The sequence below is a fragment of the Rhodococcus sp. PSBB066 genome, assembly GCF_017068255.1.
Taxonomy (GTDB): Bacteria; Actinomycetota; Actinomycetes; order Mycobacteriales; family Mycobacteriaceae; genus Rhodococcus; species Rhodococcus aetherivorans.
The window spans coordinates 227,659-284,910 of sequence record NZ_CP070859.1 but is presented as its reverse complement, the minus strand read 5'-3'; the positions used below and the strand labels follow the sequence as shown (position 1 = coordinate 284,910).

General features: G+C 68.3%; 52 protein-coding genes, 1 tRNA gene, 3 rRNA genes and 1 riboswitch (2 of these 57 cut by a window edge). Of the genes, 41 read left to right on the top strand and 15 right to left on the bottom strand.

All coding sequences use genetic code 11. The annotated features are described in order from the left end of the window. The 4 genes in view from nth to JYA75_RS01335 are tightly spaced (at most 4 nt apart) and all read left to right on the top strand, a layout consistent with a single transcriptional unit that may run on beyond the window. Positions 1 to 451, top strand: the 3' portion of a protein-coding gene (gene nth / locus JYA75_RS01350) for an endonuclease III (protein ID WP_203329610.1). Its footprint begins 344 nt before the window's first position; 451 of the gene's 795 nt are visible here — the last part of the coding sequence; its start codon lies off the left edge, out of view; the stop codon is at positions 449 to 451. Positions 452 to 455: 4 nt separating this feature from the next. Further along, entirely contained in the window at positions 456 to 1,112 is a 657-nt protein-coding gene (locus JYA75_RS01345; RefSeq protein WP_043796633.1) for a TlpA disulfide reductase family protein, read from the top strand. Beyond that, positions 1,109 to 1,807: a CoA pyrophosphatase gene (locus JYA75_RS01340; protein WP_006945556.1), complete on the top strand. Its 699-nt coding sequence runs from the start codon at positions 1,109 to 1,111 to the stop codon at positions 1,805 to 1,807. The genes JYA75_RS01345 and JYA75_RS01340 overlap by 4 nt, the downstream gene beginning before the upstream one ends. Beyond that, positions 1,804 to 2,994 (top strand): MarP family serine protease, encoded by a 1,191-nt coding sequence (locus JYA75_RS01335; RefSeq protein WP_006945555.1) that lies wholly within the window; start codon positions 1,804 to 1,806, stop codon positions 2,992 to 2,994. The genes JYA75_RS01340 and JYA75_RS01335 overlap by 4 nt, the downstream gene beginning before the upstream one ends. A gap of 12 nt (positions 2,995 to 3,006) precedes the next feature. Here JYA75_RS01335 and JYA75_RS01330 read toward each other — a convergent pair whose 3' ends face one another. Genes JYA75_RS01330 through nhaA form a run of 3 tightly spaced genes read right to left on the bottom strand, consistent with a single transcriptional unit; the run spans position 3,007 to position 5,674 of the window. Continuing rightward, complete coding sequence (locus JYA75_RS01330) at positions 3,007 to 3,951, bottom strand: alpha/beta hydrolase (protein ID WP_203329609.1); 945 nt, start codon at positions 3,949 to 3,951, stop codon at positions 3,007 to 3,009. Positions 3,952 to 3,959: 8 nt separating this feature from the next. After that, complete coding sequence (locus JYA75_RS01325; protein ID WP_006945547.1) at positions 3,960 to 4,460, bottom strand: phage holin family protein; 501 nt, start codon at positions 4,458 to 4,460, stop codon at positions 3,960 to 3,962. Beyond that, complete coding sequence (nhaA, locus tag JYA75_RS01320) at positions 4,457 to 5,674, bottom strand: Na+/H+ antiporter NhaA (protein WP_029547217.1); 1,218 nt, start codon at positions 5,672 to 5,674, stop codon at positions 4,457 to 4,459. The genes JYA75_RS01325 and nhaA overlap by 4 nt, the downstream gene beginning before the upstream one ends. A 196-nt stretch (positions 5,675 to 5,870) precedes the next feature. Between nhaA and JYA75_RS01315 the strand changes: the two genes are divergently transcribed. Continuing rightward, entirely contained in the window at positions 5,871 to 7,244 is a 1,374-nt protein-coding gene (locus tag JYA75_RS01315) for an MFS transporter (RefSeq protein ID WP_161996310.1), read from the top strand. 71 nt (positions 7,245 to 7,315) lie between these two features. Here the strand turns inward: JYA75_RS01315 and acs are convergent, their stop codons facing one another. Continuing rightward, positions 7,316 to 9,253, bottom strand: a complete 1,938-nt coding sequence (gene acs / locus JYA75_RS01310) for an acetate--CoA ligase (RefSeq protein WP_029547218.1) — start codon at positions 9,251 to 9,253, stop codon at positions 7,316 to 7,318. A 204-nt stretch (positions 9,254 to 9,457) separates the two neighbouring features. On the opposite strand from acs, the gene JYA75_RS01305 reads away from it, so the two are divergent. Continuing rightward, positions 9,458 to 10,210 carry an oxidoreductase gene (locus JYA75_RS01305; protein ID WP_185713948.1) on the top strand — a complete coding sequence of 251 codons (753 nt, stop codon included), beginning with the start codon at positions 9,458 to 9,460 and terminating at the stop codon, positions 10,208 to 10,210. A gap of 409 nt (positions 10,211 to 10,619) precedes the next feature. On the opposite strand, the gene JYA75_RS01300 is transcribed toward JYA75_RS01305, so the two are convergent. Further along, positions 10,620 to 11,462, bottom strand: coding sequence for an HAD-IB family hydrolase (locus JYA75_RS01300; RefSeq protein WP_006941337.1), 843 nt, complete (start codon positions 11,460 to 11,462; stop codon positions 10,620 to 10,622). A 378-nt stretch (positions 11,463 to 11,840) separates the two neighbouring features. On the opposite strand from JYA75_RS01300, the gene ssd reads away from it, so the two are divergent. From ssd to JYA75_RS01265, 7 genes are read left to right on the top strand one after another with little or no spacing between them, the layout of a single operon-like run. Continuing rightward, positions 11,841 to 12,914, top strand: coding sequence for a septum site-determining protein Ssd (gene ssd / locus JYA75_RS01295; protein WP_006941338.1), 1,074 nt, complete (start codon positions 11,841 to 11,843; stop codon positions 12,912 to 12,914). Further along, positions 12,911 to 14,083: a TadA family conjugal transfer-associated ATPase gene (locus JYA75_RS01290; RefSeq protein ID WP_050036261.1), complete on the top strand. Its 1,173-nt coding sequence runs from the start codon at positions 12,911 to 12,913 to the stop codon at positions 14,081 to 14,083. The genes ssd and JYA75_RS01290 overlap by 4 nt, the downstream gene beginning before the upstream one ends. After that, positions 14,080 to 14,880: a type II secretion system F family protein gene (locus JYA75_RS01285; RefSeq protein ID WP_006941346.1), complete on the top strand. Its 801-nt coding sequence runs from the start codon at positions 14,080 to 14,082 to the stop codon at positions 14,878 to 14,880. The genes JYA75_RS01290 and JYA75_RS01285 overlap by 4 nt, the downstream gene beginning before the upstream one ends. Beyond that, positions 14,844 to 15,482 (top strand): type II secretion system F family protein, encoded by a 639-nt coding sequence (locus JYA75_RS01280; RefSeq protein ID WP_029547221.1) that lies wholly within the window; start codon positions 14,844 to 14,846, stop codon positions 15,480 to 15,482. The genes JYA75_RS01285 and JYA75_RS01280 overlap by 37 nt, the downstream gene beginning before the upstream one ends. A gap of 42 nt (positions 15,483 to 15,524) precedes the next feature. Then, positions 15,525 to 15,728, top strand: coding sequence for a DUF4244 domain-containing protein (locus JYA75_RS01275; RefSeq protein ID WP_006941350.1), 204 nt, complete (start codon positions 15,525 to 15,527; stop codon positions 15,726 to 15,728). Positions 15,729 to 15,745: 17 nt separating this feature from the next. Next, a complete protein-coding gene (locus JYA75_RS01270) occupies positions 15,746 to 16,060 on the top strand; it encodes a TadE family type IV pilus minor pilin (protein WP_072634213.1) in 315 nt (104 codons plus the stop codon). Next, positions 16,057 to 16,401 carry an Rv3654c family TadE-like protein gene (locus JYA75_RS01265; protein WP_203329608.1) on the top strand — a complete coding sequence of 115 codons (345 nt, stop codon included), beginning with the start codon at positions 16,057 to 16,059 and terminating at the stop codon, positions 16,399 to 16,401. The genes JYA75_RS01270 and JYA75_RS01265 overlap by 4 nt, the downstream gene beginning before the upstream one ends. Positions 16,402 to 16,410: 9 nt before the next feature. Here the strand turns inward: JYA75_RS01265 and JYA75_RS01260 are convergent, their stop codons facing one another. After that, positions 16,411 to 18,756, bottom strand: a complete 2,346-nt coding sequence (locus JYA75_RS01260) for a DEAD/DEAH box helicase (RefSeq protein WP_161996313.1) — start codon at positions 18,754 to 18,756, stop codon at positions 16,411 to 16,413. Between the two features lie 391 nt (positions 18,757 to 19,147). Here JYA75_RS01260 and JYA75_RS01255 point away from each other — a divergent pair, with 391 nt between their 5' ends. The 4 genes from JYA75_RS01255 (at position 19,148) to JYA75_RS01240 (ending at position 23,838) form a co-directional block, all read left to right on the top strand. After that, positions 19,148 to 19,351, top strand: coding sequence for a cold-shock protein (locus JYA75_RS01255; protein WP_003935252.1), 204 nt, complete (start codon positions 19,148 to 19,150; stop codon positions 19,349 to 19,351). A gap of 129 nt (positions 19,352 to 19,480) precedes the next feature. Further along, positions 19,481 to 20,068, top strand: coding sequence for a hypothetical protein (locus JYA75_RS01250; protein WP_029547224.1), 588 nt, complete (start codon positions 19,481 to 19,483; stop codon positions 20,066 to 20,068). Between the two features lie 135 nt (positions 20,069 to 20,203). After that, positions 20,204 to 23,131: a type I DNA topoisomerase gene (gene topA, locus JYA75_RS01245; protein WP_203329607.1), complete on the top strand. Its 2,928-nt coding sequence runs from the start codon at positions 20,204 to 20,206 to the stop codon at positions 23,129 to 23,131. Between the two features lie 32 nt (positions 23,132 to 23,163). Next, on the top strand, positions 23,164 to 23,838 hold the full coding sequence (locus JYA75_RS01240) for a helix-turn-helix domain-containing protein (protein WP_203329606.1): 675 nt from the start codon (positions 23,164 to 23,166) through the stop codon (positions 23,836 to 23,838). A 4-nt stretch (positions 23,839 to 23,842) separates the two neighbouring features. On the opposite strand, the gene JYA75_RS01235 is transcribed toward JYA75_RS01240, so the two are convergent. Then, positions 23,843 to 24,229, bottom strand: coding sequence for a VOC family protein (locus JYA75_RS01235; protein ID WP_050034523.1), 387 nt, complete (start codon positions 24,227 to 24,229; stop codon positions 23,843 to 23,845). 94 nt (positions 24,230 to 24,323) lie between these two features. Here JYA75_RS01235 and JYA75_RS01230 point away from each other — a divergent pair, with 94 nt between their 5' ends. Both JYA75_RS01230 and JYA75_RS01225 read left to right on the top strand, forming a co-directional pair. Beyond that, positions 24,324 to 25,511 (top strand): DNA polymerase III subunit delta', encoded by a 1,188-nt coding sequence (locus JYA75_RS01230; protein WP_203329605.1) that lies wholly within the window; start codon positions 24,324 to 24,326, stop codon positions 25,509 to 25,511. A gap of 65 nt (positions 25,512 to 25,576) precedes the next feature. Then, positions 25,577 to 25,652: transfer RNA gene (locus JYA75_RS01225), tRNA-Thr, on the top strand. Positions 25,653 to 25,717: 65 nt separating this feature from the next. Here the strand turns inward: JYA75_RS01225 and JYA75_RS01220 are convergent. Further along, the gene (locus JYA75_RS01220; RefSeq protein WP_203329604.1) at positions 25,718 to 26,971 is read right to left on the bottom strand and encodes a tyrosine-type recombinase/integrase; all 1,254 of its coding nucleotides are present in this window, start codon (positions 26,969 to 26,971) and stop codon (positions 25,718 to 25,720) included. Beyond that, the gene (locus JYA75_RS01215) at positions 26,968 to 27,588 is read right to left on the bottom strand and encodes a helix-turn-helix transcriptional regulator (protein WP_203329603.1); all 621 of its coding nucleotides are present in this window, start codon (positions 27,586 to 27,588) and stop codon (positions 26,968 to 26,970) included. Before JYA75_RS01215 ends, JYA75_RS01220 begins: the two co-directional genes overlap by 4 nt. 108 nt (positions 27,589 to 27,696) lie before the next feature. On the opposite strand from JYA75_RS01215, the gene JYA75_RS01210 reads away from it, so the two are divergent. The 19 genes from JYA75_RS01210 (at position 27,697) to rrf (ending at position 45,836) form a co-directional block, all read left to right on the top strand. After that, positions 27,697 to 27,903 (top strand): DNA-binding protein, encoded by a 207-nt coding sequence (locus JYA75_RS01210; RefSeq protein WP_203329602.1) that lies wholly within the window; start codon positions 27,697 to 27,699, stop codon positions 27,901 to 27,903. After that, positions 27,903 to 28,133, top strand: a complete 231-nt coding sequence (locus JYA75_RS01205) for a hypothetical protein (protein WP_203329601.1) — start codon at positions 27,903 to 27,905, stop codon at positions 28,131 to 28,133. Before JYA75_RS01210 ends, JYA75_RS01205 begins: the two co-directional genes overlap by 1 nt. Next, positions 28,133 to 28,507, top strand: coding sequence for a hypothetical protein (locus JYA75_RS01200; protein ID WP_203329600.1), 375 nt, complete (start codon positions 28,133 to 28,135; stop codon positions 28,505 to 28,507). The genes JYA75_RS01205 and JYA75_RS01200 overlap by 1 nt, the downstream gene beginning before the upstream one ends. Positions 28,508 to 28,668: 161 nt before the next feature. Beyond that, entirely contained in the window at positions 28,669 to 28,992 is a 324-nt protein-coding gene (locus tag JYA75_RS01195; protein WP_203329599.1) for a hypothetical protein, read from the top strand. A gap of 119 nt (positions 28,993 to 29,111) precedes the next feature. Beyond that, positions 29,112 to 29,699 carry a DnaB-like helicase N-terminal domain-containing protein gene (locus JYA75_RS01190; protein WP_203329598.1) on the top strand — a complete coding sequence of 196 codons (588 nt, stop codon included), beginning with the start codon at positions 29,112 to 29,114 and terminating at the stop codon, positions 29,697 to 29,699. 17 nt (positions 29,700 to 29,716) lie between these two features. Beyond that, entirely contained in the window at positions 29,717 to 30,769 is a 1,053-nt protein-coding gene (locus JYA75_RS01185; protein WP_203329597.1) for an AAA family ATPase, read from the top strand. A 149-nt stretch (positions 30,770 to 30,918) separates the two neighbouring features. Next, positions 30,919 to 31,110 carry a hypothetical protein gene (locus JYA75_RS01180; protein ID WP_203329596.1) on the top strand — a complete coding sequence of 64 codons (192 nt, stop codon included), beginning with the start codon at positions 30,919 to 30,921 and terminating at the stop codon, positions 31,108 to 31,110. Positions 31,111 to 31,742: 632 nt separating this feature from the next. Next, positions 31,743 to 32,060: a hypothetical protein gene (locus tag JYA75_RS01175; RefSeq protein WP_203329595.1), complete on the top strand. Its 318-nt coding sequence runs from the start codon at positions 31,743 to 31,745 to the stop codon at positions 32,058 to 32,060. Between the two features lie 21 nt (positions 32,061 to 32,081). After that, a complete protein-coding gene (locus tag JYA75_RS01170) occupies positions 32,082 to 35,408 on the top strand; it encodes a hypothetical protein (protein WP_203329594.1) in 3,327 nt (1,108 codons plus the stop codon). 4 nt (positions 35,409 to 35,412) lie between these two features. After that, a complete protein-coding gene (locus JYA75_RS01165) occupies positions 35,413 to 35,676 on the top strand; it encodes a hypothetical protein (RefSeq protein ID WP_203329593.1) in 264 nt (87 codons plus the stop codon). Next, entirely contained in the window at positions 35,673 to 35,840 is a 168-nt protein-coding gene (locus JYA75_RS01160) for a hypothetical protein (RefSeq protein WP_203329592.1), read from the top strand. Before JYA75_RS01165 ends, JYA75_RS01160 begins: the two co-directional genes overlap by 4 nt. 33 nt (positions 35,841 to 35,873) lie before the next feature. After that, positions 35,874 to 36,488 carry a hypothetical protein gene (locus JYA75_RS01155; RefSeq protein WP_203329591.1) on the top strand — a complete coding sequence of 205 codons (615 nt, stop codon included), beginning with the start codon at positions 35,874 to 35,876 and terminating at the stop codon, positions 36,486 to 36,488. After that, complete coding sequence (locus tag JYA75_RS01150) at positions 36,485 to 37,255, top strand: phage minor capsid protein (RefSeq protein WP_203329590.1); 771 nt, start codon at positions 36,485 to 36,487, stop codon at positions 37,253 to 37,255. The genes JYA75_RS01155 and JYA75_RS01150 overlap by 4 nt, the downstream gene beginning before the upstream one ends. Before the next feature lie 18 nt (positions 37,256 to 37,273). Next, positions 37,274 to 37,747, top strand: coding sequence for a hypothetical protein (locus JYA75_RS01145; protein ID WP_203329589.1), 474 nt, complete (start codon positions 37,274 to 37,276; stop codon positions 37,745 to 37,747). Beyond that, entirely contained in the window at positions 37,744 to 39,207 is a 1,464-nt protein-coding gene (locus JYA75_RS01140) for a terminase family protein (protein ID WP_203329588.1), read from the top strand. Before JYA75_RS01145 ends, JYA75_RS01140 begins: the two co-directional genes overlap by 4 nt. A 718-nt stretch (positions 39,208 to 39,925) precedes the next feature. Next, a complete protein-coding gene (locus JYA75_RS01135; RefSeq protein WP_029547229.1) occupies positions 39,926 to 40,123 on the top strand; it encodes a hypothetical protein in 198 nt (65 codons plus the stop codon). A gap of 497 nt (positions 40,124 to 40,620) precedes the next feature. Beyond that, positions 40,621 to 42,142 (top strand): 16S ribosomal RNA (locus tag JYA75_RS01130). 293 nt (positions 42,143 to 42,435) lie between these two features. Next, a 23S ribosomal RNA gene (locus JYA75_RS01125) occupies positions 42,436 to 45,573 on the top strand. 146 nt (positions 45,574 to 45,719) lie between these two features. Then, positions 45,720 to 45,836 (top strand): 5S ribosomal RNA (gene rrf, locus JYA75_RS01120). Together the 16S, 23S and 5S rRNA genes form the textbook arrangement of a ribosomal RNA operon. Positions 45,837 to 46,375: 539 nt before the next feature. Here the strand turns inward: rrf and JYA75_RS01115 are convergent. Continuing rightward, a complete protein-coding gene (locus tag JYA75_RS01115) occupies positions 46,376 to 46,801 on the bottom strand; it encodes a hypothetical protein (RefSeq protein ID WP_239010516.1) in 426 nt (141 codons plus the stop codon). A 190-nt stretch (positions 46,802 to 46,991) separates the two neighbouring features. Continuing rightward, positions 46,992 to 47,333 carry a YciI family protein gene (locus JYA75_RS01110; RefSeq protein ID WP_006930444.1) on the bottom strand — a complete coding sequence of 114 codons (342 nt, stop codon included), beginning with the start codon at positions 47,331 to 47,333 and terminating at the stop codon, positions 46,992 to 46,994. Between the two features lie 325 nt (positions 47,334 to 47,658). Here JYA75_RS01110 and JYA75_RS01105 point away from each other — a divergent pair, with 325 nt between their 5' ends. Together JYA75_RS01105 and JYA75_RS01100 are read left to right on the top strand one after the other, a co-directional pair. Then, positions 47,659 to 48,300: a GntR family transcriptional regulator gene (locus tag JYA75_RS01105; protein WP_006930442.1), complete on the top strand. Its 642-nt coding sequence runs from the start codon at positions 47,659 to 47,661 to the stop codon at positions 48,298 to 48,300. Between the two features lie 83 nt (positions 48,301 to 48,383). Then, entirely contained in the window at positions 48,384 to 49,565 is a 1,182-nt protein-coding gene (locus JYA75_RS01100) for an MFS transporter (protein ID WP_230304602.1), read from the top strand. Positions 49,566 to 49,569: 4 nt separating this feature from the next. Here the strand turns inward: JYA75_RS01100 and JYA75_RS01095 are convergent, their stop codons facing one another. Next, entirely contained in the window at positions 49,570 to 50,931 is a 1,362-nt protein-coding gene (locus JYA75_RS01095) for a M1 family metallopeptidase (protein WP_006930439.1), read from the bottom strand. Beyond that, positions 50,928 to 54,842 carry a Pls/PosA family non-ribosomal peptide synthetase gene (locus JYA75_RS01090; RefSeq protein WP_044475553.1) on the bottom strand — a complete coding sequence of 1,305 codons (3,915 nt, stop codon included), beginning with the start codon at positions 54,840 to 54,842 and terminating at the stop codon, positions 50,928 to 50,930. The genes JYA75_RS01095 and JYA75_RS01090 overlap by 4 nt, the downstream gene beginning before the upstream one ends. 248 nt (positions 54,843 to 55,090) lie before the next feature. Beyond that, a riboswitch (SAM riboswitch) is annotated at positions 55,091 to 55,206 on the top strand. A 66-nt stretch (positions 55,207 to 55,272) separates the two neighbouring features. On the opposite strand from JYA75_RS01090, the gene JYA75_RS01085 reads away from it, so the two are divergent. Then, the gene (locus JYA75_RS01085; RefSeq protein WP_029540699.1) at positions 55,273 to 56,592 is read left to right on the top strand and encodes an aminotransferase class V-fold PLP-dependent enzyme; all 1,320 of its coding nucleotides are present in this window, start codon (positions 55,273 to 55,275) and stop codon (positions 56,590 to 56,592) included. 55 nt (positions 56,593 to 56,647) lie between these two features. On the opposite strand, the gene JYA75_RS01080 is transcribed toward JYA75_RS01085, so the two are convergent. Beyond that, positions 56,648 to 57,121, bottom strand: coding sequence for a YbaK/EbsC family protein (locus JYA75_RS01080; protein WP_006930436.1), 474 nt, complete (start codon positions 57,119 to 57,121; stop codon positions 56,648 to 56,650). Between the two features lie 65 nt (positions 57,122 to 57,186). After that, a protein-coding gene (locus JYA75_RS01075) for a 2-oxo-4-hydroxy-4-carboxy-5-ureidoimidazoline decarboxylase (RefSeq protein WP_006930435.1) crosses the window boundary here: on the bottom strand, positions 57,187 to 57,252 show its 3' portion. 456 nt of this gene lie beyond the right edge of the window; only the last 66 of its 522 coding nucleotides appear in the window; its start codon lies off the right edge, out of view; it ends in the stop codon at positions 57,187 to 57,189.

The following is a 57,252-nucleotide window of genomic DNA, read 5'->3' as shown; positions in this document are numbered from 1 at the left end:
GGCCAACTCCCTGATCGGCCTCGGACAGGCCCTGCTCGAGCGGTTCGACGGCGAGGTACCGGGCCGCCTCGAGGATCTCGTCACACTTCCCGGATTCGGCCGCAAGACCGCCAACGTGGTCCTCGGCAACGCGTTCGACATCCCCGGCATCACCGTCGACACCCACTTCCAGCGTCTCGTGCACCGCTGGAAGTGGACCGAGGAAACCGACCCCGTCAAGATCGAACACGCCGTCGGCGCGCTCGTCGACCGCAAGGAATGGACCCTGCTCTCGCACCGGGTGATCTTCCACGGCCGGCGCGTCTGCCACGCCCGCAAACCCGCCTGCGGCATCTGCGTGCTGGCCAAGGACTGCCCGTCCTACGGCATCGGACCCACCGACCCCGTGACCGCCGCCGCGCTGGTGAAGGGACCGGAGACCGAGCACCTGCTCGAACTGGCCGGACGGTGACCCGGTGCAACTGACCCGCGCAGGCCGCTGGAGCCTGGTGGCCCTCGTCGTCGTGGTGGCCCTGATCGTCGCGATCTGGCCCCGCGACGCCGACGACCCGGCGCCGGCCGCCGACGGTGGTCGCCCGACCGCGGCGCCGGTGGACCGCCGCGCCCAGGACACCCCCGAATCCCTCGCGCCGCTGCGTGCCGCGGCGGCGCTCGAGCCCTGCCCGGCCCCGGCCGGGAACGGGGCCGGGCCCCTCGCGGGGTTGCGGTTCGAGTGCCTCGGCGACGGCAGCAGCGTCGATCTGGCCGCCGCGCTCGCGGGCCGGCCCGCGCTGGTGAACCTGTGGGCCTGGTGGTGCGGGCCGTGCGCCGAGGAACTGCCCTACCTGCAGGAGTACGCGCAGCGTGCCGGTGACGCGGTTGCGGTCGTCACCGTCCACACCGACCCCAACGAGGCCAACGCCCTGTCCCGGCTCGCCGAGTACGCCGTACGGCTGCCGGGGGTGCAGGACGGGTCCGCGCGCGTGCAGGCAGCGGTGCAGTCGCCACCCGTGCTGCCGGTGACGGTGCTGATCCGGCCCGACGGTTCCGTCGCGAAGGTGCTGCCTCAGCCGTTCCGCAGCGCCGACGACGTCGCCGCAGCCGTGGAGAACCACCTGGGGGTGAAGGTATGACGCCGTACTGGCTGCGCCGCGTGTCCACCGTGGCGCCGAGCGATCCGCACCAGGTCAACCCGGTGCTCGACCGCCGCGCACCGAACGGGTTCACCGTCCGTCCGGCGGCCGTGCTCGTGCTGTTCGGTGGCTCGTCCGAACCCGATCCCCTCGCGCGGGGCGGTCTGCCCGCCGACGCGGATGTCCTGCTCACCCAGCGGGCGCCGACGATGCGTCAGCACAGCGGGCAGGTCGCCTTCCCGGGTGGCGCCGCCGACCCGGAGGACGACGGCCCGATCGCGACCGCGCTGCGCGAGGCGCAGGAGGAGACGGGCCTCGACCCCGCCGGCGTCCGTCCGCTGACGGTGCTGCCCGAGATCTTCATCCCACCGTCGGGGTTCGACGTCACCCCGGTGGTCGCCTTCTGGGAGAAGCCCACCCCCATCGGGGTGGTCGATCCCCGCGAGGCCGTCCGGGTGGTGCGGGTCTCTCTGCACGACCTGCTCGATCCGGACAACCGCTTCCAGATCCGGCACGAGCGCGGCTACCAGGGACCGGCTTTCCTCGTGGACGACATGCTCGTGTGGGGGTTCACGGCGGGGATCCTGGCGGGCCTGTTCGCGGTGTCGGGCTGGGAGATCGAGTGGGACCACACCGACATCCGTGACTTCGAGGTCACGCTCGCCGAGCTCGAGACAGGGGTGGTCGAACCGTGACACCGTCCGGATGGATCGACGTGCTCATCCTGCTGGTCGTGCTCGTGGCCGCGTCGTCGGGCCTGCGACAGGGTGCGGTGGCGTCTGCGCTGGCGTTCCTCGGCGTGGTGCTCGGCGCGGTCGCCGGCATCCTCATCGCCCCGCACGTGCTCGTGCACGTCGAGGAGGGACGGATGCGGATCCTCGCCGGGATTGCGCTCATCGTCGTGCTCGTCATCATCGGCGAGGTCGCGGGCATGGTGCTCGGCCGGGCGGCACGGAGCAACATGCACAGCCCCGTCGCGCGGGGCGTCGACAGCGTGGTCGGGGCCGGTCTGCAGGCCGTGGCGGTGCTGGTCGCGGCGTGGCTGCTCGCGATTCCGCTCACCGCGTCGTCGCAACCGGAGATCTCGGCCGCCGTACGCGGCTCCCGGGTGCTGGCCACGGTCGACGTGCTGGCCCCGGACTGGCTGCGCGGCGTCCCCAAGGAGTTCTCGGCGCTGCTCGACACCTCGGGCCTGCCGGAGGTGATCGGGCCGTTCGGCCGCACGCCCATCACCGAGGTGGAGCCGCCGGACCCGAGCGTGCTCGCCAGTCCCGTCGCGCTCGACCTGCACCCGAGTGTGCTGCGCATCAACGGCGTCGCGCCGAGCTGCCAGCGTGCGCTCGAGGGATCCGGGTTCGTCGTCGCGCCCGAACGCGTCATGACCAACGCGCACGTCGTCGCCGGCACGTCGGCGGTGTCGGTGGAGACGCTCGGTGGGGCGCTCGACGCCGAGGTCGTGCTCTTCGATCCCGCCGTCGACGTCGCGATCCTCTCGGTGCCGGGACTCGACGTGGCGCCGCTCGCGTTCGCGCCCGCGCCCGCCGATTCGGGTCAGGACGCCCTCGTCCTCGGATATCCCGGCGGGGGCCCGTACACGGCGAGCGCCGCACGGATCCGGGAGACACTCGACCTGCAGGGGCCGGACATCTACCGCTCCGGCACCGTCGAACGGGAGGTGTACACCGTCCGCGGTTCGATTCGTCAGGGCAACTCCGGCGGGCCGCTCGTCGACGATCAGGGCCGGGTGCTCGGCGTCGTGTTCGGCGCGGCCGTGGACAACAGCGATACCGGGTTCGTGCTGACCGCGGCGGAGGTGAGCAGTCAGCTGGAGCTGGCCGACGATTCCTTCGCGGCGGTGGCGACGGGTACGTGCATCGCCTGAGCCGGGGCGTCCCTACAGTCCGGCGGCGAAGTCGAGCAGCGCGGCGGTCACGTCGTCGGCGCATTCCTGGTGGGCGTAGTGCCCGGCGTCGTCGATCATGAGCAGTTTCCGGCCTGGAGCGTGGCGTACGCACCGGCGCACGGTCGCCGGCACCACGTACGGGTCCAGCGTGCCGTGCAGTTGCAGGACCGGCAGGGTCAGCGTCTTGTCCATCGCGGCCATGAACCGGCGTCCGTCCGGCCGCCATTGGCTGCGGAACGCCCAGCGCTGGTACTCGAGCGTGCAGTGCGCGGTGCCGGGAATCCGGATGGCCGACCGCATCCGCTCCGCGACCTCCCGGAATTCGTCCGACTGCTGCCACCGCGCGCCGGAACGGGCCTGCAGCAGTCGTTCGATCTCCCACCCGTCGTCGCGCACGAGCTTGCGTTCGGGCCGCCACGGCACCTGGTAGGCGAGGAACGTGGGCAGCAGCGCCGACCGCTGCGCGCGGTCGTGCAGCGCCGCGTCCCGCAGCGAGATCGGGTGCGGCGAGTCCACGAGGGCGATCGCCCGGACGAGCCGCGGGTGCAGCACGGCCGTCGCCCAGCACACCAGGCCTCCGTCGGCGTGTCCGATCAGCGTCGCCTCGGAGCAGCCGAGGGCGCGGATGAGGCCGGCGACGTCGCCCGACAGGGTCCAGCCGTCGTAGCCGCGCGGCGGCTTGTCGGAGTCACCGTAGCCGCGCAGGTCCACGGCGACGGCGCGGTATCCGGCGTCCGCGAAGGCGGTGAGCTGGTGGCGCCACGACCACCACAGGTCGGCGAACCCGTGCAGGAACAGCGCCAGCGGCGCGTCGGGGCCGGACGGGCCGGCCTCGACGGCGTGCAGGCGGATGCCGTTGGCGTGGATGTCGCGGTGCGTCCACGGCCCGGGGTACCGGACCGTGGACGGATCGGGGAGGGACACGGTGCCCTGCATGTGGAGGGTCAGCGCGCGTGCCGGGGGCCCGGTGCCGGCTCCGCGTCGTGCTGCTGCGGCAGGACGGTACGGGCCTGCCTGAGCGAGTCGATGGTCTTCTCCGGGGCGCGCAGCTTGCGCACCCGCAGGTAGCCGATCAGGGCGAAGATCGCCGTGACCACGACCATGATGAGGAAGACGATCAGGAACGCCAGCCAGCGGGGCGTCCAGATGTCGATCAGTTCGGCGAGGAAGAAGAAGAAGAAGAACGAGCTGAACACCAGGACCGCGAAGGCCAGGATGAAGAACAGGCTGCCCTGCAGGCCCTTCTTCACCTCCCCGGTGACCTCGGCCTTGGCGAGTTCGACCTCGGCGCGGAACAGCGTCGAGACCTGTGCCGTGGCATCGCGGACCAGGTCTCCGATGCTCGCTTCCTGAGGAGTGCGGGCGCGCACCTCGGTCAGCGGAATGGACGAGATGCTCGTCGGTACCCCGTCACCCTGCTTCCGGTTCCCGTTCGTCACGCTCAATTGTCGACCCCTCCAGTTGGTTCGTATTGACTACGGTGGGCTCGCCCACGCCGTAACAGTAGCGTCGATCCCAGCACCGAGGCGATCAGTGACGTGACGAGGACGGACGCCTTCGCGATCTCCGCGGGCGCCCCGCCGTCGATACCGGCGAGCGAGAGGTCGGCGATGAGCAGGCTCACGGTGAATCCGATGCCTCCGAGCACGGCGAGTGCCAGCAGGTCCTGCCACGCCAGCCCGGTCGGCCTGGTGGCCACGCCCACGCGGATCGCGAGCCAGGACGCGCCGAAGATGCCGACGGTCTTGCCGATCAGCAGGCCCAGCAGGACGGACAGGCCCACCGGGCTGGTGAACACGTCACCGAGGACCTCACCGTTGATGGGGACGCCGGAGGCGAACAGCGCGAACAGGGGCACACACAGGCCGGCGGACCAGGGCTGGATGTCGTGGGCGAGCCGTTCGGCCGGTGCCTGCCGCTCGCCCGGGTCGGTGCGGACGCGGGTGAGCAGGCCCAGTACGACGCCCGCGATGGTGGCGTGGATGCCGGCCTCGTGCATGCCGTACCAGGTGAGCAGCGCCAGTGGGACATACAGCCACGAGGTCGTGATCCGCTTGTGCTGGGCGTACCAGTAGGCGGCGGCGCACGCGACGGTCCCGAGCAGCCACAGTGCCGCGATGGACGTGGTGAACAGGACGGCGATCAATGCGATTCCGATGAGGTCGTCGACGACGGCGAGGCTGAGCAGGAAGACGCGCGCGCCGGTGGGGATGCGGGAACCGGTGAGGGCGAGGACTCCGAGTGCGAAAGCGATGTCGGTGGCGACGGGGATCGCCCAGCCGCGGTCCATGCCCGGGCTGCCCCACCCGACCGCGGCGGCGATGAGCGCCGGGAGCAGCACGCCGCCGCACGCGGCGATGACCGGCAGCAGGGCTCTCTTACGGTCCGCCAGTTCACCGACGACCAGCTCGCGTTTGAGCTCGAGTCCGGCGACGAAGAAGAACACGGCGAGCAGGCCGTCCTGCGCCCAGGTGCCGACGGTGAGGTTCAGGTGCAGTGATTCCGGCCCGAGGGGGAAGTCGCGCAGCGCCTCGTAGGCGGGTCCGAGCGGGGAATTGACCCACAGCACGGCCACGGCGGCGGCGACCAGGAGGATCGCGCCACCGACGGTCTCGGTACGCAGGTACCGGGTGAGTTCCGAGCGCAGTGGCTGGTTCACGGAGGCCTTTCGATTCGCGAATTCGGGGTACGCGGGGAGCGCCGCCGAACGGACGTCCCGGCGTATCCCGGCACGAATCGTAGCCGTCGCCGACCCGAACGACCGATGTCCGATTTGATTCGCTCGGGAAAGGAAGTGTTCACTTTCCTAGCAACTGGGATCGATTCCCATCATGTGATTCTCTGGAGCTGGTTTCGTGAGCACTTCCCTCGACAACACCGCCGGCCGGGACGGATCGCTGGTCGCGGGAGTACCGCGCAGCCGCATCATCGTCGCGAGCACCGTCGGCACCTCGATCGAGTTCTACGACTTCTACATCTATGCGACCGCCGCCGTGTCGGTGTTCCCGCACCTGTTCTTCCCGAAGGGCAACGGCACCACCGCCCTGCTCGCCTCGCTCGCGACGTTCGGCCTCGCGTTCGTCGCCCGGCCGGTCGGCTCGATCCTGTTCGGCCACTTCGGGGACCGCATCGGCCGCAAGGCCACCCTCGTCGGCTCGCTGCTGACGATGGGCATCGCGACGTTCCTCATCGGAATCCTGCCCACGTACCACCAGGTGGGACTGCTGGCCCCCGCACTGCTCGCACTGATGCGCTTCTGCCAGGGCCTCGGCCTCGGCGGCGAATGGAGCGGCGCGGCGCTGCTGGCCACCGAGACCGCCGAGAAGGGCAAGCGGGCCTGGGCCGCCATGTGGCCCCAGTTGGGCGCGCCGATCGGATTCTTCCTGGCCAACGGCCTGTTCCTGATCATCACGCTGTTCCTGAACCACGACAACGCCGACCCCGACCTGGGCAGCGCGTTCCTGACGTGGGGCTGGCGGATCCCGTTCCTGCTCAGCGCCGTGATGGTGATCATCGGCCTCTACGTGCGGCTCAAGCTGGAGGAGACCCCGGTGTTCGCCCAGGCCGTCGCCGAGGGCAAGAAGGTCAAGACGCCACTGGCCGAGGTGTTCAGGACGAGCTGGCGTCAGCTGATCATCGGCACGTTCGTGATGCTCGCGACGTACACCCTCTTCTACATCATGACGACCTGGGTGCTCAGCCACGGCACCGGCAAGACCCCCGCCCAGGGCGGCACCGGCGCCGGCTTCCAGTACTCGGACTTCCTGGTGCTCCAACTCGTCGCCGTGCTGTTCTTCGCGGCCGCGATCCCGGTGTCCGGTCGTCTCGCCGATCGCCACGGCCGCCGCATCACGCTGCTGGTCATCACCGGAACCATCATGGCGTTCGGCCTGACCTTCGGGATCCTGCTCGCCCCGGAGGGCATGAGCGAACCGCGCATGCTCCTGTTCCTGATCATCGGCATGATCCTCATGGGCTTCACCTTCGGCCCCATGAGCGCGGTGCTGCCCGAACTGTTCCCGACCAACGTGCGCTACACCGGTTCGGGCATCGCCTACAACGTCTCGAGCATCCTCGGCGCGGCCGTCGCCCCGTTCATCGCGACGTGGCTCGCCACCACCTACGGCGTCGGCTGGGTGGGTGTGTACCTGCTGGTGGCCGCCGCGCTGACCTTCGTCGCGCTGCTCGTGATGCACGAGACCAAGGACCGCCACCTCGAGGAGGTGTAGGGCCGCTTCGGGGCCGGTGCGTCCTTCGGGCGGCTACGACAACCCGAAGGACGCACCGGCCGCTCCGCTGCCTACTTGCCCTGGGCGCGGATCGCCTCGAAGACCTTCGGGTCGACCAGGGTGGAGGTGTCGCCGAGTTCGCGGCCCTCGGCGACGTCGCGCAGCAGGCGGCGCATGATCTTGCCGGAGCGGGTCTTGGGCAGTTCCGGCACGATCGAGATCTGCCGGGGCTTGGCGATCGGGGAGATCTCGGTGGAGACCTGGTTGCGCAGCTCGGTGATGAGCTGATCGCCGGTGTTGGTCACGCCCTCGCGCAGGATGACGAACGCGACGATGCCCTGGCCGGTGGTCTCGTCGGCGGCACCGACGACGGCGGCCTCGGCGACGGCCGGGTGCCCGACGAGCGCGGATTCGACCTCCGAGGTCGAGATCCGGTGTCCGGAGACGTTCATGACGTCGTCGACGCGGCCGAGGACCCACAGGGCCCCGTCCTCGTCGTAGCGGGCGCCGTCGCCGGCGAAGTACCAGCCCTCCTCGGCGTACCGGGACCAGTAGGTGTCCTTGTAGCGGTCCATGTCGCCCCAGATGCCGCGCAGCATCGACGGCCACGGCTGATCGAGCACCAGGTAGCCGTTGCCGCCGGCCCCCAGCGGCACGGCGTTGTCGTCGACGATCTTGGCGGAGATGCCGGGCAACGGCGCCATCGCCGATCCCGGCTTGGTGGCGGTGATGCCCGGCAGCGGCGAGATCATGATCGCGCCGGTCTCGGTCTGCCACCAGGTGTCGACGATCGGGGCCTGGCCGGCGCCGATGACCTCCCGGAACCAGCGCCACGCCTCGGGATTGATCGGCTCGCCGACCGAGCCCAGCAGCCGGATCGAGGACAGGTCGTGCGCGTCGGGGATGTCCCGGCCCCACTTCATGAAGGTGCGGATCAGGGTCGGGGCGGTGTAGTAGATGCTCACCCCGTACTTTTCGATGATCTCGAAGTGCCGGTGCTCGTTCGGCGAGTTCGGGGTGCCCTCGTAGACGACCTGGGTCGCGCCGTTGCTCAGCGGCCCGTACACGATGTAGCTGTGCCCGGTGACCCAGCCGATGTCGGCGGTGCACCAGTACACGTCGCGGCCGGGCTTGTGGTCGAACACGTAGTGGTGGGTGTAGGAGGCCTGCGTCAGGTAGCCCCCGGAGGTGTGGATGATGCCCTTGGGCTTACCGGTGGTGCCCGAGGTGTAGAGGATGAACAGCGGGTGCTCGGCGTCGAACGGCTGCGCCTCGTGCTCGGCGGAGGCCTTGTCGACCGTCTCGTGCCACCACAGATCGCGTCCCTCGGTCCAGTCGACGTCGATGCCGGTGCGCTTGACCACCAGCACGTGCTGCACCGACGCCGCATCGGCGACAGCTTCGTCGGCGGCCGGCTTGAGCGGGGCGGCCTGACCGCGGCGCCACTGCCCGTCGACGGTGACGACGAGTTTGGCCTGCGCGTCGTCGATGCGCGAGCGCAGCGCGTGCGAGGAGAACCCGGCGAAGACCACCGAGTGGGTCAGGCCGAGGCGGGCGCAAGCCAGCATCGCCACGATCGCCTCGGGGATCATCGGCATGTAGATCGCGACCCGGTCGCCGGCGACCAGGCCCAGGTCGGTGAAGGTGTTCGCCGCCTTGCACACCTCGGCGAGCAGATCGTTGTAGGTCAGCGCGCGCGAATCGCCGGGCTCGCCCTCGAAGTGGATGGCGACGCGGTCCCCGTTGCCGGCGAGGACATGCCGGTCGACGCAGTTGTAGGCGACGTTGAGCTGCCCGCCGACGAACCACTTCGCCACCGGCGCGTCGGACCAGTCCAGCACCTCGGACCACTCGGTGGCCCAGTCCAGCCGCTGCGCCTGCGTCGCCCAGAATCCGAGCCGGTCGGCGTCTGCGGCGGCCTGCAACTCGGGACCGGCGTTGGCGGTGGCGACGAACTCGGGGCTCGGTGGGTACACCTGCTGTTCGTGGTCCTGCGCTGCGCTCGTCATGGTTGCGGGGCCTCTTTCCGGTCGGTCCAAACAGTTCGGGCACCTGTGAGGGTAGTCACCTGTGACCGACATCGCACCGTTGCATCCGGCTGCAACCTGGTCACTTTCGACAATCGGTCGGTCCCGCGCGACGGGCGGTCGGCCTCCGCGGCCAGTGGAACCGCGGGCGCGGGTGGTCGGCAACAGCCGGTACCGTCGGATGCCGTGACCGACCCCTTGCAGCCCCTGCTCGACCTGCCCGGAGTGCGCGATGCCGCGGACCGGGCGCGCGATGCCCTCGCCGAGGTGCACCGGCACAGGACCAACCGGCGCGGCTGGCCGAACACCGCCGCCGAGGCGTCGGTTCGGGCGGCCCGGGCCTCCGCCGCGCTCGATGGCGGATCGATGGAGCTGCCGCCGCCGGGGGAGGCGGGTGATCCGATCCTGGCCGGTGCGCTGCGGGTGGCGCAGGCGCTCGACGGCGACGGCCTGGCCGTCATGGTGTCCACCTGGCAGCGCGCGCCCCTGCAGGCCCTTGCGCGCCTGCACCTGCTCGCGGCGGCCGACCTCGTCGACGAGTCGGAGGCGCTGGGCCGGCCTCGCACGGAACCGGGCGTGGGGGAGCGGCTCGACGCGCTCGCCCAGTTGGTGACCGGAGGCACCCGGGCGCCGGCGCCGGTGCTGGCCGCGGTGGTGCACGGCGAGCTGGCGGTGCTGCGCCCGTTCGGTGTCGCCGACGGCGTGATCGCCCGGGCGGCGTCCCGCCTCGTGTCGGTCGCGAGCGGGCTGGACGTGCACAATCTCGGTGTTCCCGAGGTGAGCTGGATGCGTCGCGCCCAGGTCTACCGCGACGGGCTCGCGGGCTTCGAGTCGGGCACCGCGGAGGGCGTCGGGGGTTGGATCGTCTTCTGCTGCGGCGGGCTGGAAGCGGGCGCGCGCGAGGCGACATCGATCGCGGACGCCTTCGCCGGAGGATGATCCGGAGCGTGAATCGTCAAGCGTGTCACCGATTTTCATGCAGGTGACCACATGTAAGCGGGCGACGTCGCCGAATGACTTCGGTGGCGTCGCCCGCCGGCACGGACTGCCGAGTTACCAAGCGTGCTGCATGGGTTGTGTGTCACTGGCCTCGGCGAGGGTTCGGATATCGCTGGTTCGTCCTCGCAACGGGTGCGGGGTGTTCGCCTTCGAAGACCCGAATCTCGCAAGCCCACAACACTTTTGCCCTTATAGTGGCATCGGCTCCGCGTGGGTGCTCGGTGTCCGTGCTGGGAATTCCGGTCGGGAGATCGAACCTTCTCTTCCGATTCGCTCTTGGCCTTCCGTCCTTCCGTAACTCCTTTCTACTCCCGGTCTCCGAGGGGGGCAAGTCCCATTTTCGGGACCGTCACCCGCGCGCCGCGAACCCCGGCCGGTGCCGCCGGCGCAGCGCGAGGTACGTCGCCGCGCCCGCCGCCACCGCGCCCGCCGTGATCGCGGCCGTCGCGGCGACGGCGGCCGGCGGCGTCGCGGTGAGACGATGCAGGAGCGGCACAGGACGCGTGAAAGTAAGTATCGGCCAACCATTTTCGAGGGATTCTCGACGCAGCACCCGATCCGGGTTCACCGCGCGCGGATGGCCCACGGCCCGCAGCATCGGAATGTCCGTCGACGAGTCGGAGTACGCGTAGCAACGTGCGAGATCGTAACCGTACTGCAGCGCCAGTGCCTGTATCGCCTCCGCCTTGGCCTCGCCGTAGCAGTAGAACTCTAGCTCTCCGGCGTAGCGGCCCTCCTCGATCCGCATCCGGCTGGCGGTGCTGTGCGTCGCCCCCAGTGCCGCCGCGATGGGAGTGACCACCTCCTCCCCGGACGCGGACACGATGATCACGTCGTGCCCGCGGAGCTTGTGGTCCGCGATGAGATCGGCGGCCTCGGCGAAGACCAGAGGATCCACGATATCGTGCAGCGTCTCGGCGACGATCGACTTGATCTGCTCGACATCCCAGCCCGTGCACATCGCCGCGATGTGGGCCCGCATGCGCTCCACCTGATCGTGGTCGGCCCCGGACAGCATGAACAGGAACTGGGCATAGCTGCTCTTCAGCACCGCCCGCCGGTTGAGGAGTCCCTGGGCGAAGAACGGCTTGCTGAAGGCGAGTGCGCTGGACTTCGCGATGACGGTCTTGTCGAGGTCGAAGAAGGCGGCGATTCGGCCGGACTGGGTCGGGGCCACGGTCGCGTCGGTCACGGCACCACAATAGGTGTGACTGCTCCTTCCCGGTACGCCCTGCGCTCCGGCCGGTCGTCCGGCCCCTCCACCTGCGCAAAACCCGCGACGGTCGAACCTGCACACTGCGTGAAATGCGCGACGGTTGAACTTGCAAATATCGGGTCGGGGCGTAGTATCGACGACACCTGGACATAGTCCAGGGGGTGTTCAGCCCGACCCCCCGGGGCTGAACATGACGACCCTCGCCTCCTCCCCCCCCTGGCGAGGGTCGTCCTCTGTTCCGGGACCTTTCGGAGCCCGGCGCGTTCATCCACAGGCAGCGCGTTCATCCACAGATTCGCCGGTTCCCCCGGCAGCTGCTTCCGGGGCGCCCAGCCACCGCGCAAGCTGGGCGCCATGACCGATGTCCTGGCCCTCGTCGACGATCCCGCGCTGATGGCGAGCCTGCGTCGCGTGGCGGCCGCCTCCGACCGCACGGTCGGTGAGACGGTGACGACACCGTCGCGCAGAACCTGGCTCGACGCCGGACTCGTCGTGATCGACCGCACCGCGGCCCTGGCATGCGCGCAGCAGCTCCCCCGGCGGGGCGGAATCGTCCTGGTCACCGCCGGCGGCGCCGACCTCCCCGATTGGCAGGCGGCCACCGCGGTCGGCGCCGAACACGTGGTGGGGCTGCCCGACGACGAGGTCGAACTGCTCACCGTGCTCGGCACGGCCGCCGAGCCCGACGCGGGCGGCGGCCACGTCGTCGCTGTCCTCGGCGGCTGCGGCGGCGCCGGCGCGTCCACGTTCGCAGCCGCCCTGGCATGGACGGTCGCCGCCTTCCGGCGCAGTGCGGGAGCCCTCCTCGTCGACGGCGACCCCCTGGGCGGGGGACTGGACGTCCTCACCGGAATCGAGGACCGGCCGGGTGTCCGCTGGCCCGGTCTCACCGTCGATCGTGGCCGTCTCTCCGCCCGGACCCTGCGCGATGCGGTGCCCGAATGGCTGCCGGGACTCGGCGTGCTGTCCGCAGATCGCGAGTCCGCCGCAGAGCCGGCGCCCGCCGCGGTCACCGCCGTGCTCGACACCGTCCGCCGCTCCGGCGACCTGGTGGTGTGCGACGTGCCCCGCAGCCGCGGGCCCGCCGCCGAGGCGATGGTGGCCGCCGCCGACCTGACCGTGCTGGTGGTGCCCGCCCGCGTCCGCGCCGCCCTCGCCGCGGGGCGGGTCGCCGGCTGGGTCGCCGAACAGAACACCAATCAGGGCATCGTCGTGCGCGGCCCGGCCCCCGGCGGGTTGCGCGGCCGGGACGTTGCCGACGTGGTGGGGCTGCCGCTGATCACCACGATGCGCGCGCAGCCCGGGCTCGCCGCGGCGCTCGAACGCGGCGGACTGCGGCTCGGACGGCGCTCTCCACTCGTCCACGCCGCCGAGTCCGTCCTCGACGTGCTGACCGGACCCGAACCGGGCTCGCGGTGGGCGGCATGAGCGCCGTCCTCACCGCCGAGCTGCTCGACCGGGTCCGCGAACGGCTCGCGACCGAGGCCGGCGAACCCACGCCGGACCGCGTCGCCGCCGCGCTGCGTGCGGAGTCCGGCGGGGTTCTCGGCGACTTCGACCTGCTCACGGCCCTGCGGCACCTGCAGACCGAGCTCTCCGGCGCCGGCCCGCTCGAAGCGCTGCTCGCCGAGCCCGGCGTCACCGACGTCCTCGTCACCGCCCCGGACCGGGTCTGGGTCGACCGCGGCGCCGGGCTGCGGCTCGCTCCCGTCGCCTTCCCCGACGAGGCGTCGGTGCGGCGACTCGCCCAGCGCCTCGCGCTGTTCGCCGGACGGCGCCTCGACGACGCGCAGCCGTGGGTCGACGGCCGGCTGCCAGGGCACGGCGATTTCGGGGTGCGCCTGCACGCCGTCCTCGCACCCGTCGCGCAGGGCGGCACCTGCCTGTCGCTGCGCGTGCTGCGGCCCGCCACCCAGGGGCTCGACGCGCTGCGTGATCGCGGCGCCGTCGATCCGCACGCCTATCGGCTGCTGCGACGGATCGTCGCCGCCCGGCTCGCCTTCCTCGTCGTCGGGGGCACCGGGGCAGGCAAGACCACCCTGCTCGCGGCACTGCTCGGCACGGTGGACCCGGGCGAGCGGATCGTGTGCGTCGAGGACGCCGCCGAGCTCGCTCCCGCACATCCCCACGTCGTGCGGCTCGTCGCCCGGGCCGCCAACGTCGAAGGCGTCGGTGAGGTCGCGGTGCGCGACCTCGTGCGGCAGGCGCTGCGGATGCGGCCCGACCGCATCGTCGTCGGCGAGGTGCGCGGCGCCGAGGTCGTCGATCTTCTGACGGCACTGAACACCGGTCACGACGGCGGCGCGGGCACGGTGCACGCCAACTCGCCGGACGAGGTGCCGGCGCGGCTCGAAGCGCTCGCCGCACTCGGCGGCCTGGACCGGGCCGCCCTGCACAGCCAGCTCGTCGCGGCGGTGCAGGTGGTTCTGCACGTGCACCGCACCCCCGACGGGACCCGCCGGCTGACGGAGATCGGTGTCGTGCAGCGGGACACCGTGTCGGGTGTCGTCGTCGCGCCCGCGTGGACCCACGAGCGCGGCACGGAGGCCGGCATGGACCGACTCGAAGAGCTCTTCCGCCGACGGGAACCGCGGTGACCGCGGCGGCCCTGTGCCTGGCCGCGGCCGTGCTGGTGGCGCCGGGTGCGGTCGCCACGCCGCGGCTGCGGGCACTGCGCACGACGGTCGCCGCCGGACGGTCGTGGCGGCCGCCGCAGGAGGTGACGGTCGGGCTGTGCGTCCTCCCGGCGCTGCTGCTCGGCGTCGCGCCCGCCGTCGCGGCGGCGGTCGTCGCCGGCACCGCCGTGCGACGGCTGCGGCGACGGCGCCGGGACCGCGCACTCGACGCCGAGCAGCGGACCCTGCTCGCCGGGCTCGAAACCGTTGTCGCCGAGCTCGAGGTGGGCACCCATCCGGCCGAGGCGTGCGCGACGGCGGCGCGGGAGACGACCGGGCCGACTGCCGACGCCTTCCGCGTCGCGGCGGCGCGGGTCCGGCTCGGCGGCAGCGCGGCCGACGGCCTGCGCGCCGCGGCCCGCGCGCCGGGACAGTCGGGGCTCGCCGCGTCGCTCGAGCGGCTCGCCGCGGCCTGGGAGGTGTCGGACCGGCACGGGCTGGCGCTGGCGCAACTCCTCACGGCCGCGCGCTCGGATCTGTCCGGCCGCATGCGGCTGCGCTCGCGCACCGAGGCGGGACTGGCGGGGGCCCGCGCGACGGCGACGGTGCTCGCGGCCCTTCCGGCGCTCGGTGTGGCGCTGGGGCAGATGATGGGGGCCGCGCCGGTGACGGTGCTGCTCGGCGACGGTCTCGGTGGTGTGTTGCTGGTGGTGGGCACCGTGCTGGCGTGCGCCGGGCTGCTGTGGACCGATCGGATCGCGACGCGGGTGGCATCGTGACGGCGTCGCTGGTGTGCCTTGCCGTGGCGCTCGTGATCCTGCCGGACCTGCAGGCGCGACGGTTGCAGGCCCTCGCCGCCGGGGCTGCGACGTCCGGCGGAGCGGCCGACTCCGGCGGTGCGCCGGACGACCCCCATGCCGTGCCCGCCGCGTTCGACCTGATGGCCGCCTGCCTGCGTGCCGGCCTGCCGACGGCGACGGCGGCCCGGGCGGTCGCCGACTCGGCGCCGCCGGCCCTCGCACGGGCCCTGCGTCGGGGCGCGGACCGGCTCGAGCTCGGGGCCGCCCCGACGGACGCGTGGAGCGGTCTCGGGGCCGCGACCTCGGACGGCTCCGGCGCCGAGACGGAGGCGCTGGAGGCCTTCGCCCGCGCGGCGCGGCGATCGGCGCGGTCCGGTGCCCCGCTGTCGGGCATCGTCGCCGAGGTGGCGGAGCGGCAGCGCGAACAGGCGGAGGACCGGGCGGCTGCGGCCGTCGAGCGTGCCGGGGTCCTGGTCAGCGGCCCGCTCGGGCTGTGTTTCCTGCCGGCGTTCGTATGCCTGGGCATCGTGCCCGTCGTGATCGGGCTCGCGGGACGCGTGCTCGGCGACGGGCTGTTGTGAGACGTCGGCGCGGACGGTCCGCGCCGAAGGAGGGGAGGAACCATGGTAGGCAACGTGATTCGGGCGGCGGCGCAGCGGCTGAGCGGTGCCGTCGCGGCGGAGGACGGCATGTCCACCGCGGAGTACGCGATCGGCACGATCGCCGCGGCGGCGTTCGGTGCCGTGCTGTACACGGTGGTCACCGGCGACAACATCGTCACCGCGCTCACCGGCATCGTCGAGCGCGCGCTGAACACGGCGGTGTGAGCGGGGACGACGGCGGGGTGACCGTCGAGGCGGCGATCGCCCTCACCACGCTGGTGAGTGTTCTCGTGCTGTGTCTCGGTGCGGTGCTGTGTGTTTCGAATCAGCTCCGGTGTCAGGACGCGGCGCGGGAGGCCGCCCGGCTCGCGGCTCGCGGCGACGGGGTGCGAGCGGTGGAGGTGGCGGCGCGGGTCGCTCCGGAGGGCGCACGGATCTCCGTGCGCCCCGACGGTGACCTCGTCGTGGCGACGGTGACGGCGGACGGTCCGCTGCTGCCGATGGTGACGCTCACGGCGGAGGCGGTATCCGTGATCGAACCGGAAGTGGCGCAGTGACATTCGGGGACGACCGGGGTAGTGCGAGCGTGCTGGGGTGTTTCGTCGCGGTCGCGCTGATCGTGGTCACCGGGCTGCTCGTGCAGACGGGGGCGGGGGTCGCGACGCGGCACCGGGCGCAGGCGGCGGCCGACCTGGCGGCCCTGGCGGTGGCCGGTGCGCTCGATCGCGGATCGGACACCGCATGCTCGGAGGCGGACCGGATCGCGGCGCGGATGCGGGTGCAGGTGCGCTCGTGCACCGTCGACGGCTGGGACGCCGTCGTCGAGGTCGCGGCCGAGGTGTCGCTGCCGGCTGGGCGGCAGGCCCGGGCGATCGCGCGGGCGGGGCCGGCCGGGTGAGACGCGAGGTCAGGCGAGGGTGTCGAGCACCGCGCCCAGCAACGCGACCGCGCCGGCCTTGTCGAGCGGGTCGTTGCCGTTGCCGCACTTGGGGGAGTACACGCACGACGGGCAACCGGCGGCGCATTCGCAGGCCGTCACGGCCGCGCGGGTTGCACCGAGCCACTCGGCGATGCGCGCGTACCCGCGGTCGGCGAAACCGGCGCCCCCGGGATGCCCGTCGTAGACGAAGACGGTGGGCAGCCCGGTGTCCGGGTGCACCGCGGTGGACACGCCGCCGATGTCCCAGCGGTCGCACGTCGCCACGAGCGGCAGCAGGCCGATGGCGGCGTGCTCGGCGGCGTGCAGCGCGCCGGGTACCCGTTCCGGTCCGATCCCGCACCGGTCGAGCAGTTCGGGGGTGACGGTGTACATCACCGCGCGCGTCGGCAGGCACTGGGACGGCATGTCGAGGTCGGTGCTGTCGAGAACCTCGCCCGACGGCAGCCGTCGCAGGTACGAGACCACCTGGTGGGTCACCTCGACCTCGACGAGGCCTACGGTCACCGGCCCGAGCGAGCGCTGTTCCGCCACGGCGGTCACGACGATGTCGGTGATCTCCCGCGCGGAGGTGGACCATTCGGGGTCCTCGGCGTGCACGAGCGCGATCCCGTCGTCGAGGTGCAACTCGTCGACGACGAACGACTCGCCGCGGTGCAGGTACACCGCTCCCGGATGCGCGGTCGCCGGTGCGCGACCGCCGTCGACGGTGCCGAGCATCCGTCCGGTGTCCGACTCGACGATGGCGATCTGGGTGCCGATGCCGCCGCGGATGTCGATGTCGGAGTGGGGACGGGTGTCCGGGGTGACGAACCAGCCGTGCGGGCGCCGCCGGATCGCTCCCTGCGCGGCCAGGGCGGCGAGCACGTCGGCCGCACCGAACTCCTCGACCTCGGCGTCGGTGAGCGGCAGCTCGAGCGCGGCGCACAGCAGTTGCGGGCCGAGCACGTACGGATTGGTGGGATCGGTGACCGTCGCCTCGACGGGCTTGTCGAGCAGCGCCGCCGGATGGTGCACGAGGTAGGTGTCGAGCGGATCGTCGCGGGCGACGAGCACGACCAGCGATCCCGCACCGCGGCGCCCGGCCCGGCCGGCCTGCTGCCAGAACGACGCGACGGTGCCCGGGAATCCGGCGACGACGACGGCGTCCAGGCCGGCGATGTCCATGCCGAGTTCCAGGGCGTTGGTGCTGGCGGCACCGAGCAGCCGGCCGTCCGCCAGGGCCGCCTCGAGCTCGCGGCGCTCCTCGGCGAGGTAGCCGGCGCGGTAGGCGGCGACCCGATCGACGAGCTCGGGGGCGGCCTCGGCGAGCAGCCGCTGCGCACCGAGCGCGGTGAGTTCGGCACCGCGCCGGGACCGCACGAAGGCGAGGGTGCGGGCACCCTCGACGACGAGGTCGGCGAGGATGCGGGCGGCCTCGGTTCCGGCGGCGCGGCGCACGGGGGCACCGTTCTCGCCGGTCACCTGCTCGAGCAGCGGCGGCTCCCACAGCGCGACGGTGCGAGGTCCGTGCGGGGAGCCGTCCTCGGTCACCTCCCGGCAGGGCGCGCCGACGAGCCGGGACGCCGCGGCGCCGGGGTCGGCGGTCGTGGCGGAGGCGAGGACGAAGACCGGCCGGGCGCCGTAGCGCGCGGCGATCCGCCGCAGCCGGCGCAGCACCAGGGCCACGTTGGAGCCGAAGACGCCGCGATAGGAGTGACACTCGTCGACCACCACGTAGCGCAGCCGGCGGAAGAACCGGGACCAGCGGGCGTGCCCGGGCAGCATCGACATGTGCAGCATGTCGGGGTTGGTGAAGATCCACCGTGAGTGGCTGCGCGCCCACTGCCGCAGTTCGGTGGAGGTGTCGCCGTCGTAGGCGCACGCGTGCACGTGACCGAGTTCGGGCTCGGCGGCGGTCACCTCGGTGACGGCGCGCAACTGGTCCGCGCAGAGCGCCTTCGTGGGGGAGAGGTACAGCGCGGTGGCGTGCGGGTCCTCGGCGAGGGCGGTGAGCACGGGTAGCTGGTAGGCGAGGGACTTGCCCGAGGCGGTGCCGGTGGAGACGACGACGTGCTCCCCGCCGGCGGCGAGGTCGGCGGCCTCTGTCTGGTGGCTCCACGGCCGGGGCACGCCGGTGGCGCGCAGAGCCCGGACGACGGCGTCGGACGCCCAGTCCGGCCAGTCGGTGTGGCGAACGTCGCGGGCGGGCAGGTCCGCGCTGTGGGTGAGGGGATGTTCCGAGGCCGGCGTGCCGGCAAGCACCCGTTCGAGCAGTTCGTGGCCGAAGCTCGACGGCCCGTCGCCGACGGGACGGCGGTGCGGCGAGCTGGTCACACTGGGTACTCCGGAGGATGCGGTCGGGATGGGTAACCAGCGTAGTAGGCCATCGCTCCCGGCGTTCGGTCGGTGTCCGGTCGCGCGCGGGGTAACATCGACGTAACCGTACCGGCGAGTAATCCTGCCGTCGGCATATACAAGATCAAATTTTCGGGCGAATTGTGCGCCCGCCTACTGTTGTCTGCGCCCGGAACGTGGTTCACTGACATCGGTCGCAGCTTCTGTGTTCGGTGACTTGAGAAAGTGCACGGCTCGCAGGATCGATGGTTGCGAGCGCGGTGCTTTGCTCTTCCTGTGGGGGGATCAAGAAGTACAGCGGTCGGAACCGGCCCGGCGGCTCGCTCGCCCGCGAACCGCCGCATCCGGTGTTAGAAAGAGAAGGAAAAGCATGGCACAGGGCACTGTGAAGTGGTTCAACGCGGAGAAGGGCTTCGGCTTCATCGCTCCCGAGGACGGCTCCGCCGACGTTTTCGTCCACTACTCGGAGATCCAGGGCAGCGGCTTCCGCACCCTGGAGGAGAACCAGCGCGTGGAGTTCGAGGTCGGCCAGGGCACCAAGGGCCCGCAGGCCACCGGCGTTCGCGCGCTCTGATCGTCGACGCTCCTGCCGGAGCCTGACGTGACTCGGTCCGCAGGGACCGAATCCTCGATCGTCCCCCGTCACCATCGGTGAGGGGGGACGATCTGTTTCTGCGGCAGGTAGCGGAGGAAGGGCGGGTGAGTGAGCCAACTGTCGTTCTTCGGGGCCGAGGAGATGCCCCCGGACCCGACCGACCTCGGCGGCCTGCTGGCCGCGCACGGCCACGCGGTGGTCTCCGGTGACGGCGCACGGATCTCCGTGGTCGTGGACGAGCCGTGGCGGGCGGAGGCGATCGCGGAGCTGATGGCGCAGGCCGCGCTGTCCCCGGAGGTCACCCGGACGGACGAGGGACACCCCCTGGTGCGCACCGCCGCCCTACCGGAACTCGTCCCGGTGGCGGCCGCATGGACACGGGGTGCGGTGAAGGCGGTGCCGGCGGGATGGGTGCCGGGCTCGCGAGCTCTGCGGGCGTGGGTGCTCGCGGCCGGCCGCGCCGAGGCCGAGGGCGAGCGCTACGTGCTGGGGCTGGATCCGCATGCCCCGGACACCCACCCGGTGCTGGCCCAGTCGCTGATGCGCGCCGGGATCGCGCCGACGCTGATCGGCACGCGCGGCGCCGCACCGGGCCTGCGGGTGTCCGGGCGACGCAGGTTGATGCGTCTCGTCGAGAACATCGGGGCGCCGCCGGACGACGCCCGCGCGCGGCAGATCTGGCCGCGCGTGCGGTAGGCGCCGCATCACAGGTGACAGGCCTTCCGTCGCAGGTGTGCGACCCTGTGTATGGCCGCGTCCGGGGAACGGGTCGGTATACATGTCGGGGAGAAGCACGACATGTCAGCGAACAGGGAAGGTGCGGGCAGCGCTGTGGCAGCACGGGACAACAGCACGTCGAACGGCTCGTCGGGCACGCGTCGGCTCGTGATCGTCGAGTCCCCGACCAAGGCGAAGAAGATCGCGCCCTACCTGGGCCGGGACTACGTCGTCGAGGCCTCCGTCGGGCACATCCGTGACCTGCCGCGCGGTGCCGCCGACGTGCCGGCCAAGTACAAGGGCGAGTCGTGGGCCCGGCTCGGCGTGAACGTCGACCACGGCTTCGAGCCGCTGTACGTCGTCAGTCCCGAGAAGAAGTCCAAGGTCACCGAACTGAAGGGGCTGCTGAAGGACGCGGACGAGCTGTACCTCGCGACCGACCCCGACCGTGAGGGCGAGGCCATCGCCTGGCACCTGCTCGAGACCCTCAAGCCGAAGGTCCCGGTCCGCCGGATGGTGTTCCACGAGATCACCGAGCCGGCCATCCGGGCCGCCGCGGAACACACCCGCGACCTCGACAACAACCTCGTCGACGCCCAGGAGACCCGCCGCATCCTCGACCGCCTCTACGGCTACGAGGTCAGCCCGGTGCTGTGGAAGAAGGTCATGCCGCGGTTGTCGGCGGGCCGCGTGCAGTCCGTCGCCACCCGGGTCATCGTGCAGCGCGAACGCGAGCGCATGGCCTTCCGGTCCGCGACGTACTGGGACATCGCCGCCACGCTCGACGCCGGCGCCGACGCGAGCCCCCGCTCGTTCGGGGCCCGGCTCGTCGGTGTCGACGGCGCCCGCGTCGCGGCCGGCCGCGACTTCGGACCCGACGGGCAGCTCAAGTCCACCGGCGTCGTCGTGCTCGACGAGGCGTACGCGCGACGGCTCGCCGAGGCCCTGCACGGTGTCGACCTGACGGTGACGTCGGTCGAGAGCAAGCCGTACACCCGCAAGCCGTACGCGCCGTTCATGACGTCGACCCTGCAGCAGGAGGCGGGCCGCAAGCTGCGGTTCTCGTCAGAGCGCACGATGCGCATCGCGCAGCGCCTGTACGAGAACGGCTACATCACGTACATGCGTACCGACTCGACGACCCTGTCCGAGAGCGCGATCTCCGCCGCCCGGGCGCAGGCCACCGAGTTGTACGGCGCGCAGTACGTGCACGCCACCCCGCGGCAGTTCACCCGCAAGGTGAAGAACGCGCAGGAGGCGCACGAGGCGATCCGTCCGGCCGGCGACGTGTTCGCCACGCCCGGCGAGCTGCACTCGCGCCTCGACACCGACGAGTACCGGCTCTACGAGCTCATCTGGCAGCGCACCGTCGCCTCCCAGATGGCCGACGCGCGGGGCACCACCCTGACGCTGCGCATCACCGGCACCGCCGCGAGCGGCGAGGAGTGCACGTTCTCCTCGTCGGGCCGCACCATCACCTTCCCGGGCTTCCTCAAGGCGTACGTCGAGAGCGTCGACGAGGAGGCCGGCGGCCAGTCCGACGACGCCGAGTCCCGGCTGCCCAACCTGTCCGAGGGACAGCGCGTCACCGCGACCGAGCTCGATCCGGACGGCCACTCGACCAACCCGCCGGCCCGCTACACCGAGGCCAGCCTGATCAAGGCGCTCGAGGATCTCGGCATCGGCCGGCCGTCGACGTACGCGTCGATCATCAAGACCATCCTCGACCGCGGCTACGTCTACAAGCGTGGCAGCGCCCTGGTCCCGTCGTGGGTGGCGTTCGCGGTCATCGGGCTGCTCGAGGCGCACTTCGGACGCCTCGTCGACTACGGCTTCACCGCCGCCATGGAGGACGACCTCGACGAGATCGCGGGCGGCCACGAGCAGCGCACCGACTGGCTGACGAGCTTCTACTTCGGTGGTGCCCACGGCGCCGAGAACTCGGTGGCGCGCGAGGGCGGCCTGAAGAAGATGGTCGGAGAGAACCTCGAGGACATCGACGCCCGCGAGATCAACTCGATCCGGCTGTTCGACGACGCCGAGGGCCGGGAGATCCACGTGCGCGTCGGCCGGTTCGGCCCCTATCTCGAGCGGATGGTCCCCAATCCCGACTCCCCCGACGGGGAACCGGTCTCCCAGCGGGCGAACCTGCCCGACGACCTGCCGCCGGACGAGCTGACGCTCGAGTACGCGGAGAAGCTGTTCTCGACCCCGCAGGAGGGCCGGGTCCTCGGCGTCGACCCGGCCAGCGGCAACGAGATCGTCGCGCGGGAGGGCCGCTTCGGTCCGTACGTGACCGAGCTGCTGCGCGAACCGGAGCCGGAACCGGACATCACGCCCATCCCGGTCGAGGAGGCACCCTCGGCGGGCGGCACCGCGACTGGTGGTGGCACGGCCACCGTGACGAAGAAGGCCGCGAAGAAGGCGCCGGCGAAGAAGGCCGCCAAGAAGGCGGCCGGCCCCAAGCCGCGCACGGCCTCGCTGCTCAAGTCGATGGAACTGTCGACGGTGACGCTCGAGGACGCCCTGCGGCTGCTGTCGCTGCCGCGGGTGGTCGGGGTCGACCCCGCGACGGGCGAGGAGATCACCGCCCAGAACGGCCGCTACGGGCCGTACCTGAAGAAGGGCACCGACTCGCGGTCGCTGGCCGACGAGGAGCAGATGTTCACCGTCACCCTCGAGGAGGCGCTGAAGATCTACTCCGAGCCCAAGCGCCGCGGTCGGCAGGCCGCCGCCACGCCGCCGCTGCGGGAGCTGGGCACCGACCCGGTCAGTGGCAGCCCGATGGTGATCAAGGACGGGCGCTTCGGCCCATACGTCACGGACGGCGAGACCAACGCCAGCCTCCGCAAGGGCGACGAGGTCGACACCATCACCGACGAACGCGCCTCCGAGCTGCTCGCGGATCGTCGCGCCCGGGGCCCGGCGAAGAAGACCGCGAAGAAGACCGCGGCCAAGAAGGTTCCGGCCAAGAAGACGGCCGCCAAGAAGACCGCGGCAAAGAAGACGACCGCGAAGAAGGCCGCCGCGAAGAAGGAGTGACCCTCCCCGGAGCGGCGGCCTATCCTCGCCGTGTGTACCGCGAGGCGGCGTCCGGCATACCCGGCGTGCTCGTGTGGACGGCGACGAGGACCGCGGGTACGGCCGGAACGTCCGTGCTGCCCGACGGCTGCACGGATCTGATCTGGCACGAGGACGGCTTCCTGGTGGCAGGACCGGATACCCGCGCCCAGTTCTCCGACCTGGGCACCCGCCGGGACCTGACCGCGGTGCGGTTCGGTCCCGGGGTGGGGCCGGCGGTGCTCGGGGTGGACGCGGCCGAGCTGCGCGACGCGCGCGTACCGCTGGACCGCATCCGGCCCGAGGCGCACGTTCGTCGCCTGGTGTCGGCCGCGGAGTCCGACCCGCTCGGTGCGCTCCTGCACGAGACGCGGCGCCGCCTGGACGGCGTCGACCGCAGCGTCGAGACGGGCATCGCGTCGCAGCTCGGCGCCGGAGCGTCCGTCGCCGAGGTGGCGACGTCGATGGGTTGGAGTGCGCGGCGGTTGCACCGGCACGAGCTGCGGGTCTACGGCTACGGTCCGAAGACGCTGGCGCGCGTGCTGCGATTCCGTCGCGCGGTCGGTCTCGCGCGCGCCGGCCGGTCGTTCTCCGACGTCGCGGCCGAGTGCGGTTTCAGCGACCAGGCCCACCTCGCACGGGAGGTACGCGCCCTCTCCGGCGTTACGCTCGGCGCGCTCGTTCGCTGAGCGGTCACGCGGGCAAGGCCGCGAACAGTTCGATGCTGTGCCCGTCGGGATCGTGCACGCTCGCATACCGCTGCTTCCAGAACGCGTCCCACGGTTCGAGCACGCTCGTGCATCCCGCCTCCAGCAGGTCGCGGTACGTCGCGTCCACATCCGCTGGTGAACCACAGTCGAACGCGAGTGCAGGACCACCGGTGCCCGGCCGGAAGCCCGGATGGAAGGTCCGGACCGACTCGAGGGTGTCCCACGCCAGGCGGAGCCCGCCCGGCAGCGTCGTCTCGTAGTGCGGTTCGTCGGAGCCGGCGGGCAGGTCCAGCCCGAGGCGGCGATAGCAGTCGAAGGAACGGGTCATGTCGGCGACGACGAGCCCGACCAGCGCGAGTTGTGCAGTCATGACGGTGACGCTAGGCCGCCGCGACGTCGCCGTCTTGAAGGTTTCGGACGGCCGACGCACCGGCCGCGTCGGAGCCGGTCGCTACGCTGAGGCCATGCCCGGTGTCTTCGAACGTCTCGTCGGCCAGCGCGACGTGGAGACCGAACTGACCGCCGCGGCCACCGCCGCGCGCGGGGGCGGAGCCGGTTCTCGGATGACGCACTCGTGGCTGTTCACCGGGCCCCCCGGCTCCGGGCGGTCGATCGCCGCCCTCTGCTTCGCCGCCGCCCTGCAGTGCACCGACCCCGCGGCACCGGGCTGCGGTCACTGCCACGCGTGCAGCACCACCATGGCCGGCACCCACGGCGACGTCCGTCGGGTGATCCCCGAGGGGCTCACGATCAGCGTCAAGGCGATGCGCGACATCGTCCGGACCGCCTCGCGTCGCCCGAGCACCGGGCAGTGGCAGGTCGTGGTGATCGAGGACGCGGACCGGCTCACCGAGGGCGCCGCGAACGCGCTGCTCAAGGTCGTCGAGGAACCGCCCGAACGCACGGTGTTCCTGCTGTGCGCGCCGTCGATCGATCCGCAGGACATCTCCGTGACCCTGCGCTCGCGATGCCGGCACGTCGCACTCGTCACGCCCAGCCCGGACGCGATCGCCCGGGTCCTGCGCGAACGCGACGGGCTCGACGCCGAGACCGCGAGCTGGGCGGCGTCGATCAGCGGCGGCCACGTCGGCCGTGCCCGGCGTCTGGCCACCGACGAGTCCGCCCGCGCCAGCCGGCGGCGTGCGCTGGATCTGGCCGACGCCGTGCTCCGCCCCGCGACCACCTACACCGCCGCAGACGAGCTGGTCCAGCGTGCCGAGGCCGAGGCGAAGGAGATCAGCGTCGCGCGCGACGAGCGCGAGACCGAGGAACTCCGGACGGCTCTCGGCGCCGGTGGCACCGGTAAGGGCGCCGCCGGGGCGCTCCGCGGTGCGGCCGGCGTCCTCAAGGACCTCGAACGCACCCAGAAGTCCAGGCGCACGCGGACCGAGCGCGACATCATGGACCGCGCCCTCATCGATCTGGCCGGTCTCTACCGGGATGCGCTGGCACGTTCCCTGGGCGCTTCCGGCACCGCCAACCATCCCGACATGGCCGAGCGTGCCTCCGACCTGGCTTCGCGGGCCCGGCCGGAGGCGTTGCTGACCTGCATCGAGGCGATCCTCGAATGCCGTGAGGTTCTCGCACAGAACGTCAAACCGCGCTTCGCGGTGGCCGCCATGGCGGCCCGGCTGAGCTCGGCATTCCGGTAGGCGGCGAGGGGTGGTTTGCATTGGACAGGGGGGTAGGCGCTAAACTCGTGCGCGCCGTCAGGCACGCTGCCTTAGCTCAGTCGGTAGAGCATTTCACTCGTAATGAAAAGGTCGCGAGTTCGATTCTCGCAGGCAGCTCCAACGGGGAAGCCCCCTCACCTGGGACAACAGGTTGAGGGGGCTTCTTTGTGTTTGGTGAAAAGGTTCTAGACCAGCGATTCCGGTCGCAGTTCGGTCGCACGCCGCGCAGCACGCTCACTCCGAAGCTCGGCAGCGGCAGCGTCCAGCACCCCGCCGAGAGCGTCGGCAGCGGCATGGGCAGCCTCGGGGGAGAGGTGGCCGTACAGGTCCGCCGTGATCGACACCTGGGAATGACGGAGCGTCTTGGACACCAGGGGCAGGGGGACACCGTTCTGCAACATCAACGAGGCGGCGAGGTGCCGGAGGTCGTGGAGCCTGACGAGCGGCAGGCCGGCAGCCTCGGACAGAGCATGGAACCGCTTCAGCACGTATTCGGGCCGGAGCATCGCACCGTTCTCGCGGGCGAACACTAGGTTGTCGTCTTCGTACGCTTCTCCCCACAACGTCCGTTCTGCCGCCTGATTGGCCCGCTGACGCTCGAACACCGCGACCATGCGGGTAGACAACCCCACCCAGCCGGCGGACGCCTTGGTCTTGGGGGCACCCACCACCAGCTTCCCTTTGACGTCGGTGACGGAGCGGCGGACGCGGAGGATGCGGTTGTCGAGGTCGACGTCTTCCCATTGGAGTGCGAGCACTTCGCCTCGGCGGAGGCCGGTGCCGATGAGGATTTCGAACAGTGGGGCGAGCCGGTCGGGGGTGCCGGCGTTGATGTGGTCGAGGAATTGGGCGGCTTGTGCTGCTGTCCAGGGTTGCCGTTCGGGTGCCCGGTAGGCGGGGGCCTGGACGTGTTGGGCGGCGTTGTGGGTGAGCCGTTTGTGGCGGACTGCGTCGGAGAGTGCGGATCGTAGAACGGCGAGGATGCTTTTGATGGTGGAGGGGCCGCGGCCTTCTTCGATGAGGGTGTCTACGAGGCGGACGACGTGTTCGTGTCGGAGTTGTTCGAGCCGGATGGTGCCGAGGTGGGGGTTGATGCGTTTGTTGACGAATTCGGTGTAGCCGAAGTGGGTTCGCGGTTTGAGGGTGTGACGTTTCTCACCGAGCCATCTGGTGAGGTATTGGGCGACGGTCTCCCGGTCGTCGGTTTTGACGGAGGAGTCGACTCGTTCGTGGACTTTCTTCAGTTCGGCTTGGGCTTCGCGTTTGGTGGCGAACCCTCCGCGGCGCATGGTTTTGCGTTTGCCGTCGAGGCTGGGCAGGTCGACGGCGAAGCTCCAGGTGCCGTGTTTGTCGTCGGTGGTGAGTTGGGGGCAGTTGGTGCCGAGGGGCCGGCGGTTGGTGTCGACGCAGTGGCAGCGTCGGTAGATGCGACCCTTCATCGGCCCAGCTCCGTGTCTACGGTGAGACCGAGTTCTCTCATCTGTTCCTCTACTTCGCGAATCTGTCGATCAAGGTCTGTGAGGGATTCGAGGAAGCCCTTGGGCGGGGCGGCGTTCTCGTACAGACGTAGGAGCGTGTCGCGCATCTCACCGCGGCGCTCGCTGAGTGATGTCCGCTGTAGGAGCAACTCCATGGGACGACGGTTGTTCTCAGCGGTCTTGTACTGCTGTTCGATGTCCCCGAACGGCTCCCAGCCGAGAAAGAGGGACGTAACGCCTCCGAACCATTTGGCGGCGGATCCGGATTCGATAGGCACTGCGTCCGGGTGATGGGCCGGCAGAAGGTTGACGCCACCACCTGGGACGTCCGGATATACAAGCAGGACTGGCGGTACTTGCAGCGCACGCGCAAGGACTATGAGTTCTGTCACATCGAGTTTGCCCCGTCGATGACCGTTTTCGATCTTTGCGATCGCCACCCGGTTCAGGGGGAATCCCAGTTCTTCGGTCAATGTGGCTAGTTGAGCTGCTGTTATGCCAGCGCGTTGGCGATACGTCTTAACGGCCCGTCCGATCCGACTGGCTGTCTCTTGTGCCCACTCGTCACTGTTCTGCATAGGAACATAGTAGACGAGATTATGCAGATTGTGGAACACCATGTGCTACTGTTCTGTCATGGAACATTCGTATCGGAAATGTTCCCCGAGGAGTAGCAGGAGGCAGTGGTGTCGAAGGTCGTCAAGGAACTGTTGGAGGGCGGGCCGACGTGCTCGCTGGTGGATGCAATCAAGGCCCTCGGTATCAGCCGGGGTCACGGCTATGCGCTCGCAAGGTCCGGCGAGTTCCCGGTCAAGGTGCTGCGGCTCGGCACGACCTACCGCGTTGTGACTGCGGACTTACTGCGTCTCCTCGACCTGGACGAGGTGGCGTGATGCGTGACACCAACATCCGCGTGGACGTAGCCCCGGACGACGCGCCCTTGCAGTTCTCTCCGGACTGCATGGACCCGATCCTGGAATGGCGAGGCCAGATGGGCTGGGTGCTGCTGTACGTGGAGGCAGACGGTAACAACAGCGACTACTACCTCGGTGGCGCTCTTGACGATGTGGAGTGGGCGCTTCGCGAAGCACGTGCCCACCTTGCGGATGTGGAGTTGGCCTGATGAGCGCATCTGACATCCCCGGAGAGAACAACCAGAGCAAGGAGATCAACGTGTCTGCTAAGAATCCCGCCCGCCTGATGATCGAGAGCTACCTCGGGATGCTCACCGGAGACAAGATCGAACCCGGTAACGATGCGCTCACCGCGAAGGTTCAGGCCAAGTTCGACGCATGGTGCACGGATCACGGCTTGAACCGTGACGACGAACTGGAAACCTCAGCCGAGATGGCGGGCCTCACGGTAAACGAGTACGCCTGGCTGCTCGACTACTTCGTGTCGGACGGCGAAGCCGATGACGTAATGCAAGCCGACCTCAACATCATCTATTGGATCTGCTCGGCGGCAGCCGCATACGGATCGCGAGAGGCGGCGTGATGGCTTCCTGGTTTTCCTCGGGTTCTGTGCGTGAGGTCGAGATCGTAGCGAAGGACGACCGCATCGAACTGCGGTTCGGGCCAGTGTCGATCCACCTATCGCCGGCGGAAGCGCGCCGGTTCCACAAGAAGCTGTCAACGATTGTCGAGGAAGGGAAGTAGATGAGCGCCGAAACTAGGGTCGAGGTCGCCGCGGGCCAGTTCTTCGTGGAGGAGTTCGGGCCGGGTGAGCTGCTGATTACGAGCCGCCCGGTGACGTTCACGAGCGACGGGTGTGGATACGTCGTGAGCGTCCCGTACTACCTGCGCAGCGAGGACGCTGGCTTGATGGAAATCGAGATGGTGGGTCCGGTGGCGGGCCGGAACTTCTCAATCCTGGAGATTGAGCGGCAGGCGAAGGCCCTCATCCAGGTACAGGCGTTCTACGACGCCCTTTCCAACCAATTCCCGTTCATGGTCGAGGAGTACTGGAACAAGCTCGATTGATGTCGCGGCCGGGACGTAACTGACCCGCAACCGGATGCGTCCCGGCCCCCGCTTCTAGGAGGTTCATGGCAGAGCACACCCCCGGCATTTCGTAGCTCGGGGATTCCCTGGAGGTTCGTATGACCCCCATAACGACGGAAGCGCCGGCCCCGCAACGGCCGACGCTCCCTGAGACTCAAGAAGTCTCACATCACTACGTTCAGTCTACGGCATCGACGCATGCCGTTCAACCCGCTGGCTATGCGGACGGCACGGCAGCACAGGCATTTCTGTGCGCGGCGATGTTCTCACCTCCGACCGATGTCGCCGAGGTGTTGGCGTTCGTTGCGGACGAGGACTTCGAGAAGCCTGCGCAGCGACTGATTGTGGAGGCCCTGCGCGCTCTCGCTGCTGTCGGCCATTCCACGGATGCGGTGTCGGTGGGCGACTGGCTGACCCGCAACGGTCGCATCAACGCTGACACCCAACACGAGCTGACGTGTGCGGTGACGGCAGGTTCGAACACTGCGGCACTGCGCACCTACGCGGCTTGTGTTGTCGCGGAGGCGTTCCGGGAAGCGTACGCATCGCTTGGTGAGGCGCTGCTCGAGTCTGCTGGCGTCATGCCCGAACACGACCTCATGCCGCAGCTTGTCGAGGGCGGCACCCGGATGCGTACACACCACCGTCGCCTTCAGGGCCTTCGCGGCCACGACACCCAAAATTGAATACGGAGCCCCCCGACATGTTTGACTCTTCTAAGTTCGACAAGTTCCTCGCTGAGACCGGCGCCTTTACCGGCGACTGGCTGAATGTGCAGGAGTTCCCCGCCATGCAGTGGACCGTCCCCGGCATCATCCCCGAGGGCTTCGGGTTGCTGGTGGGTGCGCCGAAGATGGGCAAATCGTGGTTCGCGCTGGATGTTGCGCTCCGCAAGTCCGCTGGTGGACGCGTGCTGGGTGCTATCGACTGCGAACCGGAACCGGTGCTGTACTTGGCGCTGGAGGACGGGGAGCGTCGATTGCAGGGCCGCAGTCGGCATCTGTTGGGCGAGAACGGTCGGATACCCTCCGGTCTCACGTTCCTTACGAAGGTGAATCCGGTCGACCTCGTTCCCAGGATCGAGGAGTTCCTTGAGTGCTATTCGGATCGTTCCCCGCTGGTCATCATCGACACTCTCGGCAAGGTGATGCCGGCGGCACGTCCCGGTGAGAGCGCATACGAGCGGGACTACCGTTTCGGCGGGAAGCTCAAGGAAATCTCGGACCGTTTCGTGGGGTCCACGATCAAGGTGGTTCACCACACTCGGAAGGCCGCTGCGGAGGACTTTGTCGAGGCAACGTCCGGTTCGAACGGACTGGCTGGCTCCGCTGATTTCGTGCTGGTCTTGAATCGTCGGCGCACGGAAACGGATGCGGTCTTGTCGGTGACGGGCCGGGACGTCGTCGAAGCCGAGTACGCAATGAGCACGGACAATGGCCGCTGGTCCCTGAAGGGCGAGAGCCTGGAGGAGGCGGCTGCCGCTGCCGTGGAAGCGAAGTCCACGTCCGGTGTGGGAGATCGCTCGGCGGAGATCATCGCGTTCGTCTCCAAGCATCCGGCGGGTGTGGCGGCGAAGGCGGTGTCCGAAGCGTTGGACCTGCCCGATGCGAGGCGCTACCTGGCGCGGCTTGCGGAGACTGATCGGCTCCGCAAGGTCGGTCGCGGCTTGTACGGGCCTGTCCCAAGTGTCCCAATGTCCCATTCGGAAGCACGGACGAACGTGTGGCTCGGTTCGGGTGAACCGCTCGACCTCTGATCGCTGACGATCGGGGGTTCGTGTTGGCCGCGAACCCCCGATCCTCCCTCTACGTATGTGTCCCAACTGTCCCATTGTCCCAATCGAGTGACCTGCTTCCGCGCTTTGGGACACATGGGACACATGGGACACCCCCCTAAGGAGCCCTCGTGAAGATCCGTACTCCTCATCTCGACGTTGCTACGGCATGGTTCTCCGAGCCCTGCAAGCGCTGCGGCGTCGACGCGACCTGGCACGTCAAAGTCCAGTCGCCTCGTTTTTCCACGTCCGCTTTTTTCTGTGGGCAGCACGTGCCGAACGCCGCTCTCGACCAGTACCTCACCAACCTCGCCGCCGTATAGCGATCGCCTCGAAGGGTGGGGCTGGAAACGTCGGCCCCACCCTTCCCTATGCCCGAACCCTTTTTCGTTCGCTCATGGGCAAATCGGGCACCATTACGAACCCCTCTGGGAGAATCATGCCGAAACTCTTGCGCATCACCACCACGTCCGAACAGTCCGCAATCGATCTATCCGGACGCATCAACTGCGACCACTGCATATTGCAGCGCGAATTCCTCCGCACCCGTGACGGTGTAATCCTCACCATTGCGCACGAACGCGACTGCCGACAAATCTTGCATCAACGGAACTAGCGGAGTGTTGTTGCATAGCCCTGCTAAGCTAGATGCATGGGATAAGTGTCCCCGAAATACGGCTCCGAATCATTACGGTTCGGGGCCGTTCCCATGCCAGGACAAATGAGGGGGTGAAACCTTCCCGTGGCAAACCGCAACATCCAACCCGAACCACCGCGACTTATTTCCGTACCCCGTGCCGCAGCACGAATCGACGTCAGTGAACGATTCCTGCACAACCTGATCGAGGCCGGTCGTCTCCGCGCCTACAGCATCCCCGGCGCCCGCTGTACCCGAGTTCGGGTCGAAGACGTCGACCAGCTTTTCGTCACCAGCGACGACGCATGAGGAGAGCGCATGGATTTTGACGCCACCGGCAATAACCTCGAAGACATGCTGTCCAGCTCACCGGGCGTCCGGGACTGGCTGCACGAACTCGCCGAACTCGGCGCCGACGATTGGTCGATCCGTTCAAGGTGGCGCAGTGGGTTCAACGCTACCCACGTCGAAGCCTCTACCGATCACAGCGCCGGCGGCGACTACGAATCCACGATCTACGCCTCAGGGCATTACGCACGCTGGCGTGAACACGGCACCCGATACAACGCACCCGAACGCGTTATGTCGGACTACCTCCGGTCGATCGATCCGGACGCGGACATAAACAACCCGTAGCCAGGGTTAGGACAATTGAATATGGCAGAGACATTCCACGCGGGAACGGCGTACGCCACAATCAAACCCCGCCTCGATCCCAACTGGAAACGGTCGCTGAAAGAGCGCATCGAAGACCGGCGGAACGACCCGAACGCAACCGTAGAGGTCAAACCCACACTCGGATCGCTCACCAATTTTCGGCGCGAACTCGACACCACGCTCTCCAAAATCAACGGCAAAGTGGATGTCACGGCCCGACTCACCGGAATCGGCGACCTCCGCAGCGAACTACGTAATTCTTTGAAGTCGGTTCGCGGCGATGTCGAGGTCACCCCCAAGCTCGCCGGCATCGGCCAATTCAAGACCGAGCTGCGGAACCGTCTACGCACCGGCCTGCCCGCTGCCGAGGTCGGGGTCACCCTGGACTTCACACGGGCACGTCAGCAGCTTGCAGCGTTCCGAGCCGCCACACCGGACCTTCACATCAACCTCGATCTCGATACGGGTGGTGCCACTGCGGGCATGGCGGGGATGATCGCCCAGGCTGCGGCACTTCGCGCAGCGCTCAACGGCATCAACCTCGGTGGCTCCGGTGGTGGTGGGCTCGGCGGTTTAGGTGGTGGCGGTGGTGCCGCAGCATCCGCAGCCGGCGGAATGGGCTCGATGCTGCCGATGATCGGGGCAATTGCGGCTCTCGCCCCGGTGGCATTGGGCGCGGTCGGTCAGCTCGGCATCGGCATGTTGGGCTTGGGGGCTGCGGCAGGTCCGGCACTCGCCACCATCGCCCTCGGTTTCGAAGGCATCAAGACCGCGGCACAGTCCATCCAACCCCAGTTCGATGCACTCAAGACGCAGGTCAGCGACGTTTTCGCTAGGGAGATGGCGCCGGCGTTCGAGTCAATCGGCTCCCTCATGGAATCCCTCGGCCCCGAGATGGAGGGGATCGCCTCCGGAATCTCCGGGCTGTTCACTGGTGTGACGGATGCGTTGACCGGTCCCGGATGGGACTCGCTTCAGGAGCTGTTCGGATCGATTCCGCAGTTCCTGTCCGCAATGGGTCCGGGCCTCAACGACTTGGTTGTGGGATTCACCGACCTGGGTCTCGCTGCCGCGCCCGCAATGGAGGCGATGGGCGCCGGTCTAGGCGATGTCCTCGGCGAATTCGGGCAGGCGCTCACCGGCCTCATGGAATCCGGCGACCTCACCGCCCTGTTCGAGGGCTTCGGTCAGGCACTCACCGGGTTCGGTCAGCTCCTCGGCCCGCTCGTCACCATGCTCGGACAGCTCGGCGCAGAACTCGGCGGATCGTTGGGTGGGCTGTTCGCGCAGTTCGGGGAGATTTTCACCCAGCTCACACCCGCGTTCCGGGAGATCGTCGGCGTGGTGGGTCCGGTCCTGGTCGACACGTTCGCGGCTCTCGTCCCCGCTATCGGTCCGCTCGGACAGGCGTTCGCCTCATTGGTGTCCGCTGTGGCCCCGGTGCTGCCGCTCATCGCCCAGTTGGTCGGCAACGTCGTGTCCGCCTTGGCGCCGGCACTGACGGTGCTGCTCGACGCGCTCGCCCCCGTAATCGAGTCGATGGTCGCGCAGCTTCAGCCGGTGATTCAGCAGCTGGCACCGATCCTCGCCCAGGTGGCGATGACCATTGCGGAAGGACTTGCCGCGGCGTTCCAGGCGATCGCCCCGTCACTGCCGCTGCTCGCCGAGTCGTTCGGTCAGATCGTCCTCGCGATCGCCCCGTTCCTGCCGCAGCTCGCCCAGATCATCTCCGAACTGCTGCCGCCGCTGCTCGGCTTGTTCAACGACCTGGTGCAGACCATCCTGCCCCCGGTCACCGAAGGTTTGACGTGGCTCGCTCAGAACGTGCTGCCCCTCGTCATAACCGCCGTCACCGACCTTGCCCGCTCGTGGGGCGAGAAGATCGAAACGGTTCGGCGGGTGTTCGGTGAGGCGAAGGACTTCATCGGTGGTGCCGTGGATGGCATCGTCGGGTTCTTCACGGGCATGGGCAGCTCGATCGCCGGTGTCTGGGACGGTGTGGTCGCCAATGTGAAGACTGCGGTTCGTGCCATCGGCGACCTGTTGCAGCGGGTGCCGACGAAGATCGGTCCGATCCCGGTTCCCGGTGGTCAGGGTGCCCGCGACCTCGGGGCGAAGCTGAGCGAGTGGGCACAGAACAACGCCGATGGCGGGTTCATCACCGGCCCCGGAACCGGCACCTCGGATTCGATCTTGTCGTGGCTGTCCAATGGCGAGTTCGTGGTTCGTGCCGCCGTCGTCAAGGATTGGCTGCCGTTCCTCGAAGCCCTCAACTCGGGCAAGCTCCCCAAGTTCGCCACCGGTGGGCACGTCGGATTCGACCGTGAGGGTGCAATCTCCAAGGCACAGGCGCACGACGGGGAACCGTACATCTACGGCGGTCTGGATTGCTCCGGCTACCTGTCCGCGGTGTTCAACGCCGGCACCGGGCAGAACGTGCGGTTCGTCACCGGCTCTGACTTCGAGGCGATGGGATGGGTTCCCGGCTTCGACCCGAACGGTTTCTCGATCGGCACCGATAAGGGCGTCGGGGTGAACGGCCACATGGCGGGCACCCTGTTCGGGGTCAACATCGAGTCCGACGGATCGAACGGCATCCAGTACGGTCGCACCGCAGACGGGGCGCTGGACTTCCCGTTCGTCTATCACTGGCCGGGTGCCAGTAGCGGCGACAATCCCAGCTCGGAGGCGGTGCAGGGCCTCGACTACGGGACCGGTGACGCCGGCAACGGATTGGACTACAGCGGCGGCAACGGGCCTTCGTCGTGGGCGCCGATCCCCCCGACCAGCGGAGGCAGCACAAGCGGCACAAGCGGCACAAGCTCGTCCGGAACGAGCGCACTCACGTCGCAGACCACGACCGGCCCGGTGCCTGTCACGGTCACCAATTGGCCCGCCGTCCTCGGTGCCGCTGACGGCATCATGCAGCGTATCCGCGAGCACGCCCCCGCCCTCACGGGAATGTTCGACTCCGGAACCACCACCGGGGGAGCGTCGGCACTTCCGTTCCCGGCTACGGGAAGCGCACCCACCGCCGACCCCACCCCCGACATGCCGTGGTACATGACCGCCGATCCGGTCGGAACCCTCGCAGCCCGCGCCGGCAACCTCGCGCAATCCCAGGCGCAGGGTTGGGGGGACTACCTCAAAGCCTCGTGGCCCGAAATGCTCGAAACCGCTGTTGGTGTCGCAGGCGTCGGAGGACTGCAAGCCGGAATGACCATCAACGGCAACGTCGGTATGGGGCCACGCGAACTGCAAGCCGTCCAGCAACGCCACGACGCGCGTGTCATGCGCGCCGCCAAACGAAGCGTCCTCGGGAGATAACACCATGTCAGAAGCAACCTGGTCCATCGACGAAAGCGACATGCGCCGCGCCTGCGCCGCACAGCTCCACTTCGCCAACACGGACGTCCACGGCATCGCGGAGATCATTCGGGAAGCCGTCGAATCCGATCGCACCCTCGCTCTTGTGTGGGCGCTGCTCCAGCTCAACGACACCATGCTCGCCGTCACCTATGAGAACGGCGGTGCGCAGAAAGCCCTCCAACAGTTCGCCCTCAGCCTCGCCGCAGCCGAAGGAGACCCCAAGTGACCGACCTCAACGACAACGCAATTGCCGACACCCCCACCACGACCGGTACCGAAGACTACTGGTCGTACATCGAGCGGCTGGCGGATCGGAACCGGCAACGGTACGAATCCGCTGCCGCCATCGAAGAAATGATCCTTGCAGACCGCGCACGCCGCGGACACTGAAAATAGTTACACCACAACAGAATAGAGAAAAACGTGACCTCGATTCGCCAGAAGCTCGCAGAACTCCGCAACCTCGCCCGCGAAGGCGCACCTATCGACGCCGCCCAGCTGGTCGCCCTTGAAACCGAGGTGGCCGCAGAGGACAAGATCGCCGCACTCCGCGCCGAGGGGGAAGCCGCCCGCGCCGCCGAGGCCACCGAGCGGGAACGCCTCGCCCGCCGCGCCCAGGCCACCATCGACGCCCGCGACACCCTCACCGGCGCCCGCGAACGCATCGCCGCAGCAAACACCCGTGTCGCCCAGGCTCTCGCCGAACTGGACGACGCCTGCACCGGCTACCGCGAAGCGATCAACACCGCCGCTAGCACCCTCAACACCGCCGGCTTCCCGGTGTGGAACCGCTCGACCTACGCGCCCATGCCCGTCGACCACCCCGACTTCGACACCGAGGTTCACCCCATCATCGCCAGCGGTAACGACCGGTACCACGTGCAGCTCGACGGCACCCTCCACCAGCCCGTAGACGCCGGCTACGTCGCACTGTGGGCATCCCGCACCAGTCCGGGCGTGTGGGACGGCCTCCACCACTGGAAGCGCGACAAGAACACCTACCCCCTCACCGCGCCGCTCCCCGAGATCGCCGAGTGAGCCGACTCCTCGACCGGCTGTGGCGTTGGGTCGACACCCTCGTCGCAGCCGTCACCCGCTCCTACGACTGGGTGCAAACCACGGTGGCTGAGCGCCTGCGCGAAACGCTTCGCGCAGGGCTCGGCCAGCCCCTCACCGACGACCAGTACCGCCAGCAACTCAACACCGCCGTCAACAACTACCAGCGGTGGCTGCGGCGCCTCGTCCGCACCCTCAACGCCCGCACCCCGAACACCGTCGCCGGTGCATTCGCCACCCTCCGCGCCGAACTCAACCTCACGTTTCCCCGCACCGTGGAACAAGAGATGGTGCAGTACCTCACCCAGGTCCACGCCCGCATCGTCACCAACCACCAGCACGTGCGGAGCCTCATCAACCGGGTACTTGCCAGCAACCCGCAAACCCCGGCAGAACGGCAAGCCGCCGTCGATCACATCCTCCGCATCGCCGAACGTGAAGGCCACGACCTGTACGTCACCGACTCCCGCAACCGCCGCATCCCCATCAACGTATGGGTGCGCCGAGCCGTCGACGGGCACGCCGCGAACCTCGCACTCGGCGCCTACCAACGCGCAGCACAAGCCGCTGGCCTTGACCTCGTCAAAGTAACGTCACATGACGGAACGTGCCCCAAGTGCGCACCCTGGGAAAACCGCACCCTGTCCCTCAACGGCACCACAAGCGGATACCCCACCCTCACCCAAGCCCGCGCCGGCGGACTCTTCCACATTTCCTGCCGCCACGGCCTCACACCCACAACTCCATAACGCACCCCGGGAGGTTGCATGTCCGACCTCGAACCCCACAACAACAACCGCCCCGCGTGGCAACGCCCCCCGTTCGAGCCGCAGCACACCAAAAGCCTGAAACACGGCATGTGGAGTCGCAGCGACCGGTTCATCTCCGTGCGCATGGCCGAGCTCGTCAACGAAGCCCGCGACACCTGCGACTACCTCAACGACCCGTCCTACGAGGCAGCCCTCGTCGACTGGGCACGCACCGAAGCCCGCATCGAACAAGGCGAACGGTGGCTGGCAGAAACCGGCGGTGACCTCGGACCCAACGGCGGCATCAAACCCGCCGCGAACTATCTGCTTCGTCTCCAAGCCCACGCCAACAAGGTCCGGGAACGCCTCGGACTCGACCCCGTGGCCCGCGCCAAGATCACCAAGGATCTAGCCCAGGCACGCCGCGACGACCACCACGTCAAAGACATCGTCACGGTCCTCACCGAAGCCGCCGAGGAGGGCGACCAGTGACCACCACAACGCTCTCCACGGTCGCCACCGACCCGATCCTGTTCGCCCAGCGAGTCCTCAAAGCCGACCTGTTCCCGTATCAGCGGCAGGTCGCACAATCCACGGCCCGCCTCCGGGTGCTGTGCGCAGGCCGCCAGTCCGGCAAGTCCGAAATCCTCGCCGTGTTGGCACTCCACACCGCCGTGACCAAACGCAACGCCACCGTTTACATCATCAGCGGCGGCGAAAAAATGGCCGAAAAGCTCCTCGCGAAGATCACCAAGATGGCCCGCAAGGCAGGACTCGAAGCCGGCATCGTCGGAGACCTCAAGAACGTCCTCAGCTTCACCAACGGCTCCACCATCGAAGCCGTCCCCACCTCCGAAGCCCGCATCCGAGGCGAAACCGTCGACCTGTTGATCCTCGACGAATCCGGACTCATCTCCGACGACATCTGGGACGCAGCATGGGGCACCACCATCGCCGCCCAACCCGCCGGACGCACCATCGCAGCCGGCACCCCCTGGGGTGGACGCGACCACTGGTACCGCAGCAACTTCGAGCGTGGCCTCAAGCACCCCGACGACTCGGTCGAGTCCTTCACCTGGACCTCGTACGATTCGCCGCTAGCCGACCGGGCAGCCCTCGAAGACCGCAAACGAGCCCTACCAAGCGACAAGTTCCGGCGTGAGTACCTCGCCGAATGGGCCGACGAAACCGGCAGCTTCCTCACCACGGAAGAACTCAACGCGAGCACCGTCGACTACGTCTACACCACCGACACCACACCCACGCCCTACACCAACCAGCCCGCAGGCGGACACGTCTACGCCGGCATCGACTGGGGCATGTCAGACCTCAACGTCCTCGCCTGCGTCGGCACCCTCGACGACCACGGCGGACTCAACGAACACCGCGAACACGACCCCATCTACTTCGTCGCCCACATCGAAGGCCACCAACAGATGCCCTACCAAGACTTTGTGGATCGCATCTGGACAGTCGGCACCCACTACAACATGCGGCACGTCATGAGCGAAACCAACGGTGTCGGTGGACCCGCCACACAGATGCTCAACGCCACCCGCAAGAAGCGCCTCAACACCCTCCAGGGCCGACCCCAAATCCACCAGATCCACACATCCGCCCAGTCCAAGACGGCAAACTTCGGCCAACTCAAGGTGCTCTTACAGCGCCGGCAACTCATCCTCCCCAACCACGGCCCCCTCCTCAAAGAACTCAACAACCTTCAGTACACCGAGTTGCAGCATGGCAATTTGAAGATCGAAGTACCAGCCGGCATCGGCCACGACGACCACGCAGACGCCCTCAGCCTCGCAGTCGGCGCCATCACACGCCGCAACCGCCGCATCCACCGCCAAACCCACACCAACGCCATCCCCCGCTACTGGCATGGCACGAAACTCCACACCCTCGACGACGGCACACAAATCCCACACCTGCCCATGACCCTCGATTGACCAGGGGTACGCACATTCCCGTACCCCCGAAAACCCGCAACCATAACCCTGCGGGATACAGACCAACCCAACCATTGCCCCCGAAGCAACACACCAGCCGTGGCAACGAACACCACACCTCAACCCTTTTCCTGGGATCGGAGGAGAAGGGCTGAGAGGAGTCGCGTCACGGGGTGTTGGTGGCCCGCCTGGGTTTGTGCCATGGTTTGTAGCATTGCCGCGCGCGTGAACCGTGGTGCTCGGCACTGTGGTTGCCGGCCGATCCGGTCGCATTCCGGTCGCAGACTGCGTGAGACCGGTCGCCTCGCGTTGGCACTGCCTGAACGTGAAATGCGGTTTGACCTGCGTTGATGGCATCGGGTGCGACTTGACGTCACGGCTCTAATAGCACTCGTAATGAAAAGGTCGCGAGTTCGATTCTCGCAGGCAGCTCGGAGCGACGAAGGCCCTTCACCCGGAAGACGGGTGGAGGGCCTTCGTCGACCGGGGGACCCTTCCGGTCCGCTCGCCCACGACGAAGTCGCCCGCCGGCGCCCTCCGTGCCGGATGATGGCACGTGTGCTTCTGGAAATTTTCTCGATCGTTCTGATCGTCGGCGCCCTGGTCGTTCTCATCCCCACCGCGATGCGCGTGTTCCGCCGGCGCGACGACGACCACTAGGTCGGTCTTCGCCGCTCGGCACCCCGCTCGGGCGGCGCCCCCTCAGTACACTCGACTTATGAGTGAGTCGTTGAAAGAGCGGGTGCGAGCGAAGATTCTGCGCCAGCGCGGCGAAGACGGCGGGCGCCCTCTCGGTGACGCCGAAGGGGACAACCCCCGGCTCATCGACATCGACCTCGACCTGGCGCTGCTGGAGCAGGCCGCCGAGGGCGATGCCGTCGTGGAGGAGCTGGCCGTGAAGTACTGGGTGCCCTGACTCGGCGCAGAAAAGCGGTCTGACCAGGCGATTTGGTGAGAGCGCAATGTTCACGTAACTTATTCCAGGTCAGAGCGACACGGACACCGACCCGGCCCGCAGGGGCCCGGGACAACGAGGTTGGACGCAGGCGCCTGATTGTTCGGTTCGGAATCTTCTGGTAGGGTTCTGGGCCGTTGCCGATCCCACCGAGCGCGTCGGGTTTGTTTTCGCCGGGTGGTGTGGGTAGGCTGGAACGGTTGCCCCGGAGCGCCGCGGACCTCGGTTCGTGGGTGATGGTGTGTGCGTGTTCTTTGAGAACTCAACAGTGTGCCGATGAATGTCAGTGCCAAAATATTTTTGGTGCGACCGCCTCTCTTTTCGGGGGGTGGTTGTTGCTGGCTGCCGCATTCTTCCGTCTGTGGTGGTCAGTGTTTTTTTGCTGGTTTGAGTTTTTTGCTGGTGATTTGGCTCGATGTCTATGACTGATCGGCCCTTCGGGGTTTGATTGTGAGTCTTCAACGGAGAGTTTGATCCTGGCTCAGGACGAACGCTGGCGGCGTGCTTAACACATGCAAGTCGAACGATGAAGCCCAGCTTGCTGGGTGGATTAGTGGCGAACGGGTGAGTAACACGTGGGTGATCTGCCCTGCACTTCGGGATAAGCCTGGGAAACTGGGTCTAATACCGGATAGGACCTCGGGATGCATGTTCCGGGGTGGAAAGGTTTTCCGGTGCAGGATGGGCCCGCGGCCTATCAGCTTGTTGGTGGGGTAACGGCCCACCAAGGCGACGACGGGTAGCCGGCCTGAGAGGGCGACCGGCCACACTGGGACTGAGACACGGCCCAGACTCCTACGGGAGGCAGCAGTGGGGAATATTGCACAATGGGCGCAAGCCTGATGCAGCGACGCCGCGTGAGGGATGACGGCCTTCGGGTTGTAAACCTCTTTCAGTACCGACGAAGCGCGAGTGACGGTAGGTACAGAAGAAGCACCGGCCAACTACGTGCCAGCAGCCGCGGTAATACGTAGGGTGCGAGCGTTGTCCGGAATTACTGGGCGTAAAGAGCTCGTAGGCGGTTTGTCGCGTCGTCTGTGAAAACCCGCAGCTCAACTGCGGGCTTGCAGGCGATACGGGCAGACTTGAGTACTGCAGGGGAGACTGGAATTCCTGGTGTAGCGGTGAAATGCGCAGATATCAGGAGGAACACCGGTGGCGAAGGCGGGTCTCTGGGCAGTAACTGACGCTGAGGAGCGAAAGCGTGGGTAGCGAACAGGATTAGATACCCTGGTAGTCCACGCCGTAAACGGTGGGCGCTAGGTGTGGGTTTCCTTCCACGGGATCCGTGCCGTAGCTAACGCATTAAGCGCCCCGCCTGGGGAGTACGGCCGCAAGGCTAAAACTCAAAGGAATTGACGGGGGCCCGCACAAGCGGCGGAGCATGTGGATTAATTCGATGCAACGCGAAGAACCTTACCTGGGTTTGACATACACCGGACCGCCCCAGAGATGGGGTTTCCCTTGTGGTCGGTGTACAGGTGGTGCATGGCTGTCGTCAGCTCGTGTCGTGAGATGTTGGGTTAAGTCCCGCAACGAGCGCAACCCTTGTCCTGTGTTGCCAGCAATTCGGTTGGGGACTCGCAGGAGACTGCCGGGGTCAACTCGGAGGAAGGTGGGGACGACGTCAAGTCATCATGCCCCTTATGTCCAGGGCTTCACACATGCTACAATGGCCGGTACAGAGGGCTGCGATACCGCGAGGTGGAGCGAATCCCTTAAAGCCGGTCTCAGTTCGGATCGGGGTCTGCAACTCGACCCCGTGAAGTCGGAGTCGCTAGTAATCGCAGATCAGCAACGCTGCGGTGAATACGTTCCCGGGCCTTGTACACACCGCCCGTCACGTCATGAAAGTCGGTAACACCCGAAGCCGGTGGCCTAACCCCTCGTGGGAGGGAGCCGTCGAAGGTGGGATCGGCGATTGGGACGAAGTCGTAACAAGGTAGCCGTACCGGAAGGTGCGGCTGGATCACCTCCTTTCTAAGGAGCAACTCCCGTCGGTGGGTCACACAGGTGACTCCGCCACGGGCAGAGCCATTTCGGATTCACACGTAATCCGGTGGTGCTCATGGGTGGAACGCTGACAGTCATCACCGCGCGGGAAGGACCCGAGTGTCCTTCTGCGGTGGTTATATCGGTGCACTGTTGGGTCCTGAGAGAACACGCGAGTGTTTTGTCAGCGACGATGATCGGGAACGAAGGGGTTGTTTCTTCTTCCGGTACCGGTTGTTGTGTGTTGTTTGAGAACTGCACAGTGGACGCGAGCATCTTTGTTGTAAGTGTTTATGAGCGTACGGTGGATGCCTTGGCACCAGGAGCCGATGAAGGACGTGGGAGGCTGCGATATGCCTCGGGGAGCTGTCAACCGAGCTGTGATCCGAGGATTTCCGAATGGGGAAACCCAGCACGAGTGATGTCGTGTTACCCGCGCCTGAATATATAGGGCGTGTGGAGGGAACGTGGGGAAGTGAAACATCTCAGTACCCACAGGAAGAGAAAACAACATGTGATTCCGTGAGTAGTGGCGAGCGAAAACGGAAGAGGCTAAACCGGATACATGTGATACCCGGCAGGGGTTGTGTGTTCGGGGTTGTGGGGTTCGATGTGTCGGTGCTGCCGCGCCGGCCGACAGTGAGAAATCGCCTGTGTTAGTCGAAATGGTCTGGAACGGCCTGTCGTAGAGGGTGAGAATCCCGTAGACGAAAACGCGGTGACTGTCGATTCGAATACCCGAGTAGCAGCGGGCCCGTGAAATCTGCTGTGAATCCGTCGGGACCACCCGATAAGCCTGAATACTCCCTGGTGACCGATAGCGGACTAGTACCGTGAGGGAAAGGTGAAAAGTACCCCGGGAGGGGAGTGAAATAGTACCTGAAACCGTGCGCTTACAATCCGTCGGAGCCTTCGAGCAGTTTGGTCTGCTGGGGGTGACGGCGTGCCTTTTGAAGAATGAGCCTGCGAGTTAGTGGCATGTCGCGAGGTTAACCCGTGTGGGGTAGTCGTAGCGAAAGCGAGTCCGAACAGGGCGTCTGTAGTGGCATGTTCTAGACCCGAAGCGGAGTGATCTACCCATGGCCAGGGTGAAGCGACGGTAAGACGTCGTGGAGGCCCGAACCCACTTAGGTTGAAAACTGAGGGGATGAGCTGTGGGTAGGGGTGAAAGGCCAATCAAACTCCGTGATAGCTGGTTCTCCCCGAAATGCATTTAGGTGCAGCGTCGCGTGTTTCTCACCGGAGGTAGAGCTACTGGATGGTCTAGGGGGCCCACAAGCTTACCGAAATCAGCCAAACTCCGAATGCCGGTGAGTGAGAGCGCGGCAGTGAGACTGCGGGGGATAAGCTTCGTAGTCGAGAGGGAAACAGCCCAGATCGCCGGCTAAGGCCCCTAAGCGTGTACTAAGTGGAAAAGGATGTGGGATCGCTGAGACAACCAGGAGGTTGGCTTAGAAGCAGCCACCCTTGAAAGAGTGCGTAATAGCTCACTGGTCAAGTGGTTCTGCGCCGACAATGTAGCGGGGCTCAAGTACACCGCCGAAGCCGCGGCACTCACATTAGCCCGCTCGTTCCCTGCGGGGGGCGAGCCAGGTGTGTGGGTGGGTAGGGGAGCGTCGTGCAGCCGGGGAAGCGCCGGAGTGATCCAGGTGTGGAGGCTGCGCGAGTGAGAATGCAGGCATGAGTAGCGAAAGACGAGTGAGAAACTCGTCCGCCGAATGACCAAGGGTTCCTGGGCCAGGTTAATCCGCCCAGGGTGAGTCGGGACCTAAGGCGAGGCCGACAGGCGTAGTCGATGGACAACGGGTTGATATTCCCGTACCCGTGTGAACGCGCCCCTGGTGAATCATCGGTACTAACCGTCCAAAGGGTGATCGAGTTCCTTCGGGAGCCGAGAGCCTGCTGCACGGGACCTTCGGTGGTAGTAGCCAAGCGATGGGGTGACGCAGGAAGGTAGTGGGGCCGGTCAGTGGTTGTACCGGTGTAAGCCCGTAGGGCGTGACACAGGCAAATCCGTGTCGCACACAGCCTGAGAGGTGATGCGTAGCCGAATGAGGCGAATTCCATGATCCTATGCTGCCGAGAAAAGCCTCTAGCGAGCTTTCACACGGCCCGTACCCCAAACCGACACAGGTGGTCAGGTAGAGAATACCGAGGCGATCGAGAGAACTGTGGTTAAGGAACTCGGCAAAATGCCCCCGTAACTTCGGGAGAAGGGGGACCAGTCCCGGTGACCGGACTTGCTCCGTGAGCCGGGGGTGGTCGCAGAGACCAGAGAGAAGCGACTGTTTACTAAAAACACAGGTCCGTGCGAAGTCGTAAGACGAGGTATACGGACTGACGCCTGCCCGGTGCTGGAAGGTTAAGAGGACCGGTCAGCGGAGTTCACTCCGCGAAGCTGAGAATTTAAGCCCCAGTAAACGGCGGTGGTAACTATAACCATCCTAAGGTAGCGAAATTCCTTGTCGGGTAAGTTCCGACCTGCACGAATGGCGTAACGACTTCTCTGCTGTCTCAACCACAGACTCGGCGAAATTGCACTACGAGTAAAGATGCTCGTTACGCGCGGCAGGACGAAAAGACCCCGGGACCTTCACTACAGCTTGGTATTGGTGTTCGGTTCGGTTTGTGTAGGATAGGTGGGAGACTGGGAAGCCCGCACGCCAGTGTGGGTGGAGTCGTTGTTGAAATACCACTCTGATCGTATTGGACCTCTAACCTCGGACCCTGATCGGGTTCAGGGACAGTGCCTGGTGGGTAGTTTAACTGGGGCGGTTGCCTCCCAAAATGTAACGGAGGCGCCCAAAGGTTCCCTCAGCCTGGTTGGCAATCAGGTGTCGAGTGCAAGTGCACAAGGGAGCTTGACTGTGAGACCGACAGGTCGAGCAGGGACGAAAGTCGGGACTAGTGATCCGGCACCGGCATGTGGAAGCGGTGTCGCTCAACGGATAAAAGGTACCCCGGGGATAACAGGCTGATCTTCCCCAAGAGTCCATATCGACGGGATGGTTTGGCACCTCGATGTCGGCTCGTCGCATCCTGGGGCTGGAGTAGGTCCCAAGGGTTGGGCTGTTCGCCCATTAAAGCGGCACGCGAGCTGGGTTTAGAACGTCGTGAGACAGTTCGGTCTCTATCCGCCGCGCGCGTTAGAAACTTGAGGAAGGCTGTCCCTAGTACGAGAGGACCGGGACGGACGAACCTCTGGTGTGCCAGTTGTCCCGCCAGGGGCACGGCTGGTTGGCTACGTTCGGAAGGGATAACCGCTGAAAGCATCTAAGCGGGAAGCCTGTTCCAAGATGAGGTTTCTCACCCCCTCGAGGGGGTAAGGCCCCCGGCAGACCACCGGGTTGATAGGCCGGAACTGGAAGTGCGGTAACGCATGCAGGTGACCGGTACTAATAGGCCGAGGACTTACCACAAAGAAGCTACGCGTCCACTGTGCGGTATCTGAAACAACACACTCGATTCACCATGTTCTTCGGGGAATCGAGTGGGCGCAGCCCCCGTGAAAGAGGGCGGCGTTCACTCCATTCACTCCGAAGGAGTGTGGACAGTTTCACAGAGTTACGGCGGCCATAGCGGAGGGGAAACGCCCGGTCCCATTCCGAACCCGGAAGCTAAGCCCTCCAGCGCCGATGGTACTGCACCCGACAGGGTGTGGGAGAGTAGGACACCGCCGAACACCCGTTACCGGAAGCCCCCCAACCTCGTTGGGGGGCTTCCGGCATTTTTCGTGTCTTTTCCGGGGCGCCGCCATTTCCTTCCGGAAGTCTGCGTTCACGGCCGTGACCGGGCCCGTGAACTGCTCCGTTTCGTGTGAGAGTTGGTCATTGCGGTGCATGCACCAGGTTGTGCCGCTGGTAGCCCACGGGCATTGTCTCCTCGAGTTCCACTCGATGAGGGGACGGGCCGCTGTGCGCGGTGTGTCGGTGTTCGCCGGCTGGTTCGGGATGCTGAACGACGAATTTCTCCTGCCCTGGAGGTCTATCTCAGCGGAACAGCCCGGCGGGCTGGAGGCGAAGGCGACAGGAGTGGAGCGCACCCATGGTCATCGTTGCAGGACACCTCACCGTCGAGCCGTGGCGGCGCAAGTCCTACTGAAGCACAGGCGATAGGTGCCCCAGTCGGTGAGAGTCGATCAGGGAGAGGTGCGGGTTGGCGCGTAGACCGCCGGCGGCTACCTGCCCGGGTGCAGCGTGTCGACGACCTTCTCCAGTCCGATCAGCCTGCCAGTGCCTCGCGCCGCCGCCACAGCCGGGCAACCGTCCATGGCCCGAACGCGAGCGAGATGATGTTGATCCCGGTCTCGACCGCCATGTCCGCAGTCATGTGCCGGTAGCTGCCGTGCTCGAGGTTCCACAGCGTGTCCATGGCCCCGAGGAATGTCATCGCGCCGCCGGCCGCGATCCCAAGCGGGATGGCGACCGCTCGTCCCCTTGTCAGGTGCCAGGCACTCGTTGCGAAGCTCGCGGCCATCAGTCCGTCGGCGGCCGGAAAGGCGTTCTCGAACGCGATATAGGCGGCATCGTCGGACGACCTGACATGTCCGGCAGTGAAGTAGTCGAGCCAGTACACCGCGACGCCGCCGGCGACGCTGCCCATCGCAACCGCGTGCAGCCGATCGCCCCACGTCGGCGGTGGTCTCATCACGCTCCCTTCAGTGCATCCGAGTATGGCGGCGGCTCTTCGCAGTTGAGGGTGTAGGGCTGGTCGGCGCGTCGGTGGCCGGGTCGGCCGGCGAGGTGCCGCCGGTCGGGGTCACCCGCCCTGTGCGCTGCTGCACGCCTTTCATTATGGGCGCGCGACGCACGACCGGCTCCGGCTGGGGTTGCCCTCGTCAGCGGGCCGGGTCGTCCTGGAACTGCCGGACCTCTTGCGAGCAGCGGCAGGCGACGGCGATCTTCGCGGCCCACTCGAGTGCCGCCTCCCGCGAGGGCAGCTCGAGAACGGTGTAACCGCCGTTGGGCACCTTGTGGCCGGGGTACGTGCCCTCGGTGACGGTGCCGTCACCGGCCACGAGCACCGGGTCTACGTCCTCATCGATCCCTCCGGCGAAGACGTACACGCCCGCCGCCTTGGCCTCGTCGATGACGGCATGGGAGGCTTCGACCACCGCCTCGAAGTCCTCCTCGGGGAACACCATGGCCTCGCCAGGGAACGAGATCAGGTACTTCGCCATTCGAGGACTCCTCTGCTCCTGCCGCGTCACCCGCCGGCTCTTCTCTACGGCACCGCTCGAATGCCCAGCCCGATTGTGGCTCCGGCGCCCGACATGTGCTCGAGGTAGGGCGTCGCGACGGACCCGCAGAACCTCCTCGACGCTCTCCCCACGACCGCTTTCGCCTGTTGCGATGGACGGGTTCACCGGATTCGAGGCCGCCGCCGCGAAGAGCTCCCCGAGGCGGTCGCGGTCATGGCTCCCTTCCACCTTGCCCTCCTGGGCAAGCCGGCAGGGCCGCGTGGTGCCCCACCGTCGGCCTACGGTATAAATACATCTTGTGTCTATGTCGTATTCAGCCGCCGAGGCGGCCTACCGCGAGGTCAAGGAGCTGATCCTCTCGGGTGAGCTGCCCGGCGGGGATCTGATCAGCGAAGGGGAGATCGCCGCACGGATGTCGTGCAGCCGCACCCCGGTGCGCGAGGCCTTCCTCCGGCTCGAGGCGGAGGGCTGGATGCGCCTGTACCCCAAGCGGGGCGCGCTCGTCGTCCCGGTGGCGGACGGGGAGGCCGAGCACGTCGTCGATGCGCGACGGCTGCTGGAAACGCACGCCGTGCGCGCCGTCGCGTCGGCTCCGCAGGCGCGGGAACGGCTCGAGCGCACGTTGCGCGAATGCCTGGACACCCAGCGGGAGCTGGCCGAGCGCGGGGACGTCGGCGCCTTCAGCGGCGCCGACGCGGACTTTCACCGCAGCATCGTCGCGGCGGGCGGCAATCCGCTCCTCGACAACTTCTACGCAAGCCTGCGTGAACGCCAGCGACGGATGACGGCGCGTTCGGTCGCTCGTGATCCGGCGCAGCTGCAGAAGATCATCGCCGACCACACGCACCTGGCGGATCTCGTCGCCGCCGGGGATGCCGACGCGTTCGACGAGGCGCTTCAGGTGCACATGCGTGAGGTGCACGGACTCGGAGGGGGACGACTGTGACCGCTACTACCACCGACCCCGGTCGGCTGCCGACACTTACGGAAACGGTCCCGCGCGGGACGTGGCTGCTCGTGGCCGCCGCGATGTTCACCGTCGCCTGGGGTGGCAACGAGTTCACGCCGCTGCTCGTGATGTACCGGCTCGAACACGGTTTCGCGCCGGTCGTCGTCGACCTGTTCCTCTTCGCGTACGTCCTGGGCATCGTGCCGGCCCTGCTCGTCGGCGGCCCTCTCTCCGACCGGCTCGGGCGGCGACCGGTCATGGTGCCCGCGCCGTTCGTCGGCCTGGCCGGTTCCGCGGTGCTCGCCCTCGGGGCGGACTCCGCGCCGCTGCTCATCCTCGGTCGCATCCTCTGCGGGATCGCCCTCGGTCTCGGCATGGCCGTCGGCGGCAGCTGGCTGAAGGAACTGTCCGATCCGCGCTGGGATCCGCGCGCGACTCCCGGTGCCGGTGCGCGACGGGCCGCGATGAGCCTGACCGCCGGCTTCGGGGTCGGGGCCGGGGTCGCGGGGGCCCTCGCGCAGTGGGCGCCGATGCCGAGCGCCCTGACCTACCTCGTGCACATCGGGCTGAGCGTCGGCGCCGGTGCGGCGCTGCTCCGGACGCCGGAGACCCGCCCGGCGCAGCCGGAGGTGGAACGGACTCCGCTGCGGGAGGATCTGAAGATCCCGGCGGCCGGGCACGCCCGCTTCCTGTTCGTGATCGCCCCCGTCGCCCCCTGGGTGTTCGGTGCCGCGAGTTCGGCCTACGCGATCATTCCGGCGCTGATGACCGGACACAGCGGCGACGCGCCGGTCGCGTTCTCGGCACTGCTGTGCGTCGTGGCCCTCGGTGCCGGTTTCGCGATCCAGTCGCTGGGCCGCCGGATCGACACCCCGCGCAATGCCCGGGCCGTGGTGGTGGCGCTGACGCTGCTCGTGGTGGGGATGGTCACGGCGGCGGTCGCGGCCGCGGCACTGACCGTGCCGCTGGCGCTGCTGGCCGCGGTCGTCCTGGGGTGCGGCTACGGCATGGCACTGGTGTCGGGTCTGCAGGAGGTGCAGCGCATCGCCGGCCCCGACGACCTCGCCGGGCTCACCGCGGTGTTCTATTCGCTGAGCTATCTCGGTTTCGCGGTGCCCGCCGCCATGGTGTACCTGTCACAGACGTACCCGGTCCTGACCTACCCGGCGATGTTCGTCGTGGGCGCCGTCGCGGCGGCCGCGTGCCTGGTGCTCGTCCTGGTCAAGTGGCGGGCGCACCTGCCGGAGCGAGCACAGGCCTGACGCCTCACGGCTCGGGCATCGGCGGCAGTGCCTTCTCGGCGAGCCACGCGTCCCACAGCGGACGCAGCGGTGCATCCGCGAACCGCGCCGCCAGATCGGTGAACTGCTCGGTGGTGACGGTCCCGTGCCGGTGCTCGGCGGTCCACTGCCGCAGCAACGCGAAGAACTTCTCGTCGCCGAGGCGCAGGCGCAGCGCGTGCAGGGTCAGGGCGCCGCGCTTGTAGACGCGGTCGTCGAACATCAGCTCCGGACCCGGGTCGCCGAGGAGGAGGTCCTGGGGTTTGCGGCCGAGCCCCCGGTGCGCGTCGGCGGCGATCGTGTGCGCCGACGGGCCGTCGGAGTTCTCCGACCACAGCCACTCCGCGTAGCAGGCGAAGCCCTCGTTCAGCCAGATGTCGCGCCACCGCGACAGGGTGAGGCTGTTGCCGAACCACTGGTGGGCGAGTTCGTGCGCGACAAGCCGCTCCTCGCCGCGGCTGCCGTCGCAGTGGTTCGCGCCGAAGATCGACAGGGTCTGCGCCTCGATCGGGATCTCGAGCTCGTCCGCGGTGACGACGACGCTGTAGTGCGTGAACGGGTAGGGCCCGAAGAGCCGGGAGAAGACGTCCATCATCTGTGGTTGCCGGCCGAAGTCCCGGTCGAAGTTCGCCTTCAGGCGCGGGGGATGCACCGCGTAGAGGGGCACCGGCCCGTCGGACACCCTGCGGGTCTCGTAGTTTCCGATCTGCACGGTGGCCAGGTAGGTCGCCATCGGCTCCGGCTGTTCGTACTCCCAGGTGGTCTGGCTGGCCCTCGTCGTCCTGCGCACCAGTGTGCCGTTCGCGATCACCTGGAAGGGCGAGTCGGCGGTGACCGTGATCCGGTAGCTGGCCTTGGCGCCGGGATGGTCGTCGCAGGGGAACCACGATGCGGCGCCGTTGGGCTGACTCGCGACGAGCGACCCCTCCTCGAGTTCCTCCCAGCCGACCTCGCCCCAGGGGCTGCGGATCGGTTTCGGTGTTCCGTGATAGTGGACGACGATCGTCAGGACCCCGCCCACGGGAATCTTCCGGGCCGGGGTGACGACGAGCTTGCCGTCGCGCTGGGCGTACTTGGCGGGCCGGGATCCGTTGACCGACAGTTTCGTCACCCGCATCGTCGGTGCGAGGTCGAGCGCGAACTTGCCGCGTGCGTCGGTGGTGGTGGCGATGACGGTGGCCGTGCCGGTGAGCCGGTTGGCCACCACCCGGTAGGTCAGGTCGAGCTCGTACCGCGACACGCGGTACCCGCGGTTGCCGCTCCGCGGCAGGTACGGATCGATCGGGGCGTCCGGCTTCGCGGTCCTGCCGTTGTCGCGCGACTTCTTCGGGTCGTTCCCCGGCTTCACTGCGGGGACCAATCGCTCGGGTGTGACCACGGTGCGATCGGATTGCCTTGCCATCTGCTCGAATCCGGAACGACGTCGCCGCGCATCACCAGCGAGGCGGGACCGACGGTGGCGCCGGCTCCGATTCCGGCCGCGGGCAGTGCGACGCACTGGGGGCCGAGGGTGGCGCCGGCGCCGAGCGTGACGGTGTCCATGGACATGATCCGATCATGGAACAGGTGCGTTTGCACAACACATCCGCGTTCCACCGTCGCGCCGTCGCCGAGGGTCACCAGGTCGGCCTCGGGCAGCCAGTAGCTCTCGCACCACACCCCGCGGCCGATCTTCGCGCCCAGGCCCCGCAGCCACAGGTTCATCACGGCCGTTCCGGTGGCGGGCCGGGCGAACCACGGCGCCGCGACGGTTTCGACGAACGTGTCGGCCACCTCGTTGCGCCACACGAACCAGCTCCACAGCGGGTGCTCCTCGCGGCCGATGCGCCCGACGGCCACCCACTTGGCGGTCACGGACACGATGCCGGCCACGGCGCCGGCAAGGATGAGCACGAGGCCGCTCAGCGCCGCGGCCGGGCCGTATCCCGCCGCGCCGGCCAGCGCCTGCAGGGCGAACAGGACGCCGAGGCCGATGCCGAACGTGACGATCATGGGGAGCAGGCGGAAGGTCTCGACGAAGCCGCGTGCCACCCGGAGCCGCAGCGGGGGCGCGAACGTGCGGCTCGAGTCGCCGTCGTTCGCGGCGCGGCGCAGCCGCACCGGTGGGCTGCCCAGCCACGAGGAACCCGACTTGGCCTTCGACGGGGCAGCGGAGAGCACGGCGACGAGCCCGTACTTGGGCACCCGGCGCCCGGGGGCGGCCATGCCCGAGTTGCCGAGGAACGCGCGCTTGCCGACCTTGGCCCGGGAGATGTACAGCCAGCCGCCACCGAGTTCGTAGCTGGCGACCATGGTGTCGTCGGCGAGGAAGGCGCCGTCGGCGACGCGGGTGAACTTGGGCACCATCAGCACGGTGGAGGCTTCGACGTCCTTGCCGATGTCGGCGCCGAGCAGCCGCAGCCAGCCGGGGGTGAGCATCGAGGCGTAGAGCGGGAACAGGAACGTGCGCGAGCTGTCCATCAGGCGCTCGGTCGCCCACACCTGCCAGCCGACGCGGCTGCGGACGGGGTGGTGGCCCTCGATCATGCCGAGGGACAGGGCGCGCACCGACAGCACCGTGAGCGCGGCGAACACGAACAGGGTCAACAGTGCGGCCACCGGCAGGATCGCTGCGCTGCGAAGCAACGCGTCGGTCAGGTCGGCGGTGCCGCGGATCCACCATCCGACCAGCGTGAGGCCGGCGGCGATCGAGACGATCGGCAGCGAGGCCAGCGCCACCGACGTGAGGCCGAAGACCGGCACCCACCACGCGGCGCGGCGCGGCGGCTCGTCGGGCCACGGATGTACGGCTTTGCCGACCTTCCGCGCAGGGGAGCCCGCCCAGTGCTGGCCGGCCTTGACCCGGCCGAAGACGGCGGAGCCGGCCTCGACCTCGGCGTTCTTGCCGATCTTGGCGCCCGGGGCGAGCGTCGAGCGGGCACCGACGGTGGCGCCGGCGCCGATCCGGATGGTGCCGATGTGGACCTCGTCGCCGTCGACCCAGTGGCCGGACAGGTCGACCTCGGGTTCGACGGAACAGCCGTCGCCGAGTTCGAGCATGCCGGTCACCGGCGGCAGGCTGTGCAGGTCGACGCCCTGACCGACCTTCGCGCCGAGGGCGCGGGCGTAGTACAGCATCCACGGCGCCCCGGACAGGTTCACCGCGCCGCTGGCCTCCGACAGCCGCAGCGCCGTCCACAGCCGCAGGTGTTCGCTGCCGCCCCTCGGATAGGTGCCGGGTTCCAGGTTGCGCAGCAGCAGCCGCGTCCCGGCGACGGCGACGGACATCCGGCCGAGCGGGGTCAGGAACAGCAGGATGCCGAGCGCCACCCACCACCACGACACCGGCGCGAGCCACGGCAGGTCGACGAACAGCGCGAAGACGTTGTTCGCCGTCGCCAGCCATGTCACCCATTGCAGTCCGGTCAGGGTGGTGAGCGGCACCGTGATGGCCAGCTGCAGCAGCTGCGTCCGGCGTGGGACGGGGGCCACCTGCCGCGGCGCGACCACCGCGGACGGTGCGAGGTCGTCGAGGTACCCGGCCAGCGAGCCGAGCCGCGGATGGTCGTACAGTTCGGCGACGGTCATCGCGGGGTAGCGCTCGCGCAGGGCGGTCACCAGCTGGGCCGCGGAGAGGGAGCCGCCGCCCAGTTCGAAGAAGTCGTCGTCGATGCTCTCGATCGGGGTGCCGAGGATCGACACCCACAGTCCGGCGACCCACTCGGCGGTCGGGTCGAGACCCAGGGCCTCGGCGGAGTCGGCCTCGGCGCCGGGCAGCGGCCACGGCAGCGCGTTGCGGTCCACCTTGCCGGAGGTGCGGGTGGGCAGCTCGTCCACCAGCGCCAGCCGCGGCACCAGGGCCGCGGGCAACTGCTCGCCGAGCAGGTCGCGCGCGGAGGCGAGGTCGAACTCCGGGTCGGTGCTGGCGATGTACCCGACGAGGATCGAGTGCCCGGCCGCGGTCTTGCGCACGGCGGCCGCGCCGCCGGCGACGCCGGGCAGGTTCTGCAGAGCGTTGTCGACCTCGCCGAGCTCGATGCGCCGACCGCCGATCTTGACCTGATCGTCGGCGCGTCCCTGGAACAGCAGGCCCCTGCGGTCGAGGGTGACCAGGTCGCCGCTGCGGTACGCGCGGTCCCAGCCGAGGGTGGGCATGGGGGCGTATTTCTCGGCGTCCTTGGCCGGGTCGAGGTAGCGAGCCAGTCCGACGCCGCCGATGACGAGTTCGCCGGTACCGCCCTCGGGCACGGGCCGGCCGTCGGCGTCCACCACGGCGAGGTCCCAGCCGTCGAGCGGCAGGCCGATGCGGATCGGGCCCTTGCCGTCCATGGTTGCCGCGCATGCGACGACGGTGGCCTCGGTCGGCCCGTAGGTGTTCCACACCTCGCGACCGGGCACGGCCAGTCGCTCGGCGAGGTCCGGCGGGCAGGCCTCGCCACCGAAGATCAACAGCCGCACCGCTTCGAGCGCCTCGGCGGGCCACATCGCCGCGAGGGTGGGGACGGTGGAGACGACGCTGATGTCGCGGGAGACCAGCCACGGCCCGAGGTCCATCCCGGACCGCACGAGCGAGCGGGGCGCCGGCACGAGGCACGCGCCGTGCCGCCACGCCAGCCACATCTCCTCGCAGGAGGCGTCGAAGGCGACCGACAGTCCGGCCAGTACGCGGTCGCCGGGCCCGATCGGGTTCTCGCGCAGGAACAGCCGGGCCTCGGCGTCGACGAAGGCGGCGGCGCTGCGATGGCTGACCGCGACGCCCTTGGGGGTGCCGGTGGAGCCGGAGGTGAAGATGATCCAGGCGGCGTCGTCGAGGCGCGGGCCGCGCAGCTGTGGCGCGGGCGACGGCGGCGCGGTGCCCGGGCCGATGCCGTCGGCGGTGACGACGGCGGTGACCATCGCCTCCCCGAACACGAGTTCGGCGCGTTCGTCGGGGTCGTCCGCGTCCACCGGCACGTAGGCCGCGCCGGCCGCGAGGATGCCCAGGATCATCACGTACAGGTCCTTGGAGCCGGACGGCATGCGCACGCCGACGCGGTCACCGGCGCCGACTCCCGCGTCGGCGAGCCGGTACGAGCAGGCGATGACCTCTTCGACGAGTTCGGTGTAGCTGAGAGTGACGGTGCCGTCGTCGACGGCCGGGGCGTCCGGGTGGGTGTCGGCGGTGGCCCGCAGGATGTCGACGAGGGTGCGGGGGGCCGGGGCGTGGGAGGAGCGAACGAACTCCTCGGGGATGCGATACGACCGATCCGGATCCGTCGTGGGCTGGGCAGGCAATCGCATGTCCTTCTCTCGGCCTGGTGGTGCGTTCGTCCGGTTATCTCACGGTCAGATGGACGGAGGGTGAACATCGGGTGTGTCGGTGCCCACTCCATCGGTGGAATCTCCCGCTCGACCCGACGTCGCGCTCCGCGGCGCGGCGTCCGACTCCGCTCGAATAACCTTATCTCCCTGAAACTTCCGTTTGCGGGACGACGGCCTCCGCGATTCCGGTTTGACATCCGTGCGCGCTCCTGCAATCCTCTTCGGCAGGTCACGAGAACCAGCGACAAGCCCCGGCTAGCTGGTCGGCAACCCTCCTCCGCGGTGGGGTGCTCCGGGTGACGACCAGGCCGTGTTTCCACACCGGACACGGCAAGCGCGGATTCGGACCGTGATCGCACTCGGGCGACGAGGCGACCACCGGCGAATCCCTGAACGACGAGGGAACGTCATGACTGCTGCCGTACTGACCGCCGACACCTGCATCGCCCCGTTCGCCCGGGTCACCGGATGTGACCTGCAGGTACCCCTGGTCCAGGGTGGTACCTGCACCTACGCCAACTTCGACTACGCGGCGAGCGCGCCCGCCCTCGAAGCGGTCACCGAGCGGATCGCCGAGCTCCTGCCGTACTACGCCAGTGTGCACCGCGGTGCCGGTTACGCCTCCCGGATCTCCACCTCGAGCTACGAGCAGGCTCGTGAGTCGGTGGCCCGATTCGTGTGCGCCGCAGACGATCAGGTGGTGGTGTTCACCCGCAACACCACCGACTCCCTCAACCTCCTGGCCGGAGCCGTACCCGGCGACGTCGTGGTGCTCGACGTCGAGCACCACGCAAACCTGTTGCCCTGGAAGAACGCCCGCGTCGTCGAGGCCGCGGACACCGTCGCCGAGACGGTCCGCCGGCTCGTCGCCGAGCTGTGCAGCAAGCCCGCCGCGCTGCTCGCCGTCACCGGCGCCTCCAACGTGACCGGCGAGGTCCTCCCGATCGCCGAACTCGCCGACGTGGCGCACGCCTGCGGCGCCCGGATCCTCGTCGACGGAGCGCAATTGGTGCCGCACCGGCGGATCGACCTCACCGCTCTCGGCGTCGACTACCTCGCGTTCTCGGGTCACAAGCTCTACGCCCCGTTCGGTGCCGGCGCTCTGGTCGGACGCCGGGACTGGCTCGACGTCGCGGAACCGTATCTCGCAGGGGGCGGTGCGGTCCGCGAAGTGCGTCTCGGTCACACCGAATGGGCGTGCGCCCCGGCGCGGCACGAGGCCGGCACGCCGAACGTGCTCGGCGTCGCGGCCCTCGCCGCGGCGTGCGACGCGCTCGCCGGTTTCGACGCCGACGCCGTCGCCGAGCACGAGGAGGCGCTGTGCCGGCGCCTCCTCGGCGGGCTGCGCGACCTCGACGGCGTGGAGATCCTGCGGCTGTGGAGCGACTCGCCGGACTCGGTCGGCATCGTCACCTTCACGGTCTCCGGATTCGAACCCGGCGAGGTGGCGTCGTACCTGTCCGCCGAGCACGGAATCGGTGTGCGCGACGGCCGGTTCTGCGCACACCCGCTGCTCGCGCGGGTCGGCCTGCCCGGCGGTGCGGTGCGCGCCTCCCTGGGGCTCGGCAGCTCGTCCGCCGACGTGGACCGCCTGCTCGACGCGCTGCGCGGGCTCGTCGACGCCGGTCCCGGCTGGACCTACGCCAAGACCGACGGCCTGTGGGGACCGTCGCCCGAGACCCGTCCGGGCCTGGTGGAGTCCACCGCCGGCGCCGCGCAGTGCAGCTGACCGATTCCCGGGCGGACCGCCGGACAGGCACTGCCCGCCGGTCGAGCCGGCAGGTCTAGTCGACGTCGACGTCGACGGCCGCCGTGATGCGCATCAGCTCGCGGAACGTCGTGCGGAACAGCGTGCGCGGATGCCCGCCGGAGGCCCACAGCTCGGGGAAAGCGGCCAGGGCGGTGTCGACGTACGTGGTCAGGTTCGTCGGATGCCCGAGCGGTGCCACCCCGCCGACGGGCTGCCCGGTGACCTCGGTGACCACGTCCGGGGGCGCCGCAACGAGCGCACCACCGAGGCGTTTGCCCGTCCGTTCCGGGTTCACCCGATGCGCACCCGAGACCAGCAGCAGCACCGGTTCGTCGTCGAGCAGGAACACCAGCGACTTGACGATCGCACCCACGTCGACCCCGAGTGCGGCCGCCGCCTGCTCCGCGGTGTGCACCGACTCCGGCTGGGTTGTGATCAGCCCGTGATGACCGCGCGCGATGAGCGTGTCGGCCACCCGAGCGGCATTCGGATGCAGTGTCCCGGACATGGTTCCAGCCTAGGAGCCCACCGCCGTCCGTGGCCCCGATCGACAGGGCTGCCCGCAGTCGGCGGTCAATACAGGGGAAAGCCGTCCTCCGGTCCGAGCATGCGCTCGAGCCGGGTACGGGTGATCTTGGC

What these genes read in the sequence shown, in the direction of transcription:
- JYA75_RS01340 (WP_006945556.1), top strand. Translation starts at nt 1,109, where the DNA reads ATGACGCCGTACTGGCTGCGCCGCGTGTCCACCGTGGCGCCGAGCGAT.
- JYA75_RS01330 (WP_203329609.1), bottom strand. Translation starts at nt 3,951, where the DNA reads ATGCAGGGCACCGTGTCCCTCCCCGATCCGTCCACGGTCCGGTACCCC.
- acs (WP_029547218.1), bottom strand. Translation starts at nt 9,253, where the DNA reads ATGACGAGCGCAGCGCAGGACCACGAACAGCAGGTGTACCCACCGAGC.
- ssd (WP_006941338.1), top strand. Translation starts at nt 11,841, where the DNA reads ATGACCGATGTCCTGGCCCTCGTCGACGATCCCGCGCTGATGGCGAGC.
- JYA75_RS01290 (WP_050036261.1), top strand. Translation starts at nt 12,911, where the DNA reads ATGAGCGCCGTCCTCACCGCCGAGCTGCTCGACCGGGTCCGCGAACGG.
- JYA75_RS01275 (WP_006941350.1), top strand. Translation starts at nt 15,525, where the DNA reads ATGGTAGGCAACGTGATTCGGGCGGCGGCGCAGCGGCTGAGCGGTGCC.
- JYA75_RS01255 (WP_003935252.1), top strand. Translation starts at nt 19,148, where the DNA reads ATGGCACAGGGCACTGTGAAGTGGTTCAACGCGGAGAAGGGCTTCGGC.
- JYA75_RS01235 (WP_050034523.1), bottom strand. Translation starts at nt 24,229, where the DNA reads ATGACTGCACAACTCGCGCTGGTCGGGCTCGTCGTCGCCGACATGACC.
- JYA75_RS01230 (WP_203329605.1), top strand. Translation starts at nt 24,324, where the DNA reads ATGCCCGGTGTCTTCGAACGTCTCGTCGGCCAGCGCGACGTGGAGACC.
- JYA75_RS01220 (WP_203329604.1), bottom strand. Translation starts at nt 26,971, where the DNA reads ATGAAGGGTCGCATCTACCGACGCTGCCACTGCGTCGACACCAACCGC.
- JYA75_RS01215 (WP_203329603.1), bottom strand. Translation starts at nt 27,588, where the DNA reads ATGCAGAACAGTGACGAGTGGGCACAAGAGACAGCCAGTCGGATCGGA.
- JYA75_RS01205 (WP_203329601.1), top strand. Translation starts at nt 27,903, where the DNA reads ATGCGTGACACCAACATCCGCGTGGACGTAGCCCCGGACGACGCGCCC.
- JYA75_RS01200 (WP_203329600.1), top strand. Translation starts at nt 28,133, where the DNA reads ATGAGCGCATCTGACATCCCCGGAGAGAACAACCAGAGCAAGGAGATC.
- JYA75_RS01195 (WP_203329599.1), top strand. Translation starts at nt 28,669, where the DNA reads ATGAGCGCCGAAACTAGGGTCGAGGTCGCCGCGGGCCAGTTCTTCGTG.
- JYA75_RS01190 (WP_203329598.1), top strand. Translation starts at nt 29,112, where the DNA reads ATGACCCCCATAACGACGGAAGCGCCGGCCCCGCAACGGCCGACGCTC.
- JYA75_RS01185 (WP_203329597.1), top strand. Translation starts at nt 29,717, where the DNA reads ATGTTTGACTCTTCTAAGTTCGACAAGTTCCTCGCTGAGACCGGCGCC.
- JYA75_RS01175 (WP_203329595.1), top strand. Translation starts at nt 31,743, where the DNA reads ATGGATTTTGACGCCACCGGCAATAACCTCGAAGACATGCTGTCCAGC.
- JYA75_RS01170 (WP_203329594.1), top strand. Translation starts at nt 32,082, where the DNA reads ATGGCAGAGACATTCCACGCGGGAACGGCGTACGCCACAATCAAACCC.
- JYA75_RS01165 (WP_203329593.1), top strand. Translation starts at nt 35,413, where the DNA reads ATGTCAGAAGCAACCTGGTCCATCGACGAAAGCGACATGCGCCGCGCC.
- JYA75_RS01145 (WP_203329589.1), top strand. Translation starts at nt 37,274, where the DNA reads ATGTCCGACCTCGAACCCCACAACAACAACCGCCCCGCGTGGCAACGC.
- JYA75_RS01135 (WP_029547229.1), top strand. Translation starts at nt 39,926, where the DNA reads ATGAGTGAGTCGTTGAAAGAGCGGGTGCGAGCGAAGATTCTGCGCCAG.
- JYA75_RS01115 (WP_239010516.1), bottom strand. Translation starts at nt 46,801, where the DNA reads ATGAGACCACCGCCGACGTGGGGCGATCGGCTGCACGCGGTTGCGATG.
- JYA75_RS01110 (WP_006930444.1), bottom strand. Translation starts at nt 47,333, where the DNA reads ATGGCGAAGTACCTGATCTCGTTCCCTGGCGAGGCCATGGTGTTCCCC.
- JYA75_RS01105 (WP_006930442.1), top strand. Translation starts at nt 47,659, where the DNA reads ATGTCGTATTCAGCCGCCGAGGCGGCCTACCGCGAGGTCAAGGAGCTG.
- JYA75_RS01100 (WP_230304602.1), top strand. Translation starts at nt 48,384, where the DNA reads ATGTTCACCGTCGCCTGGGGTGGCAACGAGTTCACGCCGCTGCTCGTG.
- JYA75_RS01090 (WP_044475553.1), bottom strand. Translation starts at nt 54,842, where the DNA reads ATGCGATTGCCTGCCCAGCCCACGACGGATCCGGATCGGTCGTATCGC.
- JYA75_RS01085 (WP_029540699.1), top strand. Translation starts at nt 55,273, where the DNA reads ATGACTGCTGCCGTACTGACCGCCGACACCTGCATCGCCCCGTTCGCC.
- JYA75_RS01080 (WP_006930436.1), bottom strand. Translation starts at nt 57,121, where the DNA reads ATGTCCGGGACACTGCATCCGAATGCCGCTCGGGTGGCCGACACGCTC.